The organism is Glaciimonas sp. OK215 (genome assembly GCF_057787885.1).
Window position 1 is genome coordinate 1727572 of sequence record NZ_CM173544.1, and the last position, 56525, is coordinate 1784096.

At 58.6% G+C, this 56525-nt stretch carries 54 protein-coding genes and 2 pseudogenes (2 of these 56 only partly in view); 37 read left to right on the forward strand and 19 right to left on the reverse strand.

Annotated features, from left to right (window positions below):
- Both AC3CHX_RS07800 and AC3CHX_RS07805 read right to left on the reverse strand, forming a co-directional pair.
- A pseudogene (locus AC3CHX_RS07800) lies at positions 1 to 938 on the reverse strand (NAD(P)/FAD-dependent oxidoreductase); its annotated part reaches 283 nt to the left of the window's first position; the annotation flags it as partial.
- A 92-nt stretch (positions 939 to 1030) separates the two neighbouring features.
- Positions 1031 to 1915: an MBL fold metallo-hydrolase gene (locus tag AC3CHX_RS07805; RefSeq protein WP_488643477.1), complete on the reverse strand. Its 885-nt coding sequence runs from the start codon at positions 1913 to 1915 to the stop codon at positions 1031 to 1033.
- A gap of 223 nt (positions 1916 to 2138) precedes the next feature.
- On the opposite strand from AC3CHX_RS07805, the pseudogene AC3CHX_RS07810 reads away from it, so the two are divergent.
- A pseudogene (locus AC3CHX_RS07810) lies at positions 2139 to 3314 on the forward strand (sigma-54 interaction domain-containing protein); the annotation flags it as partial.
- A gap of 211 nt (positions 3315 to 3525) precedes the next feature.
- Here the strand turns inward: AC3CHX_RS07810 and AC3CHX_RS07815 are convergent.
- Positions 3526 to 4455, reverse strand: a complete 930-nt coding sequence (locus tag AC3CHX_RS07815) for a LysR family transcriptional regulator (protein ID WP_488643478.1) — start codon at positions 4453 to 4455, stop codon at positions 3526 to 3528.
- 217 nt (positions 4456 to 4672) lie between these two features.
- Between AC3CHX_RS07815 and AC3CHX_RS07820 the strand changes: the two genes are divergently transcribed.
- The 7 genes from AC3CHX_RS07820 (at position 4673) to AC3CHX_RS07850 (ending at position 10824) form a co-directional block, all read left to right on the forward strand.
- Positions 4673 to 5833: a trans-sulfuration enzyme family protein gene (locus AC3CHX_RS07820; RefSeq protein ID WP_488643479.1), complete on the forward strand. Its 1161-nt coding sequence runs from the start codon at positions 4673 to 4675 to the stop codon at positions 5831 to 5833.
- 107 nt (positions 5834 to 5940) lie between these two features.
- Entirely contained in the window at positions 5941 to 6282 is a 342-nt protein-coding gene (locus AC3CHX_RS07825) for an antibiotic biosynthesis monooxygenase family protein (protein ID WP_488643480.1), read from the forward strand.
- Between the two features lie 117 nt (positions 6283 to 6399).
- Positions 6400 to 7584, forward strand: a complete 1185-nt coding sequence (gene metC, locus AC3CHX_RS07830) for a cystathionine beta-lyase (RefSeq protein WP_488643481.1) — start codon at positions 6400 to 6402, stop codon at positions 7582 to 7584.
- 48 nt (positions 7585 to 7632) lie between these two features.
- Positions 7633 to 8454, forward strand: a complete 822-nt coding sequence (locus AC3CHX_RS07835) for an ABC transporter substrate-binding protein (RefSeq protein WP_488643482.1) — start codon at positions 7633 to 7635, stop codon at positions 8452 to 8454.
- A gap of 193 nt (positions 8455 to 8647) precedes the next feature.
- Positions 8648 to 9343 (forward strand): amino acid ABC transporter permease, encoded by a 696-nt coding sequence (locus AC3CHX_RS07840; protein WP_488643483.1) that lies wholly within the window; start codon positions 8648 to 8650, stop codon positions 9341 to 9343.
- Position 9344: 1 nt separating this feature from the next.
- Positions 9345 to 10025 carry an amino acid ABC transporter permease gene (locus tag AC3CHX_RS07845; protein WP_488643484.1) on the forward strand — a complete coding sequence of 227 codons (681 nt, stop codon included), beginning with the start codon at positions 9345 to 9347 and terminating at the stop codon, positions 10023 to 10025.
- Positions 10026 to 10080: 55 nt separating this feature from the next.
- Entirely contained in the window at positions 10081 to 10824 is a 744-nt protein-coding gene (locus AC3CHX_RS07850; RefSeq protein WP_488643485.1) for an amino acid ABC transporter ATP-binding protein, read from the forward strand.
- A 45-nt stretch (positions 10825 to 10869) separates the two neighbouring features.
- On the opposite strand, the gene AC3CHX_RS07855 is transcribed toward AC3CHX_RS07850, so the two are convergent.
- The 3 genes from AC3CHX_RS07855 to AC3CHX_RS07865 all read right to left on the reverse strand — a co-directional run bounded on the left by AC3CHX_RS07855 (position 10870) and on the right by AC3CHX_RS07865 (position 13480).
- Entirely contained in the window at positions 10870 to 12567 is a 1698-nt protein-coding gene (locus AC3CHX_RS07855; RefSeq protein ID WP_488643486.1) for an adenylate/guanylate cyclase domain-containing protein, read from the reverse strand.
- 221 nt (positions 12568 to 12788) lie between these two features.
- Positions 12789 to 13196: a DUF4148 domain-containing protein gene (locus tag AC3CHX_RS07860; RefSeq protein WP_488643487.1), complete on the reverse strand. Its 408-nt coding sequence runs from the start codon at positions 13194 to 13196 to the stop codon at positions 12789 to 12791.
- Entirely contained in the window at positions 13193 to 13480 is a 288-nt protein-coding gene (locus AC3CHX_RS07865) for a SpvB/TcaC N-terminal domain-containing protein (protein WP_488644763.1), read from the reverse strand. The genes AC3CHX_RS07860 and AC3CHX_RS07865 overlap by 4 nt, the downstream gene beginning before the upstream one ends.
- A 233-nt stretch (positions 13481 to 13713) precedes the next feature.
- Between AC3CHX_RS07865 and AC3CHX_RS07870 the strand changes: the two genes are divergently transcribed.
- The 6 genes from AC3CHX_RS07870 (at position 13714) to AC3CHX_RS07895 (ending at position 19892) form a co-directional block, all read left to right on the forward strand.
- Positions 13714 to 13899, forward strand: coding sequence for a hypothetical protein (locus AC3CHX_RS07870; protein ID WP_488643488.1), 186 nt, complete (start codon positions 13714 to 13716; stop codon positions 13897 to 13899).
- A 72-nt stretch (positions 13900 to 13971) separates the two neighbouring features.
- The gene (locus tag AC3CHX_RS07875) at positions 13972 to 14973 is read left to right on the forward strand and encodes a thiaminase II/PqqC family protein (protein WP_488643489.1); all 1002 of its coding nucleotides are present in this window, start codon (positions 13972 to 13974) and stop codon (positions 14971 to 14973) included.
- On the forward strand, positions 14970 to 15983 hold the full coding sequence (locus tag AC3CHX_RS07880; RefSeq protein WP_488643490.1) for an iron-containing redox enzyme family protein: 1014 nt from the start codon (positions 14970 to 14972) through the stop codon (positions 15981 to 15983). Before AC3CHX_RS07875 ends, AC3CHX_RS07880 begins: the two co-directional genes overlap by 4 nt.
- Entirely contained in the window at positions 15980 to 17479 is a 1500-nt protein-coding gene (locus AC3CHX_RS07885) for an aspartate aminotransferase family protein (RefSeq protein ID WP_488643491.1), read from the forward strand. The genes AC3CHX_RS07880 and AC3CHX_RS07885 overlap by 4 nt, the downstream gene beginning before the upstream one ends.
- Before the next feature lie 80 nt (positions 17480 to 17559).
- On the forward strand, positions 17560 to 18984 hold the full coding sequence (locus tag AC3CHX_RS07890; protein ID WP_488643492.1) for an aldehyde dehydrogenase family protein: 1425 nt from the start codon (positions 17560 to 17562) through the stop codon (positions 18982 to 18984).
- A complete protein-coding gene (locus tag AC3CHX_RS07895) occupies positions 18981 to 19892 on the forward strand; it encodes a heme oxygenase-like domain-containing protein (RefSeq protein ID WP_488643493.1) in 912 nt (303 codons plus the stop codon). The genes AC3CHX_RS07890 and AC3CHX_RS07895 overlap by 4 nt, the downstream gene beginning before the upstream one ends.
- 6 nt (positions 19893 to 19898) lie before the next feature.
- Here the strand turns inward: AC3CHX_RS07895 and AC3CHX_RS07900 are convergent, their stop codons facing one another.
- Together AC3CHX_RS07900 and AC3CHX_RS07905 are read right to left on the reverse strand one after the other, a co-directional pair.
- Positions 19899 to 20480: a peroxiredoxin gene (locus AC3CHX_RS07900; protein ID WP_488643494.1), complete on the reverse strand. Its 582-nt coding sequence runs from the start codon at positions 20478 to 20480 to the stop codon at positions 19899 to 19901.
- Between the two features lie 152 nt (positions 20481 to 20632).
- Entirely contained in the window at positions 20633 to 21649 is a 1017-nt protein-coding gene (locus AC3CHX_RS07905) for a PP2C family protein-serine/threonine phosphatase (RefSeq protein WP_488643495.1), read from the reverse strand.
- 55 nt (positions 21650 to 21704) lie between these two features.
- Here AC3CHX_RS07905 and AC3CHX_RS07910 point away from each other — a divergent pair, with 55 nt between their 5' ends.
- Together AC3CHX_RS07910 and cobA are read left to right on the forward strand one after the other, a co-directional pair.
- Positions 21705 to 21941, forward strand: coding sequence for a hypothetical protein (locus AC3CHX_RS07910; protein ID WP_488643496.1), 237 nt, complete (start codon positions 21705 to 21707; stop codon positions 21939 to 21941).
- A 28-nt stretch (positions 21942 to 21969) separates the two neighbouring features.
- Positions 21970 to 22734, forward strand: coding sequence for a uroporphyrinogen-III C-methyltransferase (cobA, locus tag AC3CHX_RS07915; RefSeq protein WP_488643497.1), 765 nt, complete (start codon positions 21970 to 21972; stop codon positions 22732 to 22734).
- Here cobA and AC3CHX_RS07920 read toward each other — a convergent pair.
- Together AC3CHX_RS07920 and AC3CHX_RS07925 are read right to left on the reverse strand one after the other, a co-directional pair.
- The gene (locus tag AC3CHX_RS07920; protein WP_488643498.1) at positions 22731 to 24194 is read right to left on the reverse strand and encodes a pyridoxal phosphate-dependent decarboxylase family protein; all 1464 of its coding nucleotides are present in this window, start codon (positions 24192 to 24194) and stop codon (positions 22731 to 22733) included. The two genes, cobA and AC3CHX_RS07920, sit on opposite strands and share 4 nt — an antisense overlap.
- A 185-nt stretch (positions 24195 to 24379) precedes the next feature.
- Entirely contained in the window at positions 24380 to 24574 is a 195-nt protein-coding gene (locus AC3CHX_RS07925) for a hypothetical protein (RefSeq protein ID WP_488643499.1), read from the reverse strand.
- A 321-nt stretch (positions 24575 to 24895) separates the two neighbouring features.
- Between AC3CHX_RS07925 and AC3CHX_RS07930 the strand changes: the two genes are divergently transcribed.
- A complete protein-coding gene (locus AC3CHX_RS07930) occupies positions 24896 to 25192 on the forward strand; it encodes a DUF4148 domain-containing protein (protein WP_488643500.1) in 297 nt (98 codons plus the stop codon).
- 102 nt (positions 25193 to 25294) lie between these two features.
- On the opposite strand, the gene AC3CHX_RS07935 is transcribed toward AC3CHX_RS07930, so the two are convergent.
- The 5 genes from AC3CHX_RS07935 to AC3CHX_RS07955 are packed head-to-tail and all read right to left on the reverse strand — an operon-like array spanning position 25295 to position 31030.
- Positions 25295 to 26383 carry a porin gene (locus AC3CHX_RS07935; RefSeq protein ID WP_488643501.1) on the reverse strand — a complete coding sequence of 363 codons (1089 nt, stop codon included), beginning with the start codon at positions 26381 to 26383 and terminating at the stop codon, positions 25295 to 25297.
- A gap of 58 nt (positions 26384 to 26441) precedes the next feature.
- Positions 26442 to 27248 (reverse strand): alpha/beta fold hydrolase, encoded by an 807-nt coding sequence (locus AC3CHX_RS07940; protein WP_488643502.1) that lies wholly within the window; start codon positions 27246 to 27248, stop codon positions 26442 to 26444.
- A 15-nt stretch (positions 27249 to 27263) separates the two neighbouring features.
- Entirely contained in the window at positions 27264 to 28895 is a 1632-nt protein-coding gene (locus AC3CHX_RS07945) for a benzoate-CoA ligase family protein (RefSeq protein WP_488643503.1), read from the reverse strand.
- Positions 28896 to 28933: 38 nt separating this feature from the next.
- Positions 28934 to 30505, reverse strand: coding sequence for a 3,4-dehydroadipyl-CoA semialdehyde dehydrogenase (locus AC3CHX_RS07950; RefSeq protein WP_488643504.1), 1572 nt, complete (start codon positions 30503 to 30505; stop codon positions 28934 to 28936).
- Between the two features lie 51 nt (positions 30506 to 30556).
- Positions 30557 to 31030, reverse strand: a complete 474-nt coding sequence (locus AC3CHX_RS07955) for a DUF4863 family protein (protein WP_488643505.1) — start codon at positions 31028 to 31030, stop codon at positions 30557 to 30559.
- 168 nt (positions 31031 to 31198) lie between these two features.
- Between AC3CHX_RS07955 and AC3CHX_RS07960 the strand changes: the two genes are divergently transcribed.
- From AC3CHX_RS07960 to AC3CHX_RS07995, 8 genes are all read left to right on the forward strand, one after another.
- On the forward strand, positions 31199 to 32092 hold the full coding sequence (locus AC3CHX_RS07960) for a helix-turn-helix transcriptional regulator (protein ID WP_488643506.1): 894 nt from the start codon (positions 31199 to 31201) through the stop codon (positions 32090 to 32092).
- Between the two features lie 285 nt (positions 32093 to 32377).
- Positions 32378 to 34036, forward strand: a complete 1659-nt coding sequence (gene boxC, locus AC3CHX_RS07965) for a 2,3-epoxybenzoyl-CoA dihydrolase (protein ID WP_488643507.1) — start codon at positions 32378 to 32380, stop codon at positions 34034 to 34036.
- A 27-nt stretch (positions 34037 to 34063) separates the two neighbouring features.
- Entirely contained in the window at positions 34064 to 35491 is a 1428-nt protein-coding gene (gene boxB, locus AC3CHX_RS07970) for a benzoyl-CoA 2,3-epoxidase subunit BoxB (RefSeq protein WP_488643508.1), read from the forward strand.
- Positions 35492 to 35564: 73 nt separating this feature from the next.
- Positions 35565 to 36806 carry a benzoyl-CoA 2,3-epoxidase subunit BoxA gene (gene boxA / locus AC3CHX_RS07975; RefSeq protein ID WP_488643509.1) on the forward strand — a complete coding sequence of 414 codons (1242 nt, stop codon included), beginning with the start codon at positions 35565 to 35567 and terminating at the stop codon, positions 36804 to 36806.
- A gap of 185 nt (positions 36807 to 36991) precedes the next feature.
- Positions 36992 to 37447, forward strand: coding sequence for a hypothetical protein (locus tag AC3CHX_RS07980; RefSeq protein WP_488643510.1), 456 nt, complete (start codon positions 36992 to 36994; stop codon positions 37445 to 37447).
- Positions 37448 to 37620: 173 nt separating this feature from the next.
- Positions 37621 to 38421 carry an enoyl-CoA hydratase-related protein gene (locus tag AC3CHX_RS07985; protein ID WP_488643511.1) on the forward strand — a complete coding sequence of 267 codons (801 nt, stop codon included), beginning with the start codon at positions 37621 to 37623 and terminating at the stop codon, positions 38419 to 38421.
- The gene (locus AC3CHX_RS07990) at positions 38406 to 39962 is read left to right on the forward strand and encodes a 3-hydroxyacyl-CoA dehydrogenase (protein WP_488643512.1); all 1557 of its coding nucleotides are present in this window, start codon (positions 38406 to 38408) and stop codon (positions 39960 to 39962) included. Before AC3CHX_RS07985 ends, AC3CHX_RS07990 begins: the two co-directional genes overlap by 16 nt.
- Positions 39959 to 40768: an enoyl-CoA hydratase/isomerase family protein gene (locus AC3CHX_RS07995; RefSeq protein ID WP_488643513.1), complete on the forward strand. Its 810-nt coding sequence runs from the start codon at positions 39959 to 39961 to the stop codon at positions 40766 to 40768. Before AC3CHX_RS07990 ends, AC3CHX_RS07995 begins: the two co-directional genes overlap by 4 nt.
- Positions 40769 to 40799: 31 nt before the next feature.
- Here AC3CHX_RS07995 and AC3CHX_RS08000 read toward each other — a convergent pair whose 3' ends face one another.
- From AC3CHX_RS08000 to AC3CHX_RS08015, 4 genes are all read right to left on the reverse strand, one after another.
- Positions 40800 to 41114, reverse strand: a complete 315-nt coding sequence (locus AC3CHX_RS08000) for a type II toxin-antitoxin system RelE/ParE family toxin (protein ID WP_488643514.1) — start codon at positions 41112 to 41114, stop codon at positions 40800 to 40802.
- Positions 41114 to 41392 (reverse strand): ribbon-helix-helix domain-containing protein, encoded by a 279-nt coding sequence (locus AC3CHX_RS08005; RefSeq protein WP_488643515.1) that lies wholly within the window; start codon positions 41390 to 41392, stop codon positions 41114 to 41116. The genes AC3CHX_RS08000 and AC3CHX_RS08005 overlap by 1 nt, the downstream gene beginning before the upstream one ends.
- 127 nt (positions 41393 to 41519) lie before the next feature.
- On the reverse strand, positions 41520 to 42590 hold the full coding sequence (gene leuB, locus AC3CHX_RS08010) for a 3-isopropylmalate dehydrogenase (protein ID WP_488643516.1): 1071 nt from the start codon (positions 42588 to 42590) through the stop codon (positions 41520 to 41522).
- A gap of 12 nt (positions 42591 to 42602) precedes the next feature.
- The gene (locus tag AC3CHX_RS08015) at positions 42603 to 42911 is read right to left on the reverse strand and encodes a hypothetical protein (protein WP_488643517.1); all 309 of its coding nucleotides are present in this window, start codon (positions 42909 to 42911) and stop codon (positions 42603 to 42605) included.
- Positions 42912 to 43083: 172 nt separating this feature from the next.
- On the opposite strand from AC3CHX_RS08015, the gene AC3CHX_RS08020 reads away from it, so the two are divergent.
- The 12 genes from AC3CHX_RS08020 to AC3CHX_RS08075 all read left to right on the forward strand — a co-directional run.
- The gene (locus AC3CHX_RS08020; protein WP_488643518.1) at positions 43084 to 43419 is read left to right on the forward strand and encodes an HAD family hydrolase; all 336 of its coding nucleotides are present in this window, start codon (positions 43084 to 43086) and stop codon (positions 43417 to 43419) included.
- 202 nt (positions 43420 to 43621) lie between these two features.
- A complete protein-coding gene (gene oxlT / locus AC3CHX_RS08025) occupies positions 43622 to 44995 on the forward strand; it encodes an oxalate/formate MFS antiporter (protein WP_488643519.1) in 1374 nt (457 codons plus the stop codon).
- A gap of 137 nt (positions 44996 to 45132) precedes the next feature.
- Positions 45133 to 46299, forward strand: coding sequence for an ADP-forming succinate--CoA ligase subunit beta (sucC, locus tag AC3CHX_RS08030; protein ID WP_488643520.1), 1167 nt, complete (start codon positions 45133 to 45135; stop codon positions 46297 to 46299).
- Positions 46300 to 46303: 4 nt separating this feature from the next.
- Positions 46304 to 47179 (forward strand): succinate--CoA ligase subunit alpha, encoded by an 876-nt coding sequence (gene sucD / locus AC3CHX_RS08035; RefSeq protein WP_488643521.1) that lies wholly within the window; start codon positions 46304 to 46306, stop codon positions 47177 to 47179.
- A 54-nt stretch (positions 47180 to 47233) separates the two neighbouring features.
- Positions 47234 to 48001, forward strand: a complete 768-nt coding sequence (locus tag AC3CHX_RS08040) for a fumarylacetoacetate hydrolase family protein (RefSeq protein WP_488643522.1) — start codon at positions 47234 to 47236, stop codon at positions 47999 to 48001.
- 22 nt (positions 48002 to 48023) lie between these two features.
- Positions 48024 to 49034: a 2-dehydropantoate 2-reductase gene (locus AC3CHX_RS08045; protein WP_488643523.1), complete on the forward strand. Its 1011-nt coding sequence runs from the start codon at positions 48024 to 48026 to the stop codon at positions 49032 to 49034.
- 13 nt (positions 49035 to 49047) lie between these two features.
- On the forward strand, positions 49048 to 49527 hold the full coding sequence (locus AC3CHX_RS08050) for a formate dehydrogenase subunit gamma (RefSeq protein WP_488643524.1): 480 nt from the start codon (positions 49048 to 49050) through the stop codon (positions 49525 to 49527).
- The gene (locus tag AC3CHX_RS08055) at positions 49524 to 51077 is read left to right on the forward strand and encodes a formate dehydrogenase beta subunit (protein ID WP_488643525.1); all 1554 of its coding nucleotides are present in this window, start codon (positions 49524 to 49526) and stop codon (positions 51075 to 51077) included. The genes AC3CHX_RS08050 and AC3CHX_RS08055 overlap by 4 nt, the downstream gene beginning before the upstream one ends.
- Before the next feature lie 34 nt (positions 51078 to 51111).
- The gene (fdhF, locus tag AC3CHX_RS08060; protein ID WP_488643526.1) at positions 51112 to 53985 is read left to right on the forward strand and encodes a formate dehydrogenase subunit alpha; all 2874 of its coding nucleotides are present in this window, start codon (positions 51112 to 51114) and stop codon (positions 53983 to 53985) included.
- 33 nt (positions 53986 to 54018) lie between these two features.
- Positions 54019 to 54243 (forward strand): formate dehydrogenase subunit delta, encoded by a 225-nt coding sequence (locus AC3CHX_RS08065; protein ID WP_488643527.1) that lies wholly within the window; start codon positions 54019 to 54021, stop codon positions 54241 to 54243.
- Between the two features lies 1 nt (position 54244).
- On the forward strand, positions 54245 to 55360 hold the full coding sequence (moaA, locus tag AC3CHX_RS08070) for a GTP 3',8-cyclase MoaA (protein ID WP_488643528.1): 1116 nt from the start codon (positions 54245 to 54247) through the stop codon (positions 55358 to 55360).
- A 188-nt stretch (positions 55361 to 55548) separates the two neighbouring features.
- A protein-coding gene (locus tag AC3CHX_RS08075) for a porin (RefSeq protein WP_488643529.1) crosses the window boundary here: on the forward strand, positions 55549 to 56525 show its 5' portion. Its footprint extends 586 nt past the window's final position; the window shows 977 of its 1563 coding nt (coding positions 1-977); the start codon lies at positions 55549 to 55551; the stop codon falls past the right edge of the window.

The window sequence follows — 56525 nt, forward strand, 5'->3', positions numbered from 1 at the left end:
GGCGCCTGCATGCGGGCCGCAGCGGCTGTCTTGGCATTGGGTGAATTGCCGACGTCGCCCAGCGCGAAGATATTGGCGAAGGTCTTGTGGCGCATCGTGGCCGGGTCGATATCGACCCAGCCGGCAGCATCGGCGAGCGGGCTGACGCGAATGAAATCGGGCGCTGTTTGCGGTGGGACAACATGCAGCATGTCAAATTCCTTGACCACCGTATCTTTGGTGCCGTCGCCGTTGGTGCGGGTGAAGGCGGCCGTTTTGGCAGCGCCATCGACGGCGGTCAGCGTATGCCCGAAATCGAGATGGATGCCATACGCCTTCACGTATTCCATCAGCGCCGGCACATAATCGGGCACGCCGAACAGGACGGCGCCGGCGTTGCAGAAGTCAATCTCGATGCCCGCCAGCACGCCTTCGCGGCGCCAATGACCAGCCGACAGATACATTGCCTTTTGCGGTGCGCCGGCGCATTTGATCGGCATGGGCGGTTGCGTGAAAATCGCACGTCCTCCGCGCAGCTGCTGCACCAGTTCCCAAGTGTAGGGAGCCAGCTGATACTGGTAATTTGAGGTGACACCATTCCGTCCCAGCGTATCGGACAGCCCCTCGATCGCTTGCCAGTCAAGCTTCAGACCGGGACAGACCACGAGTTGCCGGTATTTGACTACGCGGCAACCATCAAGAACGATGGCATTGCGCTCCGGCTCGAAAGCGGCAACGCCCGACTTCAGCCAGTGGACGCCGCGCGGAATCAGCGACGCCATCGTACGCGCCGTACTGGCCGCCGAGAATACGCCACCGCCGACCAGGGTCCAGCCGGGCTGGTAGTAATGCACGTCGGCCGGATCGATGATCGCGATGTCCAGCCCGGGCCAGCGTGCCAACAGGCTGGACGCGGTCGCGATGCCGGCAGCGCCGCCGCCGATGATCACTACCGCATGCTCGGCTTGGGCCACTTCGACCGGCGTGCGGCCATGATTGGCCGGATGACGAATATCCATGTTGTTCTCCGTTGTTTCAATCTAGGTGCGGATCAGGCCGCGTTGAGTGGAATTTTCAGGTAACGCGTGCCATTGTCTTCCGGCTCCGGCAAGTGGCCGGCGCGCATGTTGACCTGCACCGAGGGCAGGATCAGCGTCGGCATCTCCAGCATGGCATCGCGTGCGGTGCGCATCGCGACGAACTCTGCCTCGCCGATGCCGTCGCGCAGGTGAATATTGTGTGCGCGTTGATCCGTCACGGTGCTGACGAACCGCACATCGCGCCCGCCTGGCAGGTAGTCATGGCACATGTACAGCAAGGTATCGGCTGGCAGGCTCAGCACCTTGTTGATCGAGCGGAACAGCGTGCGTGCGTCGCCACCCGGGAAATCGCAACGCGCCGTGCCGTAATCGGGCATGAACAGGGTGTCGCCGACAAACGCAGCACGCTGCTTGCCGTCGCTGACCAAATAAGTCATGCAAGCCGGCGTATGGCCCGGCGTGTGCAGCGCGCGGCACTGCAACGCGCCAATCGCAAAAGCTTCATCGTCGGCGAACAGGTGGTCGAACTGGCTGCCGTCGCGCGCCACCTCGCGGCCGAGGTTGAACAGCTGGCCGAATACATTTTGTACGGCGGTGATGTGCCGGCCGATCCCAAGCTGGCCGCCGAGCTGCTCTTTCAGATAGGGCGCGGCCGACAGATGATCCGCATGGACATGGGTCTCGAGTATCCATTGCACGCTGGCGTCAAGCGCGCGGACTCGGGCAATCAACTTGTCGGCCGAGCGGGTGCCGGTATGACCGGACTTGGGGTCGTAGTCGAGCACGCTGTCGATCAGCGCGCATTGTCGGGTCGTCGTATCGAGGACCAGATAACTGACGGTTCCGGTGACCGGATCGAAGAAGCCTTCGACTTGTAATTTTGCTGCGAGTGTCATTCTCTGTCTCCTGATGAAGCAAGGCTGTTCATGCCAGGACAGCAATTAGCGTACCAACCCAGCCAGTTTTACGGGGCGACGGTAATTGATTGATTTCATGGGATTTTTGTAATTCGCGGCCGGAATATCCGCAGCTGCTGCAAGGCGTATGGCTGCCATTGGCAGATTTCGTTGGCAGGCTTGGCAGTGATATGGCAGAGTGCGTGTATCCCAAGGAGCCGCCATGCCCGCTAAAACGACTGCAGTTATCGACATCCTGCAACGCTCAACTCAGGTTCAATCGCTGATATCTTTCCTCGAACACGAGTCGCAGCCGATGATCGTGCTCGATCCCGACTACAACATCCTGGCCGCCAACAGCGCCTACCAGCGCCAGTTTGCCAGCATCGACCAACCTCACATCGGCCACAAGTGCTACCGCATCTCGCATCATTACGACCTACCTTGCGATCAGGCCGGCGAGCATTGTCCAATGAAAAAAGCGCAGGAACTGCGCGGACCGGACCGGGTGCTGCACATCCACCACACGCCGCGCGGCCCGGAACATGTGGAAGTGGAGCTGCGTCCCATCTTCGACCGGTACGGCGCGATCATTGCCTATGTCGAGCGCTTGTCGGTGGTGCGCAGTGCCTCGGCGCGCCCTAGCGGCGACGGCCTGGTCGGCCGCGCGCCCGCATTCAATCAGGCGCTGTCCGCGCTGCATCGGGTGGCACCGTCGATGCTGCCGGTCCTGCTCCTGGGCGAGTCAGGCAGCGGCAAGGAATTATTCGCGCGTGCCGTACATGAAGCCAGCGGACGCGCCGGCGGCCCGTTCGTGGTGGTCGATTGCTCGGGCCTGACCGAAACCCTGTTCGAGAGCGAGCTGTTCGGCCATGAGAAAGGAGCGTTCACCGGCGCGACGGCGCGCAAGCCGGGTCTGGTCGAGACCGCCCAAGGCGGCACCTTGTTCCTCGACGAGATCGGTGACGTGCCGCTGGGGATGCAGGTCAAGCTGCTGCGCCTGATCGAATCCGGCGCCTATCGCCGGGTTGGCGGCATCGAGACCCAGCGCGCCGACTTCCGGCTCGTGGCGGCAACCCACAAACCGCTGCGCGACATGGTGGCCGACGGCCATTTTCGACAAGATCTGTTTTACCGGATTAGCGCGTTTCCGATTCATTTGCCAGCCTTGCGCGAAAGGTCCGACGATATTCCTGTGTTGGTAACCTCATTTCTCCAGCGCCAGGAAGGTAGCAGCGTTCCGATGACGGTAGAAGCCGCCGCCATGATGCGGCTGCAGCAGTATGACTGGCCGGGAAATATCAGGGAATTGCGGAATGTGCTGGAGCGCGCGCGCCTGTTTGCCGACGACGGCGAAATCCGTATTGAGCACCTGCCTGCCGAACTGGTCAGTACCGGGCGAGCGCTTACCTCCGCGGCCGACTTGCGGGAGATATCAAGCCTGTCGCGCGACGCGGCCGACGCGCAACTGATTGCGCATGTGAAAAAAGGGAGCGCCAAGACACGGCGCGAGCTTGCGGCGCAAACCGGTCTGAGCGAACGCACGCTGTACCGGCGGCTCAAAGCCCTTGGCTTGTCCTGAGCGCGGCAAGTGACTGCACCATCGGCGGCTATCGATCAAGCAATGTCAGGCCTGGCAATTGCATGAATCCGGTGTTGCGCATGATCTCGATAAAGTCCAGCAGATAGACGCTGCCAGGATCTCCGGAACGGCTTGCAATATACAAATCGCCGGTCAGGCCCGCCGGCCCGATGGGCCGCGACGTCACATATTTTTTTTCCAAATACGGCTGGACCGCCCACAAAGGCAACGCAGCGATGCCTCTGCCGCTCGCTACCAGCTGCAGGATTGCCATCGTGAGTTGTGAGGTGCGCTTCTTCGGCTTGATACCTGCGGGCTTCAGTACCTTGCGGATGACGTCGATCATATCGTCGGGGATCGGGTAGGTGATTAACGTTTCTTCGGAAAAGTCTATTGCCTCCAGCCGTGACTTCGCCGTTAGCGGGTGGTCATTGCTCATCAGTGCCACGATCTCAAATGAAAACAAGGGGAAGTGATCGATGCCGGGTTCCTTTTCGTAGTCCGCCAGTATCGCCAGATCGGCCTGGTTTTGCAGCAACAGCTTGACTGGGTCATCCTGGAACCCGGACAGGATGTCCAGCTCAATATCGGGCCAGCGCCCGCGGAATGTGTCCATTGACGGCAACAACCAGTCGAAACAGGTATGGCATTCGACGGAAATGCGTAACGCCCCGCGTTGTCGGTGCTCCATCTGCTTGAGGTCGATCGCAGCCTGCTGGATCAGTGGCAGCACCGCGTTCGCGAGGTCAAGCAGCCGATGCCCGGCCGCCGAAAATAACACCGGCGAGGACTTCCGTTCGTACAGCCGAAATCCGTAGTAGTCCTCGATTATCTTGATTTGGTGGGAGAGCGCCGGTTGGGTAAGGTGCAGAATTTTTGCCGTCCTGGACAGTGTGCCGGTCTCCGAAAGGGTTTTTAACGTGATCAGATGCTGTAGCTCAATGGGGGAATTCTTCATAAATTAAATTGATGATCGGATTAAATTAATTGAATTGAAATAATAATTGGCGAAAGCTATAGTGAATTCCAATTGCTGGGCGATCTTGTTTCGGGGGCGATTTGAGCATAGCACGAAGTAGTGCTACATCAAAAATACTAATGGAATATAAGAAATTCTAAAAAAATACTAATTGTTATATTATGAAAAGGCTATTGTGATTAATTCAACACATCAATTGAGTACTCTGGCAGTGCATGCCGGACAGCAACCCGATCCACAGCACGGCTGCCTGACGACGCCGATTTATCAGACGTCCACCTTTGCTTACGGGACGTTCGACCGCGGGGCGCAAATTTTCGCCGGCGAGTTGCCGGGCTTCGTGTATAGCCGTTTTGCGAATCCGACAGTCGCCGCACTTGAGCGCAAGCTGGCGGTGCTGGAAGGCGCTGAAGATGCGATCGCGTTTTCCAGTGGCATGGGCGCGATTAGCGCGCTGTTGCTTGCATTATTGAATCCCGGTGACGAAGTGTTGTTCGTCGGGCCGCTCTACGGGGGGACCGAAGGTTTGCTGCGCAACTTGCTGCCACGCTTCGGCATTCAGGCGGTCGAAGTGTCGAACGTAGCCGGATTGCGCGCTGCAATTACCCCGCGTACCCGGATGGTGTACGTCGAGACGCCGATGAATCCGACGCTAAGCATCATCGATCTGAAGCGCGTCGCCGAGACCGCCCGCGAAGCAAATCTGATCAGCGTCGTCGACAATACCTTCGCCACGCCCATCCTCACTCAGCCGCTTGCATTCGGCATTGATCTTTCATTGCATTCCGCGACTAAATACATTGGGGGCCACGGTGATGCGACCGGCGGAATCGTGACCGGCGCGCTGAAACATATCGACACCATCCGTCACGTCGGCATGAAGCAGATCGGTACCTGCATGAGCCCCCAGGACGCCTTTCTATTCCTGCGCGGGGCGAAGACGCTGGCGCTGCGGGTCGAGCAATCGTCGAGAAATGCGCTCGAACTCGCCCAATTCATCGAGACGCGCCGTGAAATTTCGCGCGTGTATTACCCGGGGTTGCCAAGTCATCCCGATCATCCTGTCGCTGCGCGTCAAATGCGTGCATTCGGCGGCATCCTGTCGTTTGAAATGGCGGGTGGCCGCGACGCCGCGCGCAGCCTGCTGGACGCCTTGCAACTGGTGACGCAAGCGGTATCGGTGGGGGATACCGATTCGTTGATCTGTCATCCCGCATCGACGACCCATCGCGGTATTGCGCCGGAAATCCGGGCACGGCAAGGCGTCACTGAAGGGATGGTCCGTCTTAGTGTGGGTATTGAAGCCGTCGAAGACCTGAAGGCCGATATTGTCCAGGCGCTTCAGAAAAGTCATTAAACGAGTGCACGGACGGTGAGCAGCGCCGCTTATGGTCGTCGCACCATGCATGGTGCTGCCAACGTAGTGACTGGTCCATGTCTTAAAACGAACGAGGGGATAACAGCATGATGATCCGTATCTGGCGTTGCAATGTGTCTTTGATGCAAGCCCAGCGGTTTTTGGAGGTGTTTCGCGGTGTCGATGCGCGCCTGGCTGAAACGCATGATGGCTACCGCGGCGTATCGATCTATTTTCGGGACCGGGATGATCGGCGGCACTTCGTCATTCAATCGACCTGGGAATCCATGGAGGCAATCTCCCGGTATGCCGATCAGCAGTTCGATCAAGTGAAGCTGTTTCCCGAGTTTGACAATTTCGACTTGCAAAACGAAGCAGAGATCGAACATCTGCAGGTGCTGGCCGAACATATGCACGAGCAATTCTATTACTCAGACCTGGTGCCTTGAACCGGTAAACGCTTGATCGACGTCCGACGCCGGTCTCCTGGAAACGTCCGAATGGCTGCAAGCCATCTTTACGCCGATGAACAGTCGGCGTCGGGAATAATTTATGAAAAATAATGTATGAAGCAAGAAAAATTACTCCACGTTAAAACCCGCCTGGGCCACTATGGCCGCAAGGATAAAACCCACTCCGGCCCTGTTAATCCGCCGCTGATCCGCGCCTCTACAATGCTGTTTCCGGACGTAGCGCAATTGCAGTCCGCCAGCGGAACGCGCAGGTCCTATGGACGCCACGGCAACGAAACGACGCTGGCGCTTGAGAGTGCTCTTTGTACCGCAGAAGGTGCCGATGCGTGTTTATTGACGCCGTCTGGATTGTTGGCCATCACAACCACGCTGTTGTCATTGCTGAAGCCGGGCGACCATATGCTGATGACGGATTCCGCCTACGATCCGGCACGTGATTTTTGCGATGGTTTCCTCACCGGGATGGGTGTGGAAACAACCTATTATGATCCGCTCATCGGTGCCGGTATTGAGGCGCTGATCCGTCCCAACACGAAGGTGATTTTCGTGGAATCGCCTGGATCGCTGACCTTTGAGGTACAGGATATCCCCGCGATTGCGGACGCGGCGCATCGCCATGGCGCGCTGGTGATCTCTGACAGTACCTGGGCGACGCCGCTCGGATGGCCGTCGTTCAAGCTCGGTGTGGATGTGTCGATCCACGCGGCGACCAAATACATCGTCGGGCATTCGGATGTCCTCATGGGCGCCATCCTTACCACTGAAGCGCTTGGTACAAGCTTGCGCAAGACTTACCGTCAGCTTGGCATCTCCGTCGGTGCGGACGACGCTTATCTGGTCTTGCGCGGCTTGCGCACCATGGATGCACGACTGGCGGTGCATCGCGCCAACGCACAACTCGTCGCTGGCTGGCTACAGAGGCGGCCCGAAGTGGAAACGGTGTTATATCCACCGCTTGAGGGTAGCCCGGGGCACGCTCTATGGAAACGCGATTTCCGCGCCGAGTACGCGTGCGGACTGATGGGTGTCGTGTTTCGTCCGGAAATTTCTCAAGCTGCCGTTACGCAGCTGGTCAATCAGGTAAAGCTGTTCGGCATTGGCTATAGCTGGGGAGGGTACGAAAGTCTGATGATCCCGATGACGCCAGGCGTACATCGCTCGGTGACCGCCGCTCGCTGGCCCCTGCAAATGATACGGATCCATGTCGGACTCGAAGCCGTTTCGGACCTGATTGACGATCTCAGCCATGGTTTTGACGCGCTGCGCAATTGTAGTTGAACGTTGTAGTACCCGGTTGTAATCCATTCCATATAAAGGAGACAAGAGATGAAAAAGAAAATTATCCTCTTCACGCTATTGGCGGCGACGAGCGTTTCAGCATTGGCTGATCAGTTGGCGGACATCAAGGCAAAGGGCGAGTTGGTGTGTGGCGTATTAGGCACGGATGAGCCGTTCAGTTTTATTCAGGACCCGGCCAAGCGGGAGATCGTGGGCTACGAGGTCGATTTGTGCAATGCCGTCGCGAAGAGTATCGGCGTGAAGGCAACGCTGAAGCAACTGGCGGTATCCGCGCGGATTCCCGAGCTCGAGCAAGGACGTGTCGACATGCTCGCGGCATCGCTGACGCACAACAAGGAGCGGGAAGCGAAGATTGACTTTTCCTATTCCACCTTCATTACCGGCCAGAGGCTGATGGTGAGAAAGAATAGCGGGATACAGTCCGTCGGGCAGTTGGGCGGCAAAAAAGTGTTGGCCGTAAAGGGTTCAGACGCAGAACAGAACATTAAAACGGCAGTGCCTACGGCGGTAGTCGTCTCCTTCGACTCGAATCCGCAAGCCTTGCTCGCGCTGGAGCAAGGCAAAGGCGCAGCCTATGCGAACGACGAAACCACGTTGATCCAGAATTACGCGCAGCTTGGGCCGGATGCAATCAATTTCGCGCTTCTGCCGCAGATGCTGGCTGTCGAGCCTTTGGCGATGGGGCTGAGAAAGAACGAGCCGGCCTTCCGTGAAGTGGTCAACAAGGTATTGGCCGATCTGGAAAAATCAGGCGAAGCTGTAAAGTTGTTCGTCAAGTGGTTTGGTCCGCAAACCAAAATGAAGTTCAGCCACCGCGATTTCAAAATCGACTCCGACAAAATCAGCTGAAAATTCCCTGAGGCCGTCCGGCTGACAACGGGCCGATACGTTCAATAGCACTTACGCAAAATGCATTTGAAGGATGGTGCGCGCAGCGCACCATCCAATCCATTCATTTTTCGCATGTCCTAAAAAAGAAATGTTCATCTGCTTGCTTGTTCAAATTTATAGCTAATAATTTTTTGCGGAAGTTCCATTCAAAATGGCTACATTCGATTTCAATATGCTGTTGCTTGGCAGGTATCACGACTGGTTAATTGCCGGCTTCTTTCTTACTGTCAAGCTGACTGCGATTACGCTGGTGATTGCCATGCCGCTGGCGATCGTGGTCGCGATATTGCGTCTTTCCCCGCATGCTGCACTGCGCGCCATTGGTGTTTTTTACGTGGAAAGTATCCGCAATGTGCCGCTGCTCGTGCATATGTTGTTTTGGTATTTCGGTGCACCGCAATTTTTGCCGGAATCCGTCAAGACATGGCTTTATGAAGGCAACATCGAAAGTATCAGTGCGGTGATTGCCTTGGTTTTATATACCGCCGCTTATATGTCGGAGGACATCCGCAGTGGCATCCGCTCCATTCCAAAGGAGCAGATGGAGGCCAGCAGTGCGCTGGGTTTTGGTTTTCTGAAAACGATGAAGCTTGTCATTTTGCCGCAGTCGTTACGCATCACGATTCCGCCCTTGATCAGTCAGACGCTGAATTTGTGGAAAAACACCAGCATTGCGATGGTGATCGGCGTGGCAGAGCTGATGTACCAGACCCAGCAGGTTGAAAGTGCGACGTTTAAAAGCTATGAAGCCTTTGCCTTTACCACATTCGCCTACCTGACGGTCTCGCTGGTGATTACCGGCATTGCGAATTTGTATCAACGTCGGTTCCAGGTAAGGAGTGTCTGAGATGCTGGAAATTATTCACACTTACTGGCTGTATTTTCTGGTCGGACAATATCCAAACGGCCCGCTCGGCGGTCTCGCACTGACGGTCGTCATGGCGGCGCTGGCCTTGCTGCTGGCCATGCCGGTTGGCGTAGTGTTGGCGCTATGCAGGATCAGTCATTGGCGCACGCTGCGCCGGTCGGCGACGGCTCTGGTGTTTGTGGTCCGGGGAATTCCCTTGCTCATGGTGATATTTTGGGCGTACTTCGTATTGCCCACACTCATTGGCCAGAAGACGGATCAGTTCAGCACCATGCTTGCGGCACTGGTGATTTTCGACGGGGTGTATCTCGCCGAAATTATCCGCGCCGGCATCCAGGGGCTGCCGAAAGGCCAAATGGAGTGCGCTCGCTCGCTTGGCCTGAATCATCTGCAGACGATGCGACTGGTTGTCCTGCCGCAGGCGATGAAAAACATGTTGCCGTCACTGGTCAACCAGTTCGTCTCCACGATCAAAGAGACATCCCTGGGATACATCATCGGTCTTGCCGAGGTGTCGCTAGTGATGGCGCAAGTCAACAACCTGACAAGAACCAAGTCGGCAGAAGTCTATTTCTTGCTCGGCGCAACCTATTTCATCATGTGCTTCGGCTTGTCCCGCGTAGCGTTTTGGATGGAGCATCGAAGGGTCGTTAGAAAATAAATCTACTGTGAGGCGGAACATGAGATTAGTAAAAGTAAAAAATGAAGGAGACATCATGATTCAAATCGAGGGCGCCAATAAGTGGTACGGCGAATACCACGCATTGGTCGATATCAATGAAGAGTTCAAGAAGGGGGAAGTGGTCGTTATTTGCGGCCCTTCCGGTTCAGGGAAATCAACGCTGATTCGGGCGCTGAACAGATTGGAGCCCATCCAATCCGGCAGCATCAAAATCGACGGGCAAGACATCTACGATGCGAGTCTGAACGTCAATACGCTACGCAGCAGGATTGGATTTGTATTCCAGCAATTTAACCTGTTTCCGCATTTGACCGTCCTGGAAAACTGTACGCTGGCGCCAATGCATTTGAAGAAATTGCCTCTCAAGACTGCAAACGAGGAGGCGATGGCGCTGCTGGAGCGGGTTGGCCTGGCGTCGAAGGCGCTCGCTCATCCGGCACAGTTATCAGGGGGACAGCAGCAGCGGGTCGCGATCGCGCGCGCTTTGGCCATGCGGCCGCCACTGATGCTGTTCGATGAGCCGACCAGTGCGCTCGACCCGGAGATGGTCGGTGAAGTGCTGCTGACCATGCAGGACCTGGCGCGGGACGGTATGACGATGGTATGCGTGACGCATGAAATGGGCTTCGCACGCGAGGTGGCAGACCGGGTCATATTTATGGATCAGGGAAAGGTGCTGGAACGTGCGCGGCCCGAGCAATTTTTTAATGCGCCCCAGCATCCACGCGCCCGGAAATTCTTGTCCGACATTCGTACGCCATTTGCAGTGGCCGTGTAGGGACCGGACCCGTCAAAGGTAAGTGCCGGGCAATATCTCGACATGTCAGGCGCGAGGCATCTGCGCCGCCCTGGACAGCACACGCACGGGCACCGGGTCATCGTGGCCGCGCAGGCGTGCCGCAAGCTGCGGCAGGTCTGCGGCCGAAACGCCTGCATGCTGGAACACCTGTTCGGAGACGAGAGCCTCGCAACCGATCTCTCTTGTCAGCTGCTCAAGTCGCGAGGCCACGTTCAACGGGTCGCCAATCGCCGTGAACGTCACATGCTCGCGAAAACCGATTTCACCCATTACGGCCCGGCCGCAATGCAATCCAATGCCAAACCGGATTGGCGTTTTCAACTGTTTCTCGAGCGCAGCGTTGAGTTCGTCAATATTGGCGGCCACCAGCGGCACTGCGCTGAGCGCCTGGCGACAAGCGGCTGCCGGCTCGCTGTGCAAGCCAAAGATCGCGAGCACTGCATCGCCCAGGAACTGGTTCGGCAGGCCGCCCGCCTGGACCACTGCGGCGCTGACCGCACTCAGGAAGCGACTGACCACGAATATGCTGTCGAACGGCAATTGTGCCGCCGCAAGCTGAGTGGAGTCGCGCATATCCACGAACATGAACGCCGCGAATCGTTCTTGCGGCATGACGTCGCGCTGGCGCCGTTGCAAGAAGGCCGTGGATGCAGTCGGCGGCACCAGCGGCCACACGGAGAGATCGTGGGTCGGCCGCAACTGGCAGGCGAGGCGCACTGTCTGCGCGTCAGATCCCATCCGCTCCAGAACACGCCGCTCCGCCTCGGCCGGCACGGGCAGCGGCACAGCGCTCTGCACGCGCACCCGGCACAACGTGCAGCGGGCGCGGCCACCGCACGTGCTGGCATGGGGAACGCCTGCCATGCGGCTGGCCTCCAGCACCGAAAATCCGAGCGGCGCGAATACCTTGCGCCCGTCTGGATACAGAATACAGAGCCGCCCGCCTCGGCGCTCCCGCAGCGTGCGCAGCAGCCGCGCTGCGAGTACCAGCAGCAGCGCACCACCATCGAAGAGCAAAAAGTCGTTGCGCAGATCGGCGAGCCAGAGATTTTGCGATCCCGTCCCGATGATCGTCGGCCGAGTCGCCGCGGCGCGCCAGACGGGATCCTGCGCCAGCGCGATCACTTCCCGTCCGCCCTGCAAGTAGCCGAGCAGCGCGAGCACCGGGAGCAGCACGGCGACGCTAAGCAGCACGCTCCGCCACGCCCCAAACCATGGTTTCAAGCGCAACCAGAACCAGATGCCAAAACACCCATGCAGCCAGGCGACCACCAACAGCATCAGCTGCACACGGCCGAAGAACGGCGAAGCGATCCAGAACGAGTACAGCAACTGCGCGTAACCCTTGTTCAGGCCGAACGCGGCAAACGCGACCCGCGTATTCGCGAGATGGTTGGCTAGCAGCGGCGGTATGCATAAGCCGAGGACGAGCTGCGTCACCTCACCCGGATTCCAATGCACCGAGCGCCGCTCGTACAGCGCCCACAGACCCAGGCAGAAATGCGTCGCCAGCGCGCTGTACAGCACACCCGTTCCAAGCCATCCTTGCCAAATGAACTTCTGCACCAGCAGATCGCGCTCCAGCCATGCAAGCGAGATATTCCCCAGCGAGTGATTCAGGAGGTGCGTGCCGACGTAGGTGAACAGCACCAGTCCGGTGGCCAGCCGGACCGATCGCACTCCCGCCGGCCGCAATCTTTGAAAACCGGGAAAGCGTGGCATGCTCTAGCCTCCAATTAACAGACTCCGCCTCTTCGCCAGATAGTCTCGCTTTTCCAGCAAGAATTCAAGAGCGCGCGATGCGCGCTGTGGCGCGTCATGGCGCGCCACAGCGGATCGTGGAAAGTAAGGAGCTTGCCAAGCTCGCCAGCCGATTAACTGCCGCCGTCAATTGCCGTTCCCGGTTTGGCAATCTGGCTCCTGACTTCGGTGCGGCTGGCTGCTCAGCGGGTTGGGATGACCGGATAGGAGTCGGAAACGGTGAGCGTACCGTCCTTCCGCGCCTGCGCCACTTCAGCCCGCACTTCGGCGCGGGTTTTGGTCGATACGAATTGCACCGTAGGAGGATAATTTGCGTCGGACACGGTGAGCGTACCGTCCTTCCGGGCCTGCGCCAATTCAGCCCGAACTTCGGCGCGGGTTTTGGTCGAGACGAAATGCTGCTCAGGAGGATAGTTGGCGTCGGAAATGGTGAGCGTGCCGTCCTTCCGCGCCTGCGCCACTTCAGCCTGAACTTCGGCGCGGGTTTTGGTCGAGACGAAATGCTCCTCGGGAGGGTAGGGGGCCTCGGCAAAGGCGCTGCCGGCGGCGCTCAGGATGGTGAGACTTGCGATAAATTGTTTGGTGTTCATTTTGCTCTCCAGTAAATTGATGACGCCAGGTTTGGCGGAACAGGCACAATGGCAGCCCGTCGGATCCAGCTCGGTGAGCGGCACGCTTGTACTGCATATAACCTGGTTTTGCCGCCAGTTATTCCCGGAAAGGCGCAGGCCCTCGCTTCACGCTCGCCATTGGCGATACGGCTCCATCGTTCGATCTGGGCGAACAAGCCTTCGATGCGCGGACGATAACGTTGCATGCGATAACCGTCGCGCACCACTTCGCGATTATTGTTGCTTTTCAGGAATATACGCAGCGCATTATGTTTTTTTCAACGACAAAAACCGGGCAGGCGGTGCTTGAGATATTTAGTGCCGCACAGAAATATTTTTCTTGCCTATGTAAATAAATTTACTACACTTTTTAAGCGCGAATGAATGGTCTTACGTTGAGGCAACAGATGTGCGAACAGCACATAGGTTGGTTGCATTCTCGCGCTCTGGGGTGCCTGACCGGTTGCAAGTATATAAACGTTTAAAAGGAGATTTTATGAGTGAGATAGCGCGTAAGCCTTTGGAAGAACAGGAAGTGGTTATCCATGTCGAAAAGGGAATGGCAGGCAACGTCAAGGTGGTCGAAGCGGGCAAGGGCACCTTGCCCAATGAAATCACTGTCCAGGTCAGCAAGAAGCGCCGGCCTGCAGCGATCCCTGTGTTAGGGGTAATCGTCAAATAGTCGTTAATAAAAAGTTGCGCCGCAGCGCCTGGCGCGCAGCGGCGCAGGTCCAACTCTTTGGGACTAACCGCGATGCCGACTTCCTTCCCAAGCCTCAGACCGGATGCTCAACTGCGTATCGTAAGCCAGAGCGTCGAGCTTGAAATCGAGGATTCAGTTTTTACTGTTTCCGGCCCGCCGGCGCCGCACTTGTTCCAGGCAATTTCATCGATGAATGGTTTGCTGGACCTGCCCGCGATTGGGCGGCAAAGCGGACTGTCTGCCGAAGCGGTGCAGTCCGTGGTGGGTCGCCTCGTCGACGCCGGAGCGCTCCGCACCATTCAATCTTCGTCACCCGAATATCTCTCTCCCGAAGAATTCAATACACTGTGCAGCCAGCTCTACCAACAGTGGAAGAGACGATTGTTTTCTCACCCTCTTTGGGTTGGACTGGCTGCAGGAACGCTACCGCGCGCTGTCTTCGTTGGGTGGGTAGTCGAATCCTGGTGGTTCATAACCGGAGTGCAAGATCGCCTGCCAATGGCCATCGCCAGCACTGAAAGCCGTGAAATACGCGCTGTGTTCGCGCGCCACTTTTCCGAAGAGTGGGATCATTTTCATTTCTTTGCCAGTGCCCTGGATGCGTTAGGCATCACGGCCGAGCAGCGCACGCAGTCCCGGCCGTTGCCGGCCACGCGTGCAGTCCAGCATTGGATGCGCATGTCCGCGCGCGCCGACCCGTTGCGCTACGCGGCTTGCTCAGGATTCCTGGAATCCACGGGAAACGATCGCACTACTGCACGCAATTTTTTCGACCGGGTAGGCGCATGGTACGACAGTGGCGATTGCAACGGGGTACGTCCCATGGCCGAACATGTCGCACTAGATGAAGAATACGGGCACGAAGGTTTTGTGCAAAAGGTTGCACGCCAAATAAAAAAAATCGAACGGGAACGTGCCCGCGCCGCCATCCAGGATGCTTTTGGTTTGGTTGAAACGCTGGAGATGTGGTCCACCGATATTTTGCGGCACTACCAATCGCCGGACGCCTTCCCGTTACGCGCTTCACGCAACTATCGAGGAGTAAGCAATTGACTGCCCTTATGCACCGTGTTTTGCGTTTGTCATCGGGCTGCCGGCTTACGCATGACAGCCGCGCTCTGGTTATCGCGACCCGCGAACAGGAAATACTGGTCGAATCCACGCGTCCTGACGTCATAAAAAAAATCCTCCTCGGGTTGCAGGAAGGTGCAACGCCGCATGACCTTGCCGCCATCCACGGGATTGCGGCGAACGCCTTGGAACCTGTGCTGGCCATGCTCCTGGAAGATGATCTGCTGCTGGATGTCGAGCGTGCCGTCAGCGCTGAAAGCCCGGCTGAGATGGCTGATGCTTTGCGTCTGGAGGCCCGCTTTTGGGCGCGGCCGATTTTTGAGCAGCCGTTCTGGGAAGAGTTGCTCGCCGGACGCAGCAGTCGTGCCCAGGTACTTGGCTGGGGTGTCGAGTTCTGCCATTTTGTGGATGCTGCGAATATTTACATGCCTTTAGGCGTTGCCCACACGCGCCACACGCCAGGGTTGCGCGAGGCAATCACCCGCCATTACATCGAAGAGATGAACCACGGGACTATTTTTCTCGAAGGATTGGCCGGTTGCGGCATTCAACGCGCATCGCTACTGGCAGCACCGCTATTGCCGCATACAAAAGCATTGGTGAATCATTTAGCGGAATTGGCCTACGAAGGCGAGGTGCCGTATACCGCGTCCTTCGCTGTCATGCAGCCCGGACTCTCAGCGCCTTCAAGGGAGGCCCTCGACCTTTTTTACGGGCGGCTTGCCGAGCTTTATCCGTATGCGGCAAACATGTTCAAGGCGTTTCATCTGCACGCCGCTCTTGATCTGGATTTGCTGCACGAAGAAGCGGTGTTTTACCGGCTTTGCCAGGAACAACCCGGACTATCCAAAGACCAATGCAGGCTGGCCAGCGAAGCCATGCAGACAGTTGCCGAGGCGTTCATACTTTTCTTTGAGGGCATCCGCGACGCCTATGCCGGGACCGAGGCATTCGCACCGCGGCGTCCGCTGTATATCGAGGCGGTCGTATGAGCAGCCAGCAGGATGCCGACGATGCTTTGTTTGCCCGGTATACGCGCGAACTTGGCGCATCTAATCCGTGGGCGGCTGCAGAATCAACCCTGTTGGCCGGAGGGGCGCCTCACGAAAGTTGGCGGTTCGAACCATTTCCGGTCGTGTTCGAACGTGCAGAGGGGGTGCATAAGTGGGATGTCGCCGGGCGCCGCTACCTCGATTTGTGGATGGGGCACGGCTCCCTTCTACTCGGCAATGCCCACCCGGCTATCGTCGATGCTGTATCGCGCCAGATCCAGCGCGGTCAGCATGTTGGCGGGGTGCACGTCCTTCAATATGCGTGGGCTGAACGTATCAGGCAAAGCCTCCCGTCCTGCGAGCGGATGCGATTTGCCGCGTCCGGCACGGAAGCGACGATGCTCGCGCTGCGTATCGCACGCGGGTGGACCGGCCGTGGCCGAGTGCTGAGGGTGGACGGTCATTTTCACGGCTGGCACGACGAGGCGCTGGTGCACGCTTTGCCGGCCGAGCGCGCCGGATTCAATCGCGGCATGGCGCAACATGTGACGCTGGTTCCACCGCTAGACATCGGTGCGATTCAGGATGAGCTTGCCGAAAACGACGTGGCCGCGATCATACTTGAACCAGGCGGCGGCAGCGCCGGCTGCCTGCCTTGGTCGATCGCGTATCTCGGCGCACTGCGCAAGCTAGGGGATATGTACGGCACGCTTCTTATTTTCGATGAAGTGATCAGCGGATTTCGTTATGCGGCCGGTGGCGTGCAGGCGTTGGCCAACGTGGTCCCGGATATCACCGTGCTGGCAAAAATCGCTGCGGGCGGTATGCCTGGAGGAATAGTAGGCGGACGCGCCGAGGTGATGTCGGTGATCTCCGGCGGCAGTTCTGCGACAGGAGATGATGCTTACGTGCCGCACAGCGGTACATTCAATGGGTTCCCGCTGTCGGCGGCGGCGGCTGTGGCGACGCTGGACCTGGTGAGCGATGGCAAAGCCGCGCAGCGTGCCGAGCAATCCACCGCGCATCTGGTTGCCGGAATCAACGCCGCTGCCAAGGCTGCAGAGGTGGACGTTCGGGCCTTTCACCAGAGCTCCATTTTTCATCTGATGGTTGGCGCCATTCGCGACGGTCTGCCGATTGCAGCGGGTGCCGCCGCTATTCGGTTACCACGTGAACGCGCGCCCATGTATAAATTATTACGCGCCGCGCTGCTGCTGGAGGGCGTGGATTGCCATGCCAGCCATGGCTGGGTATCGTCGGCGCACGAGAGCGCCGATATTCAGGAAGCCATCGATGGGTTTGCGCGAGCGTTCGCAGCCTTGCGTCCGATTGCAGCGTTTCACAGCGGGGAGTTGGAACCTATGCCGCTGCAGGGCGAGGGAACGTGCGGAAGCGTTTGCAGTAACCCGACTTGCGAAAGCCGGTTTCGTACCATCGCGGGATGTTCGCTGCCGCTGGCGGGGCAGATTGCATCGACCAAAGGAACGCGTGAGTAACGCGTGAATAACGAGTGAATAAGGCCCCCATCCTCTGTGAGCTGGTGAACGGTGTCCTTGCGCGGCCGAGAAGGCAGGACATGCTGGAGACGCGCAATCCGGCCACCGGTGAACTCATCGGTCTTGCTCCCGGTTCCGATCGTGAATGTGTGACAGCGGCCATTAGTGCTGCCCGTTTTGCATTTGACGATGGACGCTGGAGCGGTTTGCCGGCAGCCAGCCGGGCGGCTTTGCTGCGCGACCTGGCCGATGTGCTGGAAGCCAATCAAGAAGCACTGGCGCGTGCCGAGACAGCCGATACCGGAATGCTGTTGAAGATGACCTTGCAAGGGCATGTTCCGCGCGCGATTGCCCATTGTCGCTATTTCGCCAACGAATCCGAACGGATTGCCGGCGAGTGCTTTCCAATGGACGACGCCTATCTTCAAATTGTGCAGCGTGAAGCCCTTGGCGTGATCGCCATCCTTGCGCCATGGAATGCCCCGCTTGCGGTCGCAACGATCAACCTCGCTGCCGCTTTGGCGGCCGGCAATACCGTGCTACTGAAGAGTTCCGAACGTGCGCCGCTCTCCCTGTCGTTGTTGGCGGAACTGATCGCCAGCGTCGATTTCCCGCCGGGCGTCGTCAACATCCTGCACGGGCATGGCGAGTCGACCGGTAAGTGGATTGCGCAAAGCGAAGCGGTGGATGGACTATGTTTTGTGGGCGGCACCGAAACAGCGCGGGCAATCCTTGCACAAGGACGGAACGCTTTCCGGCGCAACACGTTCGAGTTGGGCGGGAAATCTCCCACCATCGTTTGTGCAGACGCGCGCATCGAAGAAGCGATCGATGGTGCTTTGCTTTCCGTGTTTTCGAGTAACGGCGAGGTATGCACCGCCGGTTCGCGCGTGCTGGTCCATGCCGGGTTATACGAAAAATTTGCTGCGCGCTTCATCGAGCGGACGCGGGCGATCATCGTCGGCGATCCATGCGATTCCGCTACAGAACTCGGCCCGCTGATCGACGCGGCGCACCTGGCCTCTGTGGAGCAGCACCTGCGCACCGCACAGCGCGAGGGGGCGAGACTCGCCTGCGGCGGCATTCGACCAGGCAATCCGAGCGGAGGCTGCTACCTGAGCCCGGCAGTCGTGACCGGCGTGAACCCGACCATGTCGCTGTTTCACGAAGAAGTGTTCGGTCCGGTCGCGGCGCTTATTCCGTTCAAAGACGAGAACGAGGCCATAGCGCTGGCTAACGATTCCCGGTATGGCTTGTCCGCTTCCGTCTGGTGTGGAGATACGTCCGCCGGTTTGGCGCTTGCGCGTAAACTGCGGTGCGGCGTTGTCGGCGTGAATAGCCCTGTGATCCGCGACATTCGGGTGCCTTTTGGCGGAATGCGTGCGAGTGGTCTGGGACGTATTGGCGGTCGCTGGAGCTTGGAACAATATACGGAGGTGAAGACAACCTGCGTTCTCATAAACGGCTACGCATTGCCGCGCTACGGTGCGCACGAAGACCGGTGAGCCCAGATCACTTCCTCATCCTGGCGCCGCACGTCGAGTGCATCTGCGACGGCGAGCTGTTCTGCTTTGAAGCACCTGTTGCGACAGTCCGGATCAGTGGCATGGCGCCCGCCCTGAAGAGCGCATTCAAAAGACTGAAAGACGGCGTGCCGGCTAGTGCGCTGCATCTTCCCGCTGCCATCGTAGAATCCCTGGTAGCGCACGGCATTGTTTGCCGAGTTGCTCTGGAGCCATCGAGTGCCAATATTTTTCTGAGCGATTTTTTTGCCGTGTGCGATGTGTGGGTGGAAGGAATTTTCCATTCCTTGTTCTGGCCGCGTTTTATGGCAGGACAGTCGAGCAAGGAAGAAGTATTCGCCTTCCTGGCCCAGTTGTATCACCGCACCGCAGGCGCGGATTGGCATAATCGGATCGCTTTCGAGCGTTGCAAGGTCCCCGCAATCCGCTTGCTGCTCGAACAGCATTACCACGAGGAACTGGGTCACGCATCGATCCTTGCCGAGGGCTTGCGCCGCTGCGGTGCGCGCGCTGAAGCGCTGGTCCGGGCGCAACCGTTCCCGGCTACCCGCCAACTCATCGCCTATATGGTTGAGATGAGCGTGGAGCCATTTTCATATCTCGGTTGTTATGGCATTTTCCATGCACCCTCCACCGTGCGTACCGAAGCAGACCTTATCCTGCAATTTTCCCAATTCGCGCGCATGTATCCATTTGCCGCCCCCGGGTTCGAGGCCGTATGCAAACACGCTTGCCTGGATTACCGATTGGAGCACGACCAGATCCTGCTCGAGCGATGGCTGTGGCAGACGGGCCCGCCGCAAGCCGCAGAAGTAGCTGCCCTGTTGTGCGGCGCGCGTGGCGCCGCACGTGCTTTCCGTGCCGTTTTTGACGGTCTCGTTGGTGTATAGATTGGCCTATGAGGTGGAGACGGGATGTGCACGCACCCAGATGAGCACCTCGGACGCATTTCGATCGGGAGGAAATACCGGATAAAAAACCTTGATGATTTTCCCGTCTTCCAGTATCCAAGCCATCCGTTTGATCAGCTCTTGCCCTGCCGCGAAAAACGTAGGGAGCGACAATGAGCGTGTCAGCCGAAGCTCGGCGTCACTCAGTACCGGGAAAGGCAATGCCAGGCGAGCAGCCATTTCCTGTTGATAGCTTGTGGTCTGCGTCGAGATGCCGAAAATCCGATGGCCGAGGCTCTGGAATTCGCTCGCCAGGTCCCGGTATCCGCAAGTCTGGGGGGTGCAGCCTCGCGCACCGGGAATACTATTCCAATCGTCGATCAGCGCTGGTTGCCCCGGCTGACCTGTCCGCGGGTAAACGAATATCACGCTACGTCCGGGGAGTGCGGCAAGATCGATCGACGTCTGATCGGTCGCGGGCAGGGGCATGGACGGCAACGCCATGCCCGCAAGGTGATCGCAAGCCCCATCGTCCTGCGGAATCGGCAGATCGTCCGGTAAAGTATCCAGTTGGTTAATGATCGGCATAAAAATGGTCCTTTCTGTTGATTGGCGTTGATGAATAAATCGATAAACCTGCAACGAAGTGTTCAGATGTGAAAGCCTGAACGAAAATTCCCTTCTGGCGCCTTCCTTAGAGATTTTATTGATCCAGGGGCTCCTGGTGGCGCTGGTGCGGATCAGCGCATCACAAGCAGATACAGCAACAGCAGATTGAGGACGACAGATATGACCGCAACCGCGCGCCATAACAAGACCGGGTTGCGTTTGGTCAGCGGTACCGGCACGCTGGCTGGCAGCGGCCGCGTCGCGCCGGGTTCCAGCGCCGGCAGGAATTCCTCTGCGATCTCGAAGCGGTCGGCGGGATCGCGCACGACCGCCTTCAGGACCACGTTTTCCAGCCGGAGCGGCAGATCGGGCCGGTGGCGGCTTTTCGGCACCGGCGTGCCGAAAAGCGCATCGCGCAGGTTTTCTTCCGGCAACTGATCTACGCGCAACACCAGCGCGCTGGCATTGTCGCTGCCTCCCGCCGCCAACGCAGCCGTCACCAGTGCTTGCGCGGTTTGCTCGGGGGCGTTGCCGCCAGTCAGCGTTTCCGACAACCGGTGCGTCAGGTCGCATTCGGTCAGCGCAGCCCAAACACCATCACTGGCCAGCAGGAAGACGTCGTGCTGCTGCAATTCACCCATGCCGTGATCGGCCGTTACCCGGCTATCGAGGCCGACCGCGCGCGTCAGCACATGCCGCATCTCCGCCTGATCCCAGACGTGGTCCGTGGTCAGGCACGTGAGTACGCCGCCGCGCAACAGGTATAAGCGCGTATCGCCGACATGCGCAAAGTAATAAAAGCGGTCGCGCAGCACGACGCAAGTCAAGGTCGTCGCCATGCCCGCCAGTTCCGGCCGCACCGATCCCTGATGCTCGACCCAGGTATTGGTCGCCTTGATCACGCGGTCGAGCGCTTGCGTGACGGACCAGGCGTCCGGCGTCGCGTAATAATCGTTCAGCAAGCCACGCACCGCGTATTCCGCCGCTTCGCCCCCACCCTCGTTACCGGATACGCCATCGGCAATCGCGGCGATCAAGCCTTTATTGGTGAGGTCGGGTTCGTTCGGTGTGACCATGCCGACGAAATCTTCGTTACGCCCGCGTTTGCCGGCAAGCGTGGCATGGCCGAGGGCGATGGATGCAGGCATGGTTTACGCTTCCGCGCAACTGTGCGCATGAGCTTGGATTGGAAAGCAGGTCGACATGCTTTCCATTGTAGCTGCGGCAGCTGGTTCAGGGGGCTCGGATTTTCGCATCGGTCAAGGGCATCTACGCACAATTCTGGTGCGGACGCAGGCCGTGGGCGCCGCCACAATCCCTTTCCTGGCGCAAGCAGGCGATCCCGGCACGACGGCTGGACAGTGCGCGCCGTTATTGCGCGCTAAGTTGCCGCTACCGACGCCGCTTGCCGTGGTGGTGGAACATTGTTTGCTTGTATAGAGAACCATACAAGCCAAAGAATGCCATCATGACAAACCCCGCTAAAGTCTTTCTGGTTGGCGCCGGTCCCGGCGATCCCGACCTGCTCACGCTGAAAGCAGTCAAAGCGATTGCCGACGCCGACGTGATCCTGGTCGACGATCTGGTCAATCCGGCTATCCTGGCGCATGCCAAAGCCGGCGCCCGCATCGTGCATGTCGGCAAGCGCGGCGGCTGCCAGTCGACACCGCAAGCGTTCATCGAGCGCCTGATGATCGCCGAGGCGCAGGCCGGCCATTGCGTGGTGCGGCTGAAGGGCGGCGATCCCTTCATGTTCGGTCGTGGCGGCGAGGAGCGCGAGCACTTGCAGGCTGCCGGCATTGCGGTCGACGTGATCAACGGCATTAGCAGCGGCCTCGCGGCACCATCCTCGATCGGCGTGCCGCTGACGCATCGCGACTGGAGCCAGGGCGCGATTTTCGTGACAGGCCACGGGAAGACGCCGGAGGCGAACCCGGATTGGGCCTTGCTGGCGCAAACCGGCCTGACCCTGGTGATCTATATGGGCGTGGCCCGCTGCGCCGAGATCCAGGCGGCACTGTTGGCGGGCGGCAAGGCGGCGGCGACGCCGGTCGCGGTGATTCAATCCGCTACCGTGGCGGCGCAGGCGCACCTGATTACCACCCTCGGCGAATTGCCTGCTGCGCTGGCAGCATCGCAACTCGGCAGCCCGAGCATCATCGTGATCGGCGATGTGGTGCGGTGCGCGCTGCAAACCGCGCCGCTGGATGTGTCGCATCAGGCTGTTGGCTAATGTAATGACCCATCTTCATGCATTTCCTGTCGCACCCGCCGGCCAAAGGCAAGTGTCGCCGCGATCAATGCATCGATATCCGTGAAACCGGTGCGGTGATTCACGATGGCAGCACGAATTGCCAGTGCGCCATTAACGATAGTCGTCGAGGGCGCCGCGATGCCGGATTCCTGCAATGCAACGGCAATCCGCCGATTCAGCGCATCAGCGTTGTCGTCGCGAAATCGGAAGCAAACGATGTTGAGCGATACCGGGGCCAGCAGTTCAAGCTGCGGCTCCTGTTCGATGCAGCGTTTCAGATACTGGGCCACTGCGCATGTCTGCGCAATCATCTCGCCCAGCCTGCGCACCCCGTAGACCTGGAGCGTTACCCATGTTTTCAGGGCCCGGAAACTGCGCGACAGGTCGGGGCCAAAGTCGCATGGCCACGGCGAACCCGCCGCCAAACCCTGTGTTTCGCGGCGCAAATAGGCCGCAGGAAAGTCGAAAGTGCTCTGATGCGCCGCGCCGTCGCGCACCAGGATGAAGCCGGCGTCATACGGCACTTGTCCCCACTTGTGGAAGTCGAACGCGATCGAGTCGGCACGCTCGATCCCCGCCAGCCGCGGTGCAAGTTCGGGAGCGAGCATGGCAAGCGCCCCGTAGGCGCCATCGACATGAAACCACAGCCCCTCCGACTGCGCGATAGCGGCCAGCGCGCTCAAGTCGTCAACGGCGCCGATGTCTACTGTCCCGGCTGTTCCGGCCAGAAAGAAAGGCGTTAGTCCGTCGGCGCGATCGCGCGCAATGGCGGACCTGAGCGCGGCCAGATCCATCTGTCCCGCGCTATCGACGTCGATGATTCTCAGCGCTTCGCGCCCCAGGCCGGCCATGTCTATCGCCTTGGCAATGCACAGATGCGCAGCGCTCGAGGTATATCCGACCAGCGCAGCTCCGGCTTCGGCTTTGGCAAGGCCGGTCTGCCGCACACCGATCCCGAGCCTGGCGGTGCGTGCGACCAGAATGGCGATCAGGTTGGCAATCGAGGTGCCGGTCACCAGCAGACCGCTGGCCCCTTCCGGAAAGCCGAAGATATCCCGCACCCAGTGCACCAGCTGACGCTCGATTTCGATAGGGATCTGATCGCGCCCGCCAAGATTGGTATTCAGGCCTGCTGCCAGCATCTCCGCCAGCATCCCGACCGGGGTGCCGCCACCGTTGACCCAACCCATGAATCCGGGGTGCGCGTTGCCGGCCGAATACGGCAATATGTCACGCATGAAGCGGTCATGAACCGCCGCCAGATCGGACGGGTCCAGCGGCAACGGTTCCCGAAATGTGTCGCGAATAGCTTGGGGAATCGGCTGCCAGACCGGGCGTTCGCGAATATTCTGCGTATAGTCCAGCATGTCGTCCAACATGCGGTGCGCCTGACGGCGAAAAGCATCCCAGTCGGATGGGTCTAGTGTTTCTGCTGACATTTTCCTGCTCCTCTTCCAGCTGCACATATCAATTGAGGCGACGGCATGCAATGCATGTCGTGGCTGATTTTTTTCTCGCCATAGTGTACCAACAAGGCGTGACCGGCATCCAACGTAAGGGGGGATCGATCCGAATCGATCGGATCGTAGCGGTTTTTCTCGACAGCAACTTGCTCATTGCGGTGTCAGACGTTGCCATCGTCGACATGGAGAACCTTGATGCGCTTGCCGTTGCGGCGCGCGCGGACAGCCTTCTTGCACCAATACAGCGACTTTTGCTCGTTTGGCTCCATGCCTGTCATCAGGCATATGAACTTGACGCCAGCGATGTACCACTTGAACCACCAGGCCAGGCTAATTTCAATGACATCGTATGACATGGCTGACTCCACCATCTTTAACTCGGCTGTATCAGATGCTTTTCCAGCAAAGCCTCTCGCACGTATGACAGTTGAAATCCGACGAAGTGCTTTGCGCCCAGCCGTTCGGAAGCACCTTTAGCAGGCTGCTAGTCGTGATGTGCTGACAGGCTTCATGCGGCTGGTCATCCATTATTTCTTAAATAGAAATAAAGCATTGCGCTATGCACTATTTTTTTAAATAAGTGGAACAAATAGAATATGGCTTAGCGTGAATACAAAAGCAATTGAACTAGGCGCCGTATCGGAACCTGGCTTTTATTCATCTTTTAGCGAGCCATCATGAACATCAAAAAACTATCCGCAGGCCTTGTGTTGTTGACCGTTGTCGGTGCCGCGTTTGCAGACGCACCGTATCCGGCCGAAAGCAAGTTCGTATCGACCAAAACCCGTGCCGAAGTCATTGCCGAGCTGCAGCAGGCACGCGAGCAGGGATTGCTTGTCACTGACTACGACTATCCAGTCCCCGTGGCAGCGAAATCAACATTGACCCGTCAGCAGGTGCAGGATGAACTGAAGCAGGCAAACCTACAGCGTTCGGGCAATCCGAGCTACGCCGAGCTGGTCTTCCTGCGTTAACTGCGCTGGCATCCGTCGCTGTGCGTCAAAAATATCTTTTGCAGCAGTTTGACCAGATGCGCGCGTTCGCTGTCGATCAGCGCGTCCTGCCTTTCTGCTTGCTTAAAACGTGTGGCGAATGCCGGTCATGACACCGGCCTGATTCAAGCCGACACCCACGCTACCGCCGGCATCCAGTGCGACCGCTGCCGAACCGGCATTCCGGATAGTGCCAAGCGACGTATACAACGCCGTGCGTTTCGACAGGTTGTATGTCACGCGCGCGACTCCCAAGGTGGAGACCTTGTTCGTATCCTTGACGTTCAGACGCGAAATTTGCGCATCCAGGACCCAATTATTGGCAAACGGATAGCTGGCGCCGAGGTAATACAAATCGGAATGGGTATCGCCGGCGGTTTTTATCTTCCGATCAACCAGGCCGGCGCCGATCTTGGTCTGACCCAGCATGAAATACCCGTTCAGCGAAATTCGCTGATCATTGAAAGCGCTGCTGGTCAAACCGGCAGCGGCACCCGGACCACCGTCAAGAATATCGTAGGCGCTTGCGATGCCGAACGATGTGCTGTCGTACGCCAGCAGGCCGGTTACCTGACGACAGGCTTTCGCATCGCCCGCGATTTCCCCGGCGCAACCGGTCGCCGCCGGACCGCCGGCAGACGAGGCATCGCGTCCGAAACTATAGGTTGCGCCCAGCGTGAAACCCGAGAAGGTGCCAAGGTAGCCGATCGCGTTATCGCTGCGGGCATTCGGTAGGTAGGAATCGAGACTGCTGATGGAAAAGATATTCGGCCCCATCACATCTGCCTTGAGCGAGGCGAGATAAGTCATATTCACTTGACGCCCCAGCATGAGGGTGCCGTAACCATTCTTCAGGCCGACATACGACTGGCGTCCAAACAGGCGATTGCCTTGCCCCAGGCTGCCGCTATCCGGCGCGAAGCCGCTTTCCAATACGAACAGCGCCTGCAAGCCGCCGCCCAGGTCCTCCGTGCCTTTGAAGCCGATCCGGGAAGGCAATGACCCGGTCAGCGACGGCATTCTGACTACCGAATCGCCGGCCGCGTTGGCATGGGTGACATATTCAACGCCGGTATCGATGATCCCGTACATCGTTACCTGCGACTGCGACAACGCTGCGGTAGAACAAAGCACCGTCGAAAGCGCCGCTGCACCATGTACTAATTTTTTCATAAGCCTGTCTCCTCCTTGTTGTAAAACGACTTTTGTATTTCCCGCCAGTGTGGTTTTTTTAAACTTTGCCGATAATAAAATGCGCAGCTTCCCGGCTGAGCGCTTCTGCCTGATCGCGATGCGGTGAGTGGCCGCATTGCGGTAGAACGACGATCCGTGTAGCAGGAACGATTCTTTGAATTCCGTAGATCTGTTCGAGGGTGCCGTATTCGTCGTCCTCGCCCTGTATCGCCAGAATCGGGCAGGTAATGCTGCTCAGTTCCTGCACGATTCTCCATGCACGGAATGCGGGATCAAGCCAGATATCGTTCCAACCCCAGAAGGCGGAGTCGGCATCGGCGTGATAGCGGCCAAGCTTGCTACGCAAACCCCGCGTCAGATAAAGTTCACGCGCGGCACGTATGTTGTCGATGGTGATGTCTTCGACAAAGATATGCGGGGCGGCGACGATAATTCCGCTGAGCTGTTGCGAAAAACGCGCTGCATACAGCAGGGCGATCGAGGCGCCATCGCTGTGACCGAACAGCCAGGGGCATGTAATGCCCAGGTGCGAGAAGAAAGCAGGCAGCACCTCATGCGCCTGCTCATGCATGAAGCTGACCGGCCAGCGCTCTTCTGCCGGCCTTGGGGTGGAGCGGCCGTAGCCGTAGCGTGAGAACACCAGTCCCGTCAAGCCGTGCGTCCGGCAAAAAGTCTCGGGAAAATCTTTCCAAAGCGCGATCGAACCAAGCCCCTCATGCAGAAACACGATCACCGGGTACTCGGAACGCCTGGCGCCGACCCATTGATACTCCAGCCTGAGTTGCTTGTTTCGCCATTGAATTTCGGCAAACTGGATGCCGCTATTGTGGATATCTGAGCGCATGCCGATGTATCCTTTCTACGCTTGGGCGCGCAACTTGAAGCGCTGTATCTTGCCGGTTGCGGTCTTCGGCAGTTCGTCGACGAATGTCATCCAGCGCGGGTATTTGTAGGGGGCCAGGCAAGCCTTAACGTGCGCTTTTAATTCAGCCTCCAACGCGGCTGACGCTTGAATGCCCGGCTTCAGCACGATATAGGCAATCGGCTTGATCAGCCTGTCGTCGTCCTCCTTGCCTACTACGGCCGCTTCGAGCACGGCCGGGTGATCAATCAGCGCCGATTCGACTTCAATCGGCGACACGTAAATGCCGCTGACTTTCAGCATGTCATCGCTGCGGCCGGCATAGATGAAATACCCGTCCTCGTCTTCACGGTATTTGTCGCCGCTGCGGGTCCAGCCGCCGAGAAAGGTGCTGCGGGATTTCTCGCGATTGTTCCAGTACAGGATGGCGCTGGTAGAGCCGCCAATATGTAGTTCACCCGTTTCGCCGCGCAACACCGGCTTGTCGTCTTCATCGACCAATCGGACGAGATAGCCGGGAACCGGCTTGCCAGTGGTGCCGTAACGGACTTCCCCGGAGCGATTGGAAAGAAAGATGTGCAGCATTTCGGTGGAGCCGATGCCGTCGAGGATGTCCACGCCGAAGTGTCTGGACCAGCGTTTGCCGATTTCTTCGGGAAGCGCTTCGCCGGCCGAGATGCAACGGCGCAGCCTGAGTGCAGCGCGCGCAGGCAGATCCGGCATGGCCAGCATGGAGGCATACAGGGTTGGCACGCCGCAGAAGATACTGGCCTGATGCTTGAGCAGGCGCGCCAGGACTGCGGCGGGGGTCGGACGTTCGGCCATCAGTATCGCCGTGGCCCCAACCGCCATTGGAAAGGTCAGGCCGTTACCGAGCCCGTAGGCAAAGAATAGCTTGGCGGCTGAGAAGATGACGTCGTTTTCGTTAATCCCGAGGATCGGTCGGGCATACAGTTCTGCTGTCTGGATCAGACTGGAATGGACATGCACCGTGCCCTTGGGCGCACCGGTGGAGCCGGACGAATATAACCAGAAGCAGGGCGCGTCGCGCGACGTGGATACGACCTCAAAATCGCCGCTGGCCTGGTTCAGCAAAGGGGTGAGCCCATCCGGGACCTGGTTGCCGCCGGCGACGAGAATGCGCTCCAGGGTCGGCACCTTGCCCAGCAGTGGCTGGAACAGCGGCAGTAGTGCGGCGGACACCACCGCAATTCTGGCCGCACTGTCGGTCAGCATGTATTCATAGTCACCCTGGGTCAGCAGGGTATTGACCGCGATGGGCACGACGCCAGCCTTGATCGCACCGAGAAAAACCGTCGGAAAATCGATCGTGTCATGAATGCACAGGAGAATGCGCTGCTCGGCCGCAACGCCCATTTTCCTGAGCACATTCGCGAATGCGGAGGTCCTGTGCGCAACTTCGGCGTAGGTGTATTCGCCGTTGTCGTCGATGAAGGCAGGCTTGTCTTTCCGGCCTGCCTGCAGATTGCGTTCGATCAGGTCATGGGCCGCGTTGTAGCAACGCGGAATATCGATGACTGGCGGGCTGACGCTATGGTCGGCAGTGGATAAATCCGGCACGTTATCTCCTGTTATTGCGCATCTTGGCGGGCGCTCAAATGGCGTCATTGACTAGAAAATGTAATCACTGTCACGTCTGTTGCTTCTCAACCGTTCCAGTGCGCTGCCGTGGGCGTCAACTGCTGCAGCGTGGCAGACGATCCCTGAAGTGCGGCGCGACGGTGATAAAAGCCAAGCGCACGCAAACCGCCCAACTCCTCGCCGCCGCCGGCGCGACCCGGTCCGCCGTGGATCGATGCCGGCATCACATTGCCGTGACCGGTCTGGGTTTTGCCGACCTCGGGACTGACCATGTGAACGCGGCCATGCGTGCCGGCCAGTTCCCGTCCGACCTGTGCCATCCACGCGTTGTCCGCGCTGAACACGGAGGCGACCAGCGACCCCAGGCCGCGATGGGCCAGCGCCAGCGCATGCGCGGTATCGCGATAGCCGAGCAAGGTCGCTACCGGTCCGAATACTTCATGGTCATGGACCAGCGCGGCTTGATCCGCATCGCGCACACCCAGCAAGGTGGGCGCAACACAGGCGGCAATCGCAGGGTCGGCGTCGATCAACGCTTGCGCACTGCCGTCGTACAGAACGGCGGCTTCGCCGGCCAGCCTGGCAATGCCTGCCTGCACGCTGTCAAACTGTTCGCGGCTGACCAGCGATCCCATGTGCACGTCGGCATTCCTCGGATTGCCCACGCTGACGGCCGCCAGTCTGGCGCCGACCGCTTCCGCCACCGCATCGAAATAGCTGGCGGGAACCAGCGCGCGGCGAATCGCGGTGCAGCGCTGGCCGCTCTTGGTGGTCATTTCACGGACCAGTTCACTGACGTACAGATCAAATGCTGCGCTGCCAGGCGCGGCATCGATCCCGAGCATGGACGAATTCAGGCTGTCTGCTTCAATGTTGGCGCGTACCGAATGGCGCGCGACCGCCGGATGCGAGCGGATGATGGCGGCGGTATCGGCCGAACCGGTAAATGACACGACATCGAATGGCTGCAAGGCGTCGAGCAGACCGGCCGAACTGCCACACACAATCGACAGTGCGCCTGGCGGCAGAATGCCGGCTGCGACCACGTCAGCCACCATGCGGTGCGTCAGCCATGCGGTTGCCGTGGCCGGCTTGATGATGACGGGCACGCCCGACAGCAGGGCCGGGGCGGCTTTCTCCCACAGGCCCCAGGCCGGGAAATTGAAAGCATTGATAAACAGCGCGACGCCGCGTATCGGGGCCAGGATGTGTTGCGACTGGAATAGCTGGTCTTTCGATAAGACCGCAGCGCTGCCGTCGAGCAGTGTCCTGGCAGCGCCGAATGCGGCGCCGATTTTTGCATAATAGCCAAGGGTAAATGCGGCACCTTCGATATCCACGGCGGAGTCGGCTTTGGTGGTGCCGGAGTTCACCAGCGAAATGTCGTAATAGGCGTCGCGGTTGACTTGCAGCACTTTCAGTATGTCGCCCAGCATGGCAGCGCGCTGGCCATAGCTCATGGACTGCAATGCCGAAGTGCCGTGCGAGCGGGCGAAAGCAAAGCCCGCGTCCAGATTGGCGGCAGGCCCGCCGACGCGGGCAATCGGCTCAGCGGTGATCGGGTCAAGCAGACTGGTGACACGGCTAGCCTCAGGCTGCCAGTCGTTGCTCAGGAAGTTGCGGAGATATTCGCTCATGGGAAGTGCCTTAGAAATGATGGCGTCGGAACGCTGGGGCGGACATGGCTGTTACGGTACGGCAGGGGTGAATTCGATTGCCCCTTGTGGCAGCAGATACAGCACCAGCGCCCGGCCCTTGGTGACCGTCGGTCGATGCGCGCTGCCGGGTTCGTACACACACCATCCGGCCGGATTGGCATCAAAGCAGGCGCCTTCCGTCAACGGCATGATCAGATCGATTTCGCCGTTCGGATGACTATGGTGCGGGCCGGCCAGATTTTCCATGTCGACGACATCGACGCTGAAGCCATGAGTCGCTTCGGTTGCCTTCAATACGCGGCCATAGCGAATCCCGCCGCCTTCCCGGTTGCACATCCAGCCTTCCTTGATGCCGATACGGCAGGCATTGAAAATAGCTTCAAATATGTCGCTGCCCGGGCCATGATCTGCGTTGAGGTGCGCTTCAAGGGAAGCATCGAGCGGTACGCCGGCAATGTCGCCGGTCAAACGGCTGATGAGGGACTGAAAAGTGTTTGCATCCAATTTTAGTTCTCCAGGTGCGAGTATTTATAGTGCATCTTGTTTTTAGTGTAGATGCATTATATTGCTCGTGTCAAGTGAGTGCGATAAACTATATTTCACCTCTCGCTGTATACTGTTGCCTATGGTTAAATAGGCAGGTCGGCACACAATTTTTTAACTACTTTATTTATGGCAAACCAATCCGAACACCCCAAAGATCCGTTTCTGATTGCGCTCGGCGAGCGCGTGAAGACGCTACGTTCCCGGCGCGGTTTGACGCGCAAGGCCCTGGCGCGCATGGCGGACGTGTCCGAGCGGCACCTGGCGAACGTCGAAACCGGCGTGGGAAATGCGTCGATTCAGTTCCTGCGTCAATTGACGCTGGTACTGAATTGCACGCTGGCAGAAATGATCGGCGATGAAACCACGTCCTCGCCGGAATGGCTGATGATTCGCGAAATACTGCGAGGGCGCTCGGATGCGGAGTTGATACAGGCCCGCGCGGCGCTATCGAACGTGTTCGAAACGCCCACCAGCGCATCGGCGCGGCGGCAGCGGGTGGCTTTGATCGGCTTGCGCGGCGCGGGCAAGTCAACGCTGGGACAGATGCTGGCGGACAACTGGATGGTCCCTTTCATTGAACTCAACCGGGAGATTGAGGCGCTGGCCGGCTGCAGCGTTGCCGAAATTCATAACTTATATGGCCAAAACGCTTACCGCCGCTACGAATTCCGGGCGCTGGAAGACGTCATTCAGCGCTTCCCGAACGCGGTCATCTCAACCCCGGGCGGCATCGTATCGGATCCGGCCACCTTCAATTTGCTGCTGTCGCACTGCTATACCGTATGGCTGAAGGCGACGCCTGAAGATCATATGGGGCGGGTGCTGGCGCAAGGCGACGCGCGGCCGATGTCCGGCAACCGCGAAGCAATGGATGATTTGCGGCAAATTCTGGAAAGCCGCGCCCCGTTCTATTCCAAGGCCGATGAAATATTCAATACCAGCGACATTGCGCTGGAAACCGCTTTCCTGACCCTGGCCGACCGCTTGCGCGGCACGGTCCGGGACAGATCTTTCGCCTGACTCAGCTATCGCTTGCCGCCAGTCGTTGCGCTGCGTGGCAAGCCCGGTAACTTCGAACCAATCCCACTAGCAACGCCGCTGCTTCCTGCCTGGAAATGAGGATGGCACGGGCGGGCGCATCCCGCCTATACCGCTGCCATCGGCTCTGATACGCCAACCCCTTCTATTGCCTATCGACAATCTCTTTCGCAAATAAATGCAATTTAGTGCTTTACACGTATTTAAACATGCAATATAGTGCTCTTATACATTCTCAGATGTACTATCTTGCTACCAAGGAGCGTCATGAATACCTCGCCGCAAATCAATTACGAAACCAATCCCGAACGCTACCAACATTGGACCCTCGCATGTGACGGCCCGGTTGCCACCCTGACCATGAATGTCAATGAAGACGGTGGCTTGAAAGAAGGCTACAAGCTGAAGTTGAATTCGTATGACCTTGGCGTCGATATTGAACTCAACGATGCCGTCCAGCGTATCCGCTTCGAGCACCCGGAAGTGCGTACGGTGATATTGACGAGCAGTCGCGATCGTATTTTTTGTTCCGGCGCGAATATCTTCATGCTGGGGAAATCGACGCATGCGTGGAAAGTGAATTTTTGCAAATTCACTAATGAAACCCGTAACGGCCTGGAAGATTCCAGTCGTCATTCGGGTCTGAAATTCATCGCAGCCGTGAATGGCGCCTGCGCTGGTGGTGGTTACGAGTTGGCCGCTGCCTGTGATGAAATCATTCTGGTGGATGATCGCTCATCCACTGTGAGCCTGCCGGAAGTGCCGTTACTGGGCGTCTTGCCGGGCACCGGCGGACTGACGCGCCTGACCGACAAGCGCAAAGTGCGGCACGACCACGCCGACATTTTCTGCACCACTTCCGAAGGCGTGCGCGGGCAGCGTGCCAAGGACTGGAAACTGGTCGATGAAGTGGCAAAGCCGCAGCAATTCCAACAGGTAGTGCAAGAACATGCGCTGGCGCTGGCAGCAACAAGCGACCGCCCGCTTGACGGCAAGGGCGTCAAGCTGACGCCGCTCAAGCGCAGGCAAACCGAGACGTCGATTGACTACGAGTATGTCAGCATCGCGATCGACCGCGCCGCGCGCAACGCCGTGTTGACCGTCAAGGCCCCAAGCGCAACGCAGCCGACCGATATTGCCGGCATCGAAGCCGCAGGCGTGCACTGGTGGCCGCTGCAAATGGTGCGTGAACTGGACGACGCGATCCTGCACATGCGCACCAATGAGCTTGAGATCGGCACCTGGATCCTGAAGACGCAGGGCAATCCGCAAGCCGTGCTGGATGTCGATGCCACACTGCTGGCGCACCAGTCGCACTGGCTGGTGCGCGAGACGATCGGCTTCATGCGCCGCACGTTTGCACGGCTTGACGTGTCGTCGCGCTCGCTGTTTGCGCTGATCGAAGAGGGTTCCTGTTTTGTCGGCTCGCTACTGGAAATCGCGTTGGCCGCAGATCGCAGCTACATGCTGGCGCTGCCCGATGCACCGGAGCGGGCGCCGCGGATCGCCGTATCCGAACTCAATTTCGGCAGCTTGCCGATGGTCACCGCGCAATCGCGTATCGCCCGCCGCTTCTATGAAGACGCGGCTGAAATTGCCGCAGTACGCAACACGCTGGGGCAGTCGCTCGATGCCGGGCAGGCTCTTGCACTGGGCATGATCACCGCCGATCCGGATGAACTGGACTGGGCCGATGAAACCCGCATGGCGCTCGAGGAGCGCGCCAGCATGTCGCCCGATGCGTTGACCGGGCTGGAAGCCAATCTGCGCTTCAACGGCAAGGAGACGATGGAAACGCGTATTTTCGGCCGCCTGACTGCATGGCAAAACTGGATTTTCATCCGCCCCAACGCGGTTGGCGAACTCGGTGCGCTGAAGGTTTACGGCAGCGGCAACAAGGCGCAATTCGATATGAACCGCGTTTAACATTTACCCTGATGAAAGGAATTTACCGTGAGCACAATCGATTACAGTGAAACAATTCCAAACAATGTCAATCTGTCGGAAGACAAGACGCTGCAGCGCGCGCTGGAACACTGGCAGCCGAATTACCTGAACTGGTGGCGCGACATGGGCCCGGATGGCTCCACCAACCACGACGTTTATCTGCGCACCGCGATTAACGTCACACCTGAAGGCTGGGCCAATTTCGGCCATGTGAAGATGCCGGACTATCGCTGGGGCATCTTCCTGGCGCAGGCCGAACAGGGACGCAAGGTCAATTTCGGCGAGAGCAAGGGGCAGGATGCATGGCAGGAAGTCCCGGGCGAACATCGCGCCAATCTGCGCCGCATGATCGTCACGCAAGGCGATACCGAACCGGCATCGGTGGAACAGCAGCGCCACCTGGGCCTGACTGCGCCGTCGAATTACGATTTGCGCAACCTGTTTCAGATCAATGTCGAAGAAGGCCGCCACCTGTGGGCAATGGTCTATCTGCTGCACAAGCATTTCGGCCGCGACGGCCGCGAAGAAGCCGAAGCACTGCTGCAGCGCAATTCGGGCGACGCCGACAAGCCGCGCATTCTCGAGGCGTTCAATGAAGAGACGCCGGATTGGCTCGCGTTCTATATGTTCACCTACTTTACCGACCGCGATGGCAAGTTCCAGCTGAATGCGCTGGCGGAATCCGGCTTTGATCCGCTGTCGCGCACCTGCCGCTTCATGCTGACCGAAGAGGCGCATCACATGTTCGTCGGTGAATCCGGTATTTCACGGGTCATCAACCGTACCTGCCAGGTCATGAAAGAGTTTGGCATCGAGGATCCGGAGCAAGTGCGTGCCAAGGGCGTGATCGATCTGCCGACCATCCAGCGCTATCTGAATTTTCACTTCAGCGTCACCATCGATCTGTTCGGCGCCGATCAATCGTCGAATGCCGCCGCGTTCTACAGTGCCGGCCTGAAAGGCCGTTACGAAGAAATGAAGCGCGATGACGATCATTCATTGAAGAATAGCCAGTACCGCATCCTCGAAGTGGCGAACGGCAAGCTGGTCGAACGCGAGGTGCCGATGTTGAACTCGCTCAACGAATTACTGCGCGACGACTATATCCGCGACTCGGTGGCCGGTGTCGGACGCTGGAACCGGGTGATTGAAAAAGCCGGACTGAGCTTCCGTCTGGTCACGCCGCACAAGGCGTTTAACCGGCATATCGGCCCCATGGCCGCATTCAAGATCGCGCCCGACGGGACCGTGATTTCAGAGGCGGAATGGGTGGCGAATGTACGCAACTGGCTGCCAAGCGAAGAAGACCGTGCCTATGTTGCGTCGCTGATGGGCCGCGTTGTCGAACCGGGGAAAATGGCGAACTGGATTGCGCCGCCGCCCGTCGGCATCAATCGCCAGGCTATCGATTTCGAGTACGTCCGGTTCAACTAAGCAGCAAATGAAATGGGCCGGTCGGAAAACGCTCCCATTTCTTTCTTTACCGCATTTTTTGAAGAGATCCGCCATGAATGCTCCCGAACCGATCGTATTTATCCGGCAACATCTGATTGATCCAGAGGTGTGCATTCGTTGCAATACCTGCGAAGAGACCTGCCCGGTCGATGCGATTACCCATGACAGCCGCAATTACGTAGTGGATGTCGATAAATGCAACGGCTGCATGGCCTGTATTTCACCCTGCCCGACAGGGTCGATCGACCATTGGAGAACGGTGTCGAAAAACAGCGCGTATTCGCTCGAAGAACAGTTCGGGTGGGACGATCTGCCGGCCCAGCAGGAAATGCCGGACGACGCGCAGATCACACCTGCACAAGAGGGTGCGGCCGCAGAGTTGGCGGGCATGCAGGTGAATGCTGCAGTTTCGTCGTCTTCCGCCATGGCGCCATGGTCGGCAGCGCACCCGTATGTCAATCTGTACATGCTGAAAAATCCGGTGACGGCGACGATAGCGGGCAATTATCGGCTGACCGCAGCGGATACGCACAGCGACATTCATCATATCGTGCTGGATTTCGGCACCCAGTTTTTCCCGACGCTCGAAGGGCAGGCGATCGGCATCATACCGCCCGGCACCGATGCCAATGGTAAGCCGCATTATCTGCGGATGTACTCCGTCGCCAGCCCGCGCGATGGCGAGCGCGACGGCTACAACAACCTGTCGCTCACCGTCAAGCGCGTCGCAGAAGACCATGAGGGGCGGCCGGTGCGCGGGGTCGGTTCCAACTATCTGTGCGATCTGCAAAAAGGCGACAGCGTGCAGGTCACCGGCCCGTTCGGCGCCAACTATCTGATGCCCAACCATCGCACTGCCAATCTGCTGATGATCTGTACCGGCACCGGCTCGGCGCCGATGCGGGCGATGACCGAACACCGTCGGCGGCTGGTCAGCAAAGGGCAGGCTGTCGATGGCAAGCTGATGCTGTTTTTCGGCGCGCGCAAACCGGAAGAATTGCCTTATTTTGGTCCGCTGCTGAAGCTGCCGCCGGCATTTATCGACATGCATCTGGCGTTCTCCCGCGTCGAGAGTCAGCCGCGCGCCTACGTCCAGGACAAGATGCGGGAAGCTGGCGACGCGGTCGCTGCGTTGCTGCGAGGCGATACCTATATTTATATTTGCGGGCTGAAAGGAATGGAGGCCGGGGTGATGGAGGCTTTGCGGGACATCTGCGGTGCGGCGGGGATGGATTGGGGGGGGCTGCATGCGGGCATGGTTAGGGAAGGTCGTTTTCATGTTGAGACCTATTGATGATGGGATGTGATCCGGCTATGCGTCTCCAAGCAGTTCGGTCGTCGTTAATTGAAACGGTAGCTACTCCGTGGAAGCTAGTCGGGGGTGGCCCGACAGCCAGTCACTTTTCTTGCTTCGCCAAGAAAAGTAACCAAAAGAAGGCGACCGCAAAGCCACTGCCCTCCCGTTGGGAGGGTCCCCAAATGAGCCGCCTGTCATTCGGGAGGGAAAACAAACTCGCTGCGCTCAGACAAGTTTTCCCTCTTTATCCGAATGCCAGTCGTCTCATTTGGCAGCGTCTCAATGCGGAAGATCAAAAGCAACAACAACGTCAACAACAACCCCTCGGAGCTCCGTGGTGGGTTAAGCGGGTCGCAGTAATTCGATACGCTGCGCTGCTTGCAAACACAATCCTCGATTCACTGCAGAGGCTGTGGGTTTTGACGTTGTTTTTGACGTTGCTTTTGAATTCCGCATTGAGACGTTGCCAAATGGGGCGGCTGTCAGTCGGGAATTGTGGGGAAACTTGTCTGAGCGAAGCGAGTTTGTTTCCCCACCCGACTGGCAGACGACTCATTTGGGAACCTGACCGAAGGGAAGGCAACGGCTTTGCGGTCGCCTTCTTTTGGTTACTTTTCTTGGCGAAGCAAGAAAAGTGACTGGCTGTCGGGCCACCCCCGACTAGCTTCCACGGAGTAGTCACCGTTTCAATTAACGACGACCGAACTGCTTAGCATCTACGGAGCAGCAACCGCATTAGATACGCGGCGACCGAGTCGCTCGGAGCACTCTGGCCGGATTGCATCCCAGCCTACATTTTTCAAGGAATCAAATGACCAATACCCAATTCAAGACCCTCAAACTAGCCACCGACGAACGCGGTGTCGCGCACGTGACCCTGGCCCGCCCGGAAACCCTGAATGCCTTCGACGAAACCATGATCGCCGAGTTGACCGAGGTATTCGCCGCACTGGACAATGCGCACGAGACCCGACTGGTCGTGCTGGCCGCCGAAGGCCGGGCCTTCAGCGCCGGCGCCGATCTGCGCTGGATGGAGCGCGCCAGCCAGAATTCGCAGGAAGCCAATCTGGCGGATGCGCGCCGCTTCGCGCACATGATGCACACCATTCACGCCTGCAGCAAACCTGTTATAGCGCGGGTGCAGGGTGCCGCCTATGGCGGCGGTGTCGGCCTGTGCTGCGCCTGCGACATCGTGGTTGCCGTGCCGCAAGCGCGCTTTGCCGTCAGTGAAGCCAAATTCGGCATTCTGCCTTCCGTGATCGGCCCCTATCTGAACAATGCAGTCGGCAAGCGCCATGCGTTGCGCATGGCATTGACGGCAGAACCGATAGACGCTGCGCGTGCGGCCCACATCGGCCTGGTGCACGAAGTGGTGGAAGCCGATCAGCTGGATGCCGTGATTGAAAAGACCATCGTTCAACTGCTGGCCAATGGCCCCGTTGCGCTGGGAGAAATCAAGCGCCTGTTCAGCCTACTTGCCATCGGCGAGATCGATGAAGAGGTACGCGAGCTCACCGCGCAAACCATTGCACGGGTGCGCTCGACCCCGGAGGCGCGCGAAGGATTTTCCGCCTTTCTGGCCAGGCGTCCGGCACTATGGGTGCAACAATGAGCGCGCACCTGACGATGAAACCGGAATGGCTGTTAAGCCCGGAATCGGCATCCGGGCAAGCTGTCGCTGTGATCGGCGCCGGCACCATGGGCGCCGGGATTGCACAAATCGCCGCAGCCGCCGGTCATCCGGTGCGGCTGCTGGATGTGCGACCGCATGCAGCACGTGCGGCCCATGAGAATATCGGTGCGGCGCTGGCTGGCATGGTCGGCAAGGGGCGCATGTCCGCACAGGAACGCGAACAAATCCTGTTGCGCATTGTGCCGGTTGATGCACTGGCCGATCTGGCCGATGCCGCGCTGGTGGTCGAAGTCATTGCCGAGAATCTGGAAGCCAAGCAGCGTTTGTTGCGCGAACTGGAAACGCATGTGAGTCGCCACACGATTCTGGCATCGAATACGTCGTCGATATCGATTACCGCACTGGCCAACGGCATGCAATATCCGGATCGTGTGGTCGGCATGCATTTTTTTAATCCGGTGCCATTGATGAAGCTGGTGGAAGTGGTTTCCGGTGCCGAGACCGCAGTCGGCGCCGCCGCCGCCATCGCCGATCTGGCACGGCGCTGGGGCAAGCAGCCGGTGCATGCAAAATCGACGCCCGGATTTATCGTCAACCGGATTGCGCGCCCGTTTTATGCCGAGGCGTTGGCATTGCTGCAGGAGCAGGCGGCTACGCCGCAGCAACTGGACCGGGTTGCGCGCAGTGCGGGGTTCCGCATGGGGCCGTGTGAACTGATGGACCTGATCGGGCATGACATCAATTATTCAGTGACGGTGTCGGTGTTCGATGCCAATTATGGCGACCGCCGTTACCTGCCGTCGCTAGTGCAAAAGGCCTTGCTTGACGGCGGCCGGCTCGGACGTAAAAGTGGCAAGGGCTTGTATGAAGCTGCGCCGCCCGCTATGCCGGAGTCGTTGCCCGCCAGTCCGGCCGCCGCGATCGAGATTGTCGGCAATAGCGCGGTAATGTTGCGGCTGGCAGATTGGCTTGCCACCAAACAGGTGGCGTTTTCCCGCTGTGTTGAAAGCAACTGGGACGGGTTACGTATCGGCGCCGCAGAATTGCACATCACCGATGGCCGCAGCGCTGCGCAACTTTCTGCCGAGCGCGGCACCAGAGCGCTGGGCGTATGCGATCTGCCGCTGCTGTCGGAGCGCAGCGATGCGATCGCTATTGCATTTGCGCCCGGCGCAGTCGTCGAAGAGCGGGCGGCGATGGCGGCTGCGTTGGCCGCCTGCGGTTTGCAAGCGATCGAAATGCGCGATGTGCCGGGCCTTCTGGTGGCGCGCACCGTTGCCATGCTGATCAACGAAGCTGCCGACGCCGTGCATCAGGGCGTATGCGATGAAGCAGGGGCCGATCTGGCCATGAAACTTGGTACCAATTACCCTGCGGGGCCGTTTGAATGGCTGCGGCAGATCGGTGTCGATTACAGTGTCGCTCTGCTCAACAATTTATTTTCCGCGTACCGCAGCGAACGCTACCGTATCAGTCCATTGCTGCAGCAACGCTTCTGGACCGAAAGGACGCCGGCATGAGCACCGTCATTTCAGTTGGCACCACGAATTTCCGCGTCGAACTCGACGCCGACGGCATCGCCCACTTAATATTCCAGGCGGAAAACGGCGTGCCGGTCACCGATGCCCAGGGGCATGCCGCGCTGGCGACCGTCTGGCGCGCGCTGGCCGCGCATCCGCAGGTAAAAGCCATTCTGGTGCGCAGCGAGGGGAAGGCATTTTGTGCCGGCGGCGAGTTGGCCATGGTGGAGGACATACTCAACTCGGAGCAGGCCCGCAGCCGCGTGTTGCACGAAGCGCGGGAACTGGTGCAAGGCATGATCGACTGCGACAAGCCGATCGTCTCCGCCATCAATGGCGCAGCGGTTGGCGCCGGATTGGCGGTGGCCTTGCTAGCCGATATTTCGGTGGCTGCGCGCAGCGCCAAATTAATCGACGGGCATACCAAACTGGGCGTGGCCGCAGGAGATCATGCCGCCATTATCTGGCCGCTGTTGTGCGGCATGGCCAAGGCGAAATATTATTTACTGCTGTGTGAAACGGTCAGCGGCGAGGAAGCCGAACGTATCGGTCTGGTCAGTCGCGTGGTCGATCCGGAGCAACTGCAAGCCGAGGCATTGCAGATTGCGCAGAAACTGGCCGTTGGCAGCCAGTCGGCGCTGGCGCATACCAAGCGCGCGCTGAATCACTGGTTGCGGGCAGCCTGGCCGGCTTTTGAAGCGTCCCTGAATGCCGAGATCATGGGCTTCGGCCAGGCCGATGCGCGCGAAGGACTTGCTGCGCTCAAAGCAAGGCGTGCGCCCCGCTTCAATCAAGGTGCTGCATGAAATTCGCTGAGCTGAGCGCAGGCCGGCACACTTAGTCGTCCAGATCGGACTGCAAAACAGTCTCGTAGTCCTGGCCGCCGTAGAACACGCCAATGATGGACACCAGTTCGGCATCCACGTCGAAAGCGATCACGGTTCGTTTTTTGTAGTGCGTTATGCAAAGACCTGAGCGAACGTCATCGCGGCGGGTGCCGCGATGCGGGAATGTCTGCAAGCCCTCGCAATGCGTGACGATGGCACTTGTATAGCGCTCCGCAATCTCTGGTGATGCGGCGGCGGCTATGTGTCGATAGAGCGCCGCAAGTTGTTCTTGCGCTTCCGGCGTGAAAATGACGGTGTACCGCATCAGGCTTTTGCGATGGCCTTCTTATGTTCGGCGGCGAGCGTAGCCCGCACCTGGTCAACGGTGACAGCCCGCGCCGGGTCAGCTTTCAAGGCATCATAGGCTGGTCCCACCTGTTCCCGAAGCCAGTTTTCCACGGCGCGGTCACGGGCCAGAAGAGCGCGCAACCCGTCCCGGATCACTTCGCTTTCGGTAGCGTACTCACCAAGTGCGACCTTGCTTTTAACAGCGTCTGCCATCTCATTGGGCAGGGTGATGCTGAATTGCTGCGTTGTGCGCATGATAACCTCTGTTAAACTGAGTGGGATTTAATCCTACTATATCCGCGACTTTTGTGCCAGCTTCGTACCGTTTAGCACAAAAGATCAGAAGTCACGCTTTACACATCGGCTGCGCCGGCGCTTCTACTTAGCCGAGTGCCGCCACCACCTCATCTCCCATGCCGGAACACGACACCTTTTGCATGCCTTGTTCGAAGATGTCGGCCGTGCGGAACCCTTGCGCCAGCACGTTCCTGACTGCAACTTCAATCCGGTTCGCCGCTTCGACGTTGTTGAAGGTGTAGCGCAACATCATGGCAGCGGAAAGGATGGTAGCCAGTGGATTGGCCAAATTCCTTCCCGCGATGTCGGGCGCCGATCCGTGAGCAGGCTCGTACAGGCCTTTCCTGGATGCATTGACCGAAGCCGACGCCAGCATGCCGATCGAACCGGTCAGCATCGACGCCTCGTCCGAGAGAATGTCGCCAAACAGGTTGCCGGTAACCATCACGTCAAATTGCTTCGGATTGCGCACCAGTTGCATCGCTGCGTTGTCGATATACATGTGACTGAGCTGCACTTCCGGATATTCCTTGGCGACATCGGTGACAATCTCTTTCCAGAATTCGGTCGTTTCCAGTACGTTTGCTTTGTCTACCGAGCATAGCTTCTTCCTGTTGCGCTGCATGGCGATGCCAAAAGCGACATGCGCAATGCGGCGAATTTCGGACTCTGTGTAGATCATGGTATTGAGTGCTTCGCGCTCGCCGTGGTCGTTCGTGCGCATGCCGCGCGGCTGACCGAAGTAGATATCGCCGGTCAGCTCGCGAACGATCATGATGTCGAGGCCGCTGACAACTTCCGGCTTCAGCGTTGAACCGTTGGCCAGTTCCGGGAATAATACCGCCGGACGAAGGTTGGCAAACAGCCCGAGATCCTTGCGCATGCCGAGCAGTCCGCGCTCGGGGCGAAGCGGACGATCCAGTGTGTCGTATTGCGGCCCGCCTACTGCGCCGAGCAATATGGCATCGGCGGCGCGACAGATCTTCCGGGTGAATTCCGGGTATGGCGCGCCATACCGGTCGTAAGCAGCGCCGCCGATTGGCGCTTCTTCGAATTCAATCTTCAAGCCTTCTGTGCGCAACACTTCCAGCACGCGCAAGGCTTGTGAAACGATCTCGGGACCAATGCCGTCGCCCGGCAATACTGCGATTTTCATCTTCTCATTCCTTCAGTTAAATGTTTCGTTCAAGAAGCGCTTTGCCAGCCATGATGACGCCATCTTGTCTGTTGATACCGAACGCCGGATCAGCGCTTGAAAACCATTTTCCATACGCTTCGCACCGTGCTGTATCGCATCATAGAAACACTTCCATAGGGGAACAAGACTAGCAGGCATACTAGTATTGGAACTAATACCCAATGCGGGAACATGGATACCAGTAACCGCAAGGAATTGAGCGAATTCTTGCATCGGTATTGCAGAAAACCGCGGTCGTGCCATCGCTAATCCATGCCCTTCGTCTGAGCCGGCATTCATCACAATTCTCTCAGTCCAACAAAATCGTCTTTGCCCAATGTATACGTCATAAGTAATCATTTACATTAAAAACTTTAACTGTCATTTATCGTTCCGCGCTCCTACGATGTGTTCCAAGCCTGTGTGTTCATGCAGACGATGTTAATGATGATCAAGGTGAAGGAGAGTAGCCATGTGCGATGCCGCAATCGATAGTGAATCCGCAGTGAATGCGGAAGAAATTCATCTCGGCGCCTATAACGCCGCATTTTACGAACTTGGGCTCAGGTGGCACTGGGATACCAAGATTTATCAGGATCTTCAGCACAGTGCCGGAGAGAAGGACCGCCTTCAGGTGTATCTCGAAACGCGTCAGCCGCATCTGCTGAAAGCCTACGATGTCGAGTTCTTGATGAATGCCATCCAGGCCATCAAGACGCGTTGCTATAACGCCATGATCACGAGTGGTACAAGAATGGCGCCGGCAGTCGATTGGGCGGAAATCCAGAAGGCCGAAGTCGGCGTCTGAGCATTGGCGCTCAACGCAGTTTCAGCGAGTAGTCAAAAGTTAAATAATCGCAGATTTCGAATCTTGACCGCAGTCAAGGAAAACGCCGGACGGTTCTCCCACAATGCCCCAAGCGGTTGCGATTTGCGAAAGTGAATGACAAGGCCGAGGCAGCCAACAGTGAACATAAACCTTATAAAAAAATATCCAGGAGATAACCTTTATGAACTACCGTCGTCAAGTCGCAACTGACAGCGATGTCTATAGCAGAAAGTTCAGTAATCGGTGGGTCCAGCTTGTTTTCGGCATCATCTGCATGGGGTTGGTGGCCAATCTCCAATATGCCTGGACCTTGTTCGTGAGTCCCATCGAGGCCAGGAATCATTGGGGTCTATCCGCCATCCAGTTGTCGTTCTCCATTTTTATCCTGGTCGAAACGTGGCTGGTGCCGATAGAGGGTTGGCTGGTCGATAAGTTTGGACCGCGTCCCGTCGTTGCCGCAGGTGCGATCTTCGCTGGCGTCGGCTGGGTGATCGATGCGCATGCGACAACGCTTCCCGAGCTGTACCTGGCTGCCGTGATCGCCGGTATCGGCGCCGGTTGTGTGTATGGCACCTGCGTTGGGAATGCGCTCAAATGGTTTCCGGACAAGCGCGGCCTGGCGGCCGGGTTGACGGCGGCAGGATTCGGGGCCGGAGCGGCAGTCACCGTCATTCCCATCGCCAACATGATCCAGAGTTCCGGATATCAGCAAGCGTTCCAGTTTTTCGGCATCTTCCAGGGCATATTTATTTTTATCCTGGCGCTGTTCATGGTGCGGCCAAGGGCGCCAAAAGGTGTGATGGCAGCGCCAAGACTGGTCACAACCAAGGTCGATTTCCCTACCGGGAAAATGCTCAAGACGCCCGTCTTCTGGTTAATTTATGTGATGTTCGTGGCGGTTGCCGCCGGTGGCCTGATGGCGACCGCACAACTTGGCCCGATCGCCAAAGATTATGGCCTGGCGAAGTTGCCGGTCACGCTATTGGGATTCACCTTGCCGCTGTTGACCATGACCTTGTCGATCGACAATCTTTGCAACGGCTTTACCCGCCCTCTGTGCGGTTTTATCTCTGACAAGATCGGCCGTGAAAATACCATGTTCATCGTCTTTCTCGGTGAAGGGGTCTCAATGCTTGGGCTCATGAAGTTCGGTCACGATCCGATTGCCTTCATGACGTTTGCCGCACTGGTCTTTCTGTTCTGGGGTGAGATATTTTCAATTTTCCCTGCGATCTGCGCCGATACGTTTGGCGTCAAATTCGCAGCGGGTAACGCTGGCACGCTGTACACCGCGAAAGGGACGGCTTCCTTGCTGGTTCCCCTGGCATCCGTGTTATCGGCAGGCGGCAACTGGGACCGGGTATTTATTCTGGCTTCCGGAATCACGATAGCTGCCGCTGTCGCAGCGAAATTCGTGCTGGTCCCGGTACGTAAGCGCTTCATTGAGAATGCGAACGCGAATACCGGCGAGAGCAGCAGCGTGGTAGCCAGCCCCAGCCATAAGGTTGATGCGAGGCTGGACGACGTGCAATTTTCAGTCAAGAAAACCGGCTGAGTGAATCAGGCGATCTCTTTAGGCGCTGCATTTGTTTAAAGAATCGGCCCGGCGCAATGTGACGGTGACGTAGTTCCACCGGCGCACATTGCGCTGCACAGTGGCGCGCTCCAGCGCGCGCAATTACGAGAATAACTATGAATATCCATGAATACCAGGGTAAGGAAATACTGCGCAAGTTCGGTGTGACGACGCCGCGCGGCTTTCCATGTTTTTCCGCCGACGACGCCGTCCGGGCCGCGCAAGAACTGGGCGGCAAAGTATGGGTCGTCAAGGCGCAGATCCATGCCGGAGGCCGCGGCAAAGGCGGCGGCGTCAAGCTGGCGCAATCCATCGACGAGGTGCGCGAGCATGCCGCGAACATTCTGGGCATGACGCTGGTCACGCATCAGACCGGCCCTGAGGGGCGGCTGGTGAAGCGCCTGCTGGTCGAAGAGGGCGCTGACATCCAGCGCGAACTGTATGTCGGCATGGTGGTGGATCGCGCCAGCCAGCGGGTCGCCTTGATGGCGTCGAGCGAAGGCGGCATGGACATCGAAGAAGTCGCCGAGCACACACCGGAAAAAATCCATAAAGTCTTCATCGATCCGGTCACCGGCCTGAAAGACAGTGAAGCGGACGACATCGCCCGCAAGATCGGGATCCCGGAAAAATCCATCCTGCAAGCCCGTGCCTTCATGCACAGCCTGTATCAGGCCTTCGATGCATGCGACGCCTCGCTGGCCGAGATCAATCCCTTGATTGTCACGGGCGACGATCGTGTGATGGCGCTGGATGCGAAATTCAATTTCGATGCGAATGCGCTGTATCGCCAGCCGCAGATCGTCGCGCTGCGCGATCTGGATGAAGAAGATCCGGCGGAAATAGAAGCATCGAAATTCGATCTTACCTATATCTCGCTCGACGGCAATATCGGTTGCCTGGTGAATGGCGCCGGCCTGGCGATGGCAACCATGGATGCCATCAAGCTGTATGGCGGATCGCCCGCCAACTTCCTCGACGTAGGCGGCGGCGCGACCACCGAAAAGGTCACGGAGGCGTTCAAGCTGATGCTGAAGAATCCAAATCTGCAGGCGATCCTGGTGAATATTTTCGGCGGCATCATGCAGTGCGATGTGATCGCCGCCGGCGTGGTGGCGGCTGTGCGTCAGGTGGACCTGAACGTGCCCCTTGTAGTGCGCATGAAAGGCACCAACGAAGACCTCGGCAAGAAAATACTGGCGGAATCGGGACTGCCGATCATCGCTGCAAACAACATGGCCGAGGCGGCTGAAAAAGCCGTTAGCGCGGCACGGGGGAAATAAGTCGATGTCTATCCTGATCAACAAAAATACCAGAGTAATGACGCAGGGAATGACCGGCAAGACCGGCCAGTTCCATACGCGCATGTCGCGCGAGTATGCAAACGGCAAGAATTGCTTTGTCGCCGGCGTGAATCCTAAAAAAGCCGGCGGCGAATTCGACGGCATTCCGATTTACGAGTCGGTGCTGGAAGCCCGCGAACGGACCGGCGCCACCGTTTCGGTGATCTACGTTCCGCCGCCTTTTGCCGCCGCCGCCATCGATGAAGCGGTCGACGCCGGCCTCGATCTGGTGATCTGCATCACGGAAGGCATTCCCGTGCGCGACATGATCCGCACGCGTAACCGGATGGCGGGGAAAAAAACGATCTTGCTCGGCCCGAACTGCCCGGGCTTGATTACGCCGGATGAATGCAAGATCGGCATCATGCCCGGCCACATTCACAAGAAGGGCCGTATCGGCGTGGTGTCGCGTTCCGGGACGCTGACGTATGAAGCCGCAGGCCAGTTGGCGGAGTTCGGTCTGGGTCAATCGACGGTGGTCGGCATCGGCGGCGATCCGGTGAGCGGGCTCAAGCATATCGACGTGCTGCGCATGTTCAATGACGATCCGGACACCGATGCGGTGATCATGGTGGGTGAGATCGGCGGCGATGCCGAGGAGACCTGCGCCCGCTGGATCAAGGACAACATGCAGAAGCCGGTGGTCGGGTTTATTGCCGGTGTTACGGCACCTGCCGGAAAGCGCATGGGACACGCGGGCGCGATTATTTCCGGCGGCAAGGGAACAGCGCAGGAAAAGCTGGCGGTGATGGAGGCGTGCGGGATCAGGATCACCCGCAATCCGGCGGAAATGGGCAAGTTGCTGAAGTCGGTGCTGTAACGCCTTATTACGCCATCGCGGATGGAAGCATGATTTTTAAAAAAAGGTAATCAAATGATACAACGCTGGGTTCGATTTTTTCACGCTGATGCGATCCAATTTGGCCTGCTCGAAGGCGACCGGATTCGGGTATGCGAGGGCGATATGTTCGCCAATCCTGTGCCGTCGGAACGGCTGCTGGAACTGCGCGACGTCAAGCTGCTCATGCCGACTCAGCCAGGCAAAATCATCGCGATGTGGAACAACTTCCGCGCGCTTGGGCAAAAGCTGAATCTGGCGACCCCGGCCGAACCCCTGTATCTGATCAAGGCGCCGAATTCCTATCTGAATCCCGAAGAGACGATTCGGAACCCGGCGTGCGGCGGCAAGGTCGTCTTCGAAGGAGAACTGGGCATCGTCATCGGCAAGTTATGTAAATCGGTGACGGAAGCCGAGGCCATGAACCATGTATTCGGGTACACCTGCGCCAACGACGTAACGGTCGCCGACATATTGAATCGCGACCCGTCGTTTGCGCAATGGGTACGGGCCAAGGGCTTCGATACTTTTTGCCCGTTCGGACCTGTGGTGGCCACCGGTCTGGACCCGCGCACCCTGGTCGTGAAGACCACGCTCAACGGCGAAGTGCGGCAAGACTACCCGATCAGCGACATGCTGTTTTCAGTGGCGCAACTGGTCAGCCTGATTTCCCAGGATATGAGTTTGCAGCCGGGCGACATCATTCTATGCGGCACTTCGGTCGGTGTCGGTTCAATGAAGCCGGGCAGTACTGTCGAGATCGACATTGCCGGCATCGGCAAGCTCAGCAACCGTTTCGAATAGCTTTGCAGAGAGGAACAAGCATATGAAAATTGCGATTGTAGGTGCCGGTGCGATCGGCGGCTATGTGGGCGTCAAACTGGCCCTGGCGGGCGAGCAGGTAACGTTCATGGTGCGCGGCGCAAACCTGGAAGCCATTCGCAGGAATGGCATGAAGCTGATCATGGCCGATGGTGCCGAGCACGTTGCGCGCAACGTCAAGGCGACCAACGACTATGACGAAGCCGGGCCGCAGGATATGGTGATCCTGGCGATGAAGGCGCATCAGGTTGAAGCGGTCGCCAATGACGTCCCCAAGCTGTTCGGGCCGGATACCGTGGTGGTGACGATGCAAAACGGCATACCTTATTGGTACTTCCACAAGCACGGGGCGGCACTGGCGGGAAGTTGCGTTCGCAGCGTCGATCCGAGCGGGCTCATCAGTGAAAAAATCCCAGCGCAGCGCGTCATCGGCTGCGTCGTCTATCCGGCCTCCGAGCTGATCGCTCCGGGCGTGGTGAGACATGTCGAGGGCGACCGCTTCCCGGTGGGTGAACTGGATGGGTCTGTCAGCGCACGTGTCACGCGCGTCTCCGAATGTTTCGCCAATGCCGGATTCAAGGCGCCGGTGCTGGAGAATATTCGCGCCGAAATCTGGCTCAAGCTGTGGGGCAATCTGAGCTTCAATCCCATCAGCGCGTTAACCCATTCGACCTTGCTCGATATTTGCCAGTATCCGCTGTCGCGTGAGCTTGCCGCCAACATGATGCGCGAAGCGCAAGCAGTTGCCAACAAGCTCGGCATAGAGTTCCGCGTGACCCTGGAAAAGCGCATTGCCGGCGCCGAAAAAGTCGGGAAGCACAAAACCTCGATGCTGCAGGATATCGAGGCGGGACGGGCGGTCGAGATCGATGCGCTGGTGGGATCGGTGGTCGAACTCGGGCGCCTGACCGACACGCCGACGCCGCATATCGACACGGTCTACTCGCTGGTAAAGATGCTGGGCAAGTCGATTCTTGACGAAACCGGCTACGTGCGGATGCGGAAAGTTGCCTGAAGGGATAAGTCATATGAACACGCAAATAACTTTCGACATGCGTGCCGTCGAGGCCATCATCGCGCAGCGCAAGGCGATGCCCGGCGCGATGCTGCCGATTCTGCACGGGATCCAGGGAGCGGTCGGCTATATCCCGTCGGAGGTGGTGCCGCTGATCGCGCAGGAACTCAACGTCTCTCGCGCAGAGGTGCATGGCGTGATTACGTATTACCACCATTTCCGGCAAACGCCGCCGGGCCGGCATGTGGTCCAGATTTGCCGTGCGGAAGCTTGCCAGGCGATGGGCGGGGACGCCTTGGCGGCGCATGCAAAAGCGGCGCTTGCCTGCGACTTTCACGAAACTAGCGGGGATGGCGCATTCAGCCTTGAACCGGTGTATTGCCTGGGCCAATGCGCATGCGGCCCGGCGGTCATGATTGGCGACGATCTGCATGCACGCGTTTCCTCCGACAAGTTCAACCGCCTGCTGGACGCGAAACGAGGTGCCCGATGAGCGCTACCATTTATGTTCCGCGCGATTCGACGGCGCTCGCATTAGGCGCGAACGACGTCGCTGCCGCCATCGCACGCGAAGCGCAGGCGCGCGGCATCGACATTCGCATTGTGCGCAACGGCTCACGCGGCATGTTCTGGCTGGAACCATTGGTCGAGGTGGCGACCGAGCGCGGGCGCATCGGCTATGGGCCGGTTGCGCCGGAGGATGTCGCAGGCCTGTTCGACGCCGGGTTGGCGAGCGGCGCTGCCCATCCGCTGGCGCTGGGCGTGACCGATGAAATTCCCTTTCTGAAAAATCAGGAGCGTCTGACTTTCGCGCGCATCGGGATTACCGATCCGTTGTCGCTGGACGACTACCTGGCGCATGAAGGCTATGTCGGTCTGCAGCGCGCAATCGGCATGACCGCGCCGCAGGTGGTGCAGGAAGTGCTGGACTCCGGACTGCGCGGGCGCGGCGGCGCCGCATTCCCGACCGGCATCAAGTGGAAAACCGTGCTCGGCGCGCAGGCAGCGCAAAAATACGTGGTTTGCAACGCCGATGAAGGCGATTCAGGCACATTTTCCGACCGGATGGTGATGGAAGACGATCCGTTCATGCTGATCGAGGGCATGACCATTGCAGGCATCGCGGTCGGTGCTACCCAAGGGTACATCTATGTGCGCTCGGAATACCCGCATGCGATCGCGGTATTGAACGACGCGATTGCGATTGCCTACCGGCATGGCTACCTCGGCGCCGACATTCTCGGCTCCGGCCAGGCCTTTCAGCTTGAGGTACGCAAGGCGGCAGGCGCGTATGTCTGCGGCGAGGAAACGGCCTTGCTGGAAAGCCTGGAAGGCAAGCGCGGCATCGTGCGCGCCAAACCGCCGTTGCCGGCCATCGAAGGGCTGTTCGGCAAGCCTACCGTGATCAACAATGTGATTTCGCTGGCAGCGGTGCCGCTCATCATGGCGCGCGGCGCGGCCTTTTACCAGAATTACGGCATGGGCCGTTCGCGCGGCACGCTGCCGTTCCAGCTGGCCGGGAATATCCGTCACGGCGGCCTGGTGGAAAAGGCCTTCGGCCTGACCTTGCGCGAGCTGCTGGTCGATTTCGGCGGCGGCACCGCCAATGGCCGTCCGATGCGCGCGGTGCAGGTGGGCGGTCCGCTGGGCGCCTATCTGCCCGATGCGCAGTTCGACACGCCAATGGATTATGAATCATTCGTCGCCATCGGCGCGGCGGTCGGCCATGGCGGCATCGTCGTGTTTGACGACAGCGTCGATATGGCCAGGCAGGCGCGCTACGCGATGGAATTCTGCGCCGTGGAATCCTGCGGCAAATGTACGCCGTGCCGCATCGGTTCGACGCGCGGGGTCGAAGCGGTCGACAAGATCGTCGCCAATCAGAACCGTCCGCAGCAAATTCACTTGCTGCGCGATTTGTGCGACCTGATGCTGACCGGTTCGCTGTGCGCGATGGGCGGCATGACGCCGTTCCCGGTGTTGTCTGCGTTAAATCATTTCCCGGAAGATTTCGGCGGCGACACTGCGCAAAAAGCTGCCTAAACCAACATTTACGAGTACGAGCAAAGGAATGCGTGTGAATCAGCTCAATGAACTGGATTTCGGAACACCACAGCGTGTTTCAGAGACAACCGTCACGATCGAAATCGATGGCGTGGAAGTCAAGGTAGCGGCTGGCACCTCGGTGATGCGCGCAGCGGTTGAGGCGGGCGTGAATGTGCCCAAGCTATGCGCGACCGATAGCCTGGAGCCGTTCGGCTCCTGCCGTTTGTGCTTGGTCGAAATCGAAGGCCGCAAGGGCTATCCCGCGTCCTGCACGACGCCGTGCGAGCCCGGCATGAAGGTCAAGACCCAGACGCCGAAACTGGCCGACATCCGCAAAGGCATGATGGAGCTGTACATCTCCGACCATCCGCTCGATTGCCTGACCTGCCCGACCAACGGCAACTGCGAATTGCAGGACATGGCAGGCGTGGTCGGCTTGCGCGAGGTACGCTACGGCTACGACGGAAAAAACCATCTGAAGATGGAAAAAGACGAATCCAACCCGTATTTCACCTATGACGCCTCCAAGTGCATTGTCTGTAACCGTTGTGTGCGCGCTTGCGAAGAAACCCAGGGCACGTTCGCGCTGACGATATCCGGGCGCGGTTTCGAGTCGCGCGTCTCGGCCGGCCAGGATCAGCCTTTCATGGAATCGGAATGTGTCTCCTGCGGTGCCTGCGTCGATGCCTGCCCGACCGCCACGCTGACCGAAAAGACGGTCATCATGATGGGCCAGGCCGAACACAGCAAGATCACGACCTGCGCGTATTGCGGCGTTGGCTGCTCGTTCAAGGCCGAGATGAAAGGTAATGAAGTGGTGCGCATGGTGCCGAACAAGGATGGTCACGCCAACCATGGCCACTCCTGCGTCAAGGGCCGTTTTGCGTGGGGCTACGCGACCCACCAGGACCGCATGCTGAAGCCGATGATCCGCAAGAACATCACCGATCCATGGCAGGAAGTGTCGTGGGACGAAGCGGTGAATTACGCAGCGTCCGAATTCCGTCGCATCCAGGCCAAGCATGGCAAGGATTCGATCGGCGGCATCACTTCGTCACGCTGCACTAACGAAGAAACCTATCTGGTCCAGAAACTGGTGCGCGCCGCGTTTGGAAATAACAATGTGGACACCTGCGCCCGCGTCTGCCACTCACCCACCGGTTATGGCTTGAAGCAGACGCTGGGCGAATCGGCCGGCACCCAGACCTTCGATTCCGTGATGAAAGCCGATGTCATCATGATCATCGGCGCCAATCCTGCTGCGGCACACCCGGTTTTTGCATCGCAAATGAAACGCCGCCTGCGCCAGGGCGCGAAGCTGATCGTGATCGATCCGCGCACCACCGAAATGGTCAAGTCGCCGCATGTCCAGGCCGATTACCATTTGAAACTGATGCCGGGCACCAACGTCGCCGTCATCACCGCGCTCGCGCATGTGATCATGAGCGAAGGCTTGTTCGACGCTGCATTCATCGCTGAACGCTGCGAGGAACAGTCGTTCAAGGATTGGCAGCAATTCGTGCTGCAACCCGACAATTCGCCGGAAGCAACCGAGGCCATCAGCGGCGTGCCCGCGGCAGAACTGCGCGGCGCAGCCCGCCTGTTCGCTGCCGGCGACAACGGCGCGATTTACTATGGCCTGGGGGTGACCGAGCATTCGCAAGGCTCGACCATGGTGATGGGAATCGCCAATCTGGCCATGGCAACCGGGAACGTCGGGCGCGAAGGCGTCGGCGTCAATCCGTTGCGCGGTCAGAACAATGTGCAAGGTGCCTGCGACATGGGTTCCTTCCCGCATGAATTGCCCGGCTATCGGCATATTTCCGACACTACCGTGCGCACGGAATTTGAACAGGCCTGGCAATGTACGCTGGATCCGGAACCGGGTCTGCGCATCCCCAACATGTTCGACGCGGCGCTCGACGGCACCTTCATGGGCCTGTATTGCGAAGGCGAAGACATTGTCCAGTCCGATCCGAACACCCAGCATGTCACCGCCGCGCTGGCCGCGATGGAATGTATCGTGGTGCAGGACCTGTTCCTGAACGAAACCGCCAAGTACGCCCATGTCTTCCTGCCGGGTTCATCGTTCCTCGAAAAGGACGGCACCTTCACCAATGCGGAACGCCGCATTTCCCGGGTGCGCAAAGTCATGCCGCCAAAAGCCGGCAAGTCGGATTGGGAAGTAACGGTCGCATTGTCGAACGCGCTGGGCTATCCGATGCACTACAAGCACCCGTCCGAAATCATGGCCGAAATCGCCGCACTGACGCCGACTTTCCGTGGCGTCAGCTATAAAAAAATCGACCAGCTCGGCAGCATTCAATGGCCGTGCAACGACGACGCGCCGGACGGTACGCCAACCATGCATATCGGTGAATTCGTGCGCGGCAAGGGCAAGTTCATCAATACCCAGTTCTTCGCCAGCGCTGAAAAAGTCACCCGCAAGTTTCCGCTGATCCTGACCACCGGACGGATCCTGTCGCAGTACAACGTCGGCGCCCAGACGCGGCGCACCGACAACAACCAGTGGCACAGCGAAGACCGTCTGGAAGTCCATCCGCACGACGCGGAAGAACGCGGCATCAGGCAGGACGACTGGGTCGGCATTGAATCGCGCGCCGGGCAAACGGTGTTGCGCGCGACCATCACCGACCGGGTGCAACCGGGCGTGGTGTACACGACGTTCCACTTCCCCGAATCCGGCGCCAACGTGATCACGACCAACAATTCCGATTGGGCCACCAACTGCCCGGAATACAAGGTCACTGCGGTGCAGGTGATGCCGGTCACGCAACCGTCGGAATGGCAAAAGAAATACAGCCGCTTTTCGGATCAGCAGTTGAAGCTGTTGCACCCCGAGCGAAGCGGAGATGCGCAGCAGCTCACGGTTTCCGCGAAGTAAATGCCCGATGCAAATTGAAAAAAGGATGCAGCAATGAATGCGGATAGCCTCATCACGATGGTGAATCAGATCGGTGGGTTTTTCGAAACCATGCCTGACCGGCAACAGGCCTTGAAGGATATTGCCGGGCACCTGAAATCGTTCTGGGAGCCGAGGATGCGGCGCTCCCTGCTGCAATACGTTGACGAACACGGCGGGGTGGAACTCAAGGTCATTGTTCTGGACGCGGTGCAGATGCACAGAGCATCGATTCTCTAAGATGAGCGGAAAAGTCATCCTGCTGGCGGATCAGCGCTACCTGAACCAGGTGCCGCGTGTTCCGTCGCAACTCGAAGCGCCTGCCGGCTTGCTTGCCGATGCACTTGCGCGTCCGCTGCGGGATTTGCGTATTTCGGTCACCGACCGTTGTAATTTCCGCTGCGTGTACTGCATGCCGAAAGAGGTTTTCGACAGCGCCTATGCATTTCTGCCACGCAGCTCGCTGCTGTCTTTCGAGGAGGTGCTGCGGATTGCAAGAATCGCTGTTGCGCATGGCGTGGAAAAAATCCGGCTGACCGGGGGCGAGCCGTTGCTGCGCCGGCACATCGAACAATTGATTGCGGCGCTCAGCGCATTGAAAACGCCAGACGGCCGTGGCCTGGACCTGACCTTGACCACCAACGGCGCGTTGCTGGGAAAAATGGCCCAGGCGTTAAAAGACGCCGGATTGAAACGCGTCACCGTGTCGCTCGATGCGCTCGATGACGCCACCTTCCAGCGCATGAACGATGTCGATTTTCCGGTGGCGCAAGTGCTGGGCGGGATCGATGCCGCCCATCGCGCCGGCCTCGGCCCGATCAAAATCAACATGGTCGTGAAACGCGGCATGAACGATCAGGAAATCGTTCCGATGGCGCGCCACTTTAAAAACTCGCCTTGCATACTGCGCTTTATCGAATACATGGATGTCGGGTCATCCAATGGCTGGCGCATGCAGGAAGTGCTGCCGTCGGCTGAAGTAGTGCGCCGCATCAGCGCGGTCATGCCGCTTGAAAAAATCGAGAAAAATGACGCGGCAGAGACCGCAGAACGCTGGCGCTATCGGGACGGCGCAGGAGAAATCGGTGTGGTCTCCAGCGTGTCGCAAGCGTTCTGCCATGCGTGCACCCGCGCACGCCTGTCAACGGAAGGCAAGCTGTATACCTGCCTGTTCGCAAGCGGCGGCCATGATGTGCGCGCACTGATGCGCGCAGGCCGCAGCGATGAAGAAATTTCCACCGTCATTGCCCATCTGTGGCGTGCCCGTACAGACCGGTATTCGGCTTTACGCACAATTCACACCACGGAACCGGAAGCCGGCGTCAGGAAAGTCGAGATGTCGTATATCGGCGGTTGAGCACCCGCCGCATAAATTGATCGCGGTCAAGAACCTGAATAATTCCCTCGCCGCGAGCAACGCTTTGGACAAGTGCTTGCAGTAACTTATGCCTTGAGAAAAATAAACTGAGTTGTACGATCGCAGCCGTAATTCAACATCATGGGTACTTTACAAAAATCATCAGGAAATGCAGGAGACGAGAAAAAATGAGTAAGAAGACAGTGACGAGAGCATGCGCTTTCATCATCGGCGCAAGCAGTGCGGGCTTTGCAGGTTCTGCGGGCGCGCAATCCACCAATCAGCAGTTGACGCAGCAGATCGAGACCCTGCAAAAGCAGCTGGAGATGCTCAGAGCGGACCTGAATCAGGTGTCTGCGCAACAAAAGGCGCAGCCGCAAGCGCAAGCCGCACCTGTCGTTGCCGAGAATCACGCATTTCTCGAACGCAAACCGGGCGACGGCATCACATTCCTCACGCGCGGCGGTGAAGTTTCGCTGTACGGCAATCTCGATATGTCGGTGGATGACACCACCAAGGGTATCGGTCACAAGGTGGCGCCGGATGGCTCTACACCGGCGGGTAACAATGGCTGGATGCCGGCAATTTCAACCAACCTTGCGTATGTGGGGGTGCGCGGCTTCCAGTCTCTGGGCGGTTTTCCTGCCAAATTTGTGTATCAGCTTGAAACGCAAATCGATATATCGGCAGCGTCCGGTACGAATGGCAGCAATAGCAATACCAGCAATGTCGTCAAGGGCGGCCTGACTTCCCGCAACAGCTTTATCGGCCTGGCCTCGCCGACTTGGGGCGCGCTAAAAGTCGGCAAGACCGATGCGCCTTACAAGACGTCCACCGCGTCCATGAATCCGTTCTCGGGGATGCTCGGCGATTACGCGGTCATCATGGGCAATACCGGCGGCGACAACCGCGTCGAATTCGGAACGCGCGTGGATCATGCGCTATGGTACGAATCGCCCAACTGGCATGGCGTTACCCTGAGCGCCCTGATTTCTCCGGGGCAAAACCGCGCCAGCGACAATAGCAATCTGGCCGCCGGCGAGGCGGATTGCACCGGGGGCAATATTCCCGGCAGTGGCGGAACGCCGGTCGCCTGTAGCGACGGCTCGTTTGGATCCCTTTACAGTGCCAGTGCCGGATATCGCAACGGCGGTCTGTATTTGAC

What these genes read in the sequence shown, in the direction of transcription:
- metC (WP_488643481.1), top strand. Translation starts at nt 6,400, where the DNA reads ATGAAGCAAGAAAAATTACTCCACGTTAAAACCCGCCTGGGCCACTAT.
- boxA (WP_488643509.1), top strand. Translation starts at nt 35,565, where the DNA reads ATGAATGCTCCCGAACCGATCGTATTTATCCGGCAACATCTGATTGAT.
- AC3CHX_RS08040 (WP_488643522.1), top strand. Translation starts at nt 47,234, where the DNA reads ATGATACAACGCTGGGTTCGATTTTTTCACGCTGATGCGATCCAATTT.
- AC3CHX_RS07900 (WP_488643494.1), bottom strand. Translation starts at nt 20,480, where the DNA reads ATGCCGATCATTAACCAACTGGATACTTTACCGGACGATCTGCCGATT.
- AC3CHX_RS07860 (WP_488643487.1), bottom strand. Translation starts at nt 13,196, where the DNA reads ATGAACACCAAACAATTTATCGCAAGTCTCACCATCCTGAGCGCCGCC.
- AC3CHX_RS07960 (WP_488643506.1), top strand. Translation starts at nt 31,199, where the DNA reads ATGGCAAACCAATCCGAACACCCCAAAGATCCGTTTCTGATTGCGCTC.
- AC3CHX_RS07995 (WP_488643513.1), top strand. Translation starts at nt 39,959, where the DNA reads ATGAGCACCGTCATTTCAGTTGGCACCACGAATTTCCGCGTCGAACTC.
- oxlT (WP_488643519.1), top strand. Translation starts at nt 43,622, where the DNA reads ATGAACTACCGTCGTCAAGTCGCAACTGACAGCGATGTCTATAGCAGA.
- AC3CHX_RS07990 (WP_488643512.1), top strand. Translation starts at nt 38,406, where the DNA reads ATGGGTGCAACAATGAGCGCGCACCTGACGATGAAACCGGAATGGCTG.
- AC3CHX_RS07985 (WP_488643511.1), top strand. Translation starts at nt 37,621, where the DNA reads ATGACCAATACCCAATTCAAGACCCTCAAACTAGCCACCGACGAACGC.
- AC3CHX_RS07935 (WP_488643501.1), bottom strand. Translation starts at nt 26,383, where the DNA reads ATGAAAAAATTAGTACATGGTGCAGCGGCGCTTTCGACGGTGCTTTGT.
- AC3CHX_RS07885 (WP_488643491.1), top strand. Translation starts at nt 15,980, where the DNA reads ATGAGCAGCCAGCAGGATGCCGACGATGCTTTGTTTGCCCGGTATACG.
- AC3CHX_RS07825 (WP_488643480.1), top strand. Translation starts at nt 5,941, where the DNA reads ATGATGATCCGTATCTGGCGTTGCAATGTGTCTTTGATGCAAGCCCAG.
- sucD (WP_488643521.1), top strand. Translation starts at nt 46,304, where the DNA reads ATGTCTATCCTGATCAACAAAAATACCAGAGTAATGACGCAGGGAATG.
- AC3CHX_RS07875 (WP_488643489.1), top strand. Translation starts at nt 13,972, where the DNA reads ATGCCGACTTCCTTCCCAAGCCTCAGACCGGATGCTCAACTGCGTATC.
- boxC (WP_488643507.1), top strand. Translation starts at nt 32,378, where the DNA reads ATGAATACCTCGCCGCAAATCAATTACGAAACCAATCCCGAACGCTAC.
- AC3CHX_RS07905 (WP_488643495.1), bottom strand. Translation starts at nt 21,649, where the DNA reads ATGCCTGCATCCATCGCCCTCGGCCATGCCACGCTTGCCGGCAAACGC.
- AC3CHX_RS07980 (WP_488643510.1), top strand. Translation starts at nt 36,992, where the DNA reads ATGAGCCGCCTGTCATTCGGGAGGGAAAACAAACTCGCTGCGCTCAGA.
- AC3CHX_RS07920 (WP_488643498.1), bottom strand. Translation starts at nt 24,194, where the DNA reads ATGTCAGCAGAAACACTAGACCCATCCGACTGGGATGCTTTTCGCCGT.
- leuB (WP_488643516.1), bottom strand. Translation starts at nt 42,590, where the DNA reads ATGAAAATCGCAGTATTGCCGGGCGACGGCATTGGTCCCGAGATCGTT.
- AC3CHX_RS07950 (WP_488643504.1), bottom strand. Translation starts at nt 30,505, where the DNA reads ATGAGCGAATATCTCCGCAACTTCCTGAGCAACGACTGGCAGCCTGAG.
- AC3CHX_RS07815 (WP_488643478.1), bottom strand. Translation starts at nt 4,455, where the DNA reads ATGAAGAATTCCCCCATTGAGCTACAGCATCTGATCACGTTAAAAACC.
- AC3CHX_RS08065 (WP_488643527.1), top strand. Translation starts at nt 54,019, where the DNA reads ATGAATGCGGATAGCCTCATCACGATGGTGAATCAGATCGGTGGGTTT.
- AC3CHX_RS07835 (WP_488643482.1), top strand. Translation starts at nt 7,633, where the DNA reads ATGAAAAAGAAAATTATCCTCTTCACGCTATTGGCGGCGACGAGCGTT.
- AC3CHX_RS08055 (WP_488643525.1), top strand. Translation starts at nt 49,524, where the DNA reads ATGAGCGCTACCATTTATGTTCCGCGCGATTCGACGGCGCTCGCATTA.
- AC3CHX_RS08020 (WP_488643518.1), top strand. Translation starts at nt 43,084, where the DNA reads ATGTGCGATGCCGCAATCGATAGTGAATCCGCAGTGAATGCGGAAGAA.
- AC3CHX_RS07840 (WP_488643483.1), top strand. Translation starts at nt 8,648, where the DNA reads ATGGCTACATTCGATTTCAATATGCTGTTGCTTGGCAGGTATCACGAC.
- AC3CHX_RS07890 (WP_488643492.1), top strand. Translation starts at nt 17,560, where the DNA reads ATGCTGGAGACGCGCAATCCGGCCACCGGTGAACTCATCGGTCTTGCT.
- AC3CHX_RS08000 (WP_488643514.1), bottom strand. Translation starts at nt 41,114, where the DNA reads ATGCGGTACACCGTCATTTTCACGCCGGAAGCGCAAGAACAACTTGCG.
- AC3CHX_RS08005 (WP_488643515.1), bottom strand. Translation starts at nt 41,392, where the DNA reads ATGCGCACAACGCAGCAATTCAGCATCACCCTGCCCAATGAGATGGCA.
- AC3CHX_RS08045 (WP_488643523.1), top strand. Translation starts at nt 48,024, where the DNA reads ATGAAAATTGCGATTGTAGGTGCCGGTGCGATCGGCGGCTATGTGGGC.
- AC3CHX_RS08050 (WP_488643524.1), top strand. Translation starts at nt 49,048, where the DNA reads ATGAACACGCAAATAACTTTCGACATGCGTGCCGTCGAGGCCATCATC.
- moaA (WP_488643528.1), top strand. Translation starts at nt 54,245, where the DNA reads ATGAGCGGAAAAGTCATCCTGCTGGCGGATCAGCGCTACCTGAACCAG.
- AC3CHX_RS07850 (WP_488643485.1), top strand. Translation starts at nt 10,081, where the DNA reads ATGATTCAAATCGAGGGCGCCAATAAGTGGTACGGCGAATACCACGCA.
- AC3CHX_RS07925 (WP_488643499.1), bottom strand. Translation starts at nt 24,574, where the DNA reads ATGTCATACGATGTCATTGAAATTAGCCTGGCCTGGTGGTTCAAGTGG.
- AC3CHX_RS07940 (WP_488643502.1), bottom strand. Translation starts at nt 27,248, where the DNA reads ATGCGCTCAGATATCCACAATAGCGGCATCCAGTTTGCCGAAATTCAA.
- AC3CHX_RS07945 (WP_488643503.1), bottom strand. Translation starts at nt 28,895, where the DNA reads ATGACGCCATTTGAGCGCCCGCCAAGATGCGCAATAACAGGAGATAAC.
- AC3CHX_RS07910 (WP_488643496.1), top strand. Translation starts at nt 21,705, where the DNA reads ATGCTTTCCATTGTAGCTGCGGCAGCTGGTTCAGGGGGCTCGGATTTT.
- AC3CHX_RS07845 (WP_488643484.1), top strand. Translation starts at nt 9,345, where the DNA reads ATGCTGGAAATTATTCACACTTACTGGCTGTATTTTCTGGTCGGACAA.
- AC3CHX_RS08015 (WP_488643517.1), bottom strand. Translation starts at nt 42,911, where the DNA reads ATGAATGCCGGCTCAGACGAAGGGCATGGATTAGCGATGGCACGACCG.
- AC3CHX_RS07805 (WP_488643477.1), bottom strand. Translation starts at nt 1,915, where the DNA reads ATGACACTCGCAGCAAAATTACAAGTCGAAGGCTTCTTCGATCCGGTC.
- AC3CHX_RS07855 (WP_488643486.1), bottom strand. Translation starts at nt 12,567, where the DNA reads ATGCCACGCTTTCCCGGTTTTCAAAGATTGCGGCCGGCGGGAGTGCGA.
- AC3CHX_RS07930 (WP_488643500.1), top strand. Translation starts at nt 24,896, where the DNA reads ATGAACATCAAAAAACTATCCGCAGGCCTTGTGTTGTTGACCGTTGTC.
- AC3CHX_RS07870 (WP_488643488.1), top strand. Translation starts at nt 13,714, where the DNA reads ATGAGTGAGATAGCGCGTAAGCCTTTGGAAGAACAGGAAGTGGTTATC.
- cobA (WP_488643497.1), top strand. Translation starts at nt 21,970, where the DNA reads ATGACAAACCCCGCTAAAGTCTTTCTGGTTGGCGCCGGTCCCGGCGAT.
- sucC (WP_488643520.1), top strand. Translation starts at nt 45,133, where the DNA reads ATGAATATCCATGAATACCAGGGTAAGGAAATACTGCGCAAGTTCGGT.